Below are 57304 nucleotides of genomic sequence, written 5' to 3' on the forward strand. Positions count from 1 at the left end.
CTAGAGTCGCGACCTTGCCGCAGCCGCCAGGGCGGCGGTGGGCCGTTGCCTCAGGTTCACCGCAACCGCCGGGGTGGCGGTGCGCCGGTGCCGCAGGCGCGACGCAACCGCCAGGGCGGCGGTGGGCCGCTGCCTCAGGCGCGACGCAGTCGCCAGGGCAGCGGTGCGCCGCCCACCGACCTGCACAACACCGATCACCAGGCACCACCCGGCGCCAGGGTCTCGCCGGCGGCGCTGACCAGCATCTCGCCGAGCCGGTGCCGCAGGTTCGCCGCGTCGGCGGGGGCGATGGTGATCCAGTCGCGCCCGTCGTGACCGCGGCTGGCCTGCGTGAAGTATCGGCCGTCGTCGGTGTCGAACCAGCTCAGCACCGGCGGCCTCGTCTTCGCGCCGCTGCGGCTGCGGGCGTTGGCGCCGATCTGCCCGCCGCGCAGCCGCGGCTGGGCCTGCAGCCGGGCCAGCGCCTTGCGGTCGTCGTCCGCGCTGGTCCGCCCGCCGGCCGGGGTGCGGCGCTGCAGGAAGTCGGCCCCGGTGGCCGTCATCAGCTGCTCGAGCGGCACGGTGATCGACTTCTCGCTGCCCCGCCGGGCGGCGGGCAGCAGGGACACGATGGCGCTCGCGAGGCCGTCCGCCGGCATCGGCTGGAAGTGGAAGCCCCGCTCGTCGTGCACCGCGAGCACACCGCGCCCGGACAGCGCCGCCGCCACGGCGAGCAGCGGACGCGCGTCCGGCGCGGTGATGTGCACGCTGTCCAGGCTGGTCTCCGACCCGGCCAGCACCTCGAAGAACTCCTCGACGTGCGGCGCGGGGCGGCCCCGGCCGTCGGCCGCACCACGCGCGGCGAGCCGGTCCAGGGTCTGCCGCCGCAGCTCGGCACGCTCGTCCATCGTCGCGCCGTGCGAGCGCACCTCCAGCGGGTACGGCAGTTCGCCTGCTCCGAAGGACTCCCACAGGAAGTCCAGTTCCAGCGGAGTGAGCAGCTCCGCTCGCGCCATCAAGTCCCTCTTTCCCGGTTCGCGCGGTTGCGCCGGATCAGCGGTCGTCCTCGTCGTTCCAGGCCCCGATGACCGGCGGCGCGGTCGCCACGTTGGCGCCGAACGCCTCGTCGGGGTCGGCCTCGACGAGGAAGGAGGCACGGGTGTGCTCCTCGTCCTCCGAGCCCTGCGCGCCGGCACCCATGCCGCCGCCCATGCCGGACGCCGGCGGCGGGGTGCCTGCCCCACCGATGGTCCCACCGGTGTTCATGAGGCTCTGCTGGGCCTGCTGCTGCTGCTGCGCGGCGCCGTGGGCCTGCTGCGACTGGTCCGAGCTGGCCGCCGTCTCGTCGGCCGCCGGGCGCTCCTTGGCGCCGGACTTGCTGCCGCGGCCGAGAGCGGCCTTGCCACCCACCGCGGCGAGACCCGCCGTGCCGAGACCCGCCACCGCGCCCAGCGCCGCCGCACCGCCACCGCCGGACGACGTCGGCGCCGCGGTCACCTGACCCGCGCCGGAAGCCGCGCCTGCCGCCGGAGCGGGAGCCGCCGGGACACCGTGCGGACCGGGGGCGCCACCGGGCTGGCCACCGGCGGCGAAGCCCGCCGCGCCGCCGCCGGGGATCCCGGTGGTGACGCCGCCGACCGGGCCGAGCCCGACCGACCCGAGGCCGCCGGGCACCGCGCCGGAGCCGGCCCCGACGGACTGCGCCGAGGTGCCGCCGAAGCGGCCGTCCGCGGGCAGGCCGAGCGACTCCGGGCCGAAGCTCGGGGTCGCGCTGTCCACCTCGGACATCGCCTGGGTGTAGGCGTTGAAGTACTGGACCTGCTGGGCGTGCACGGCGCGGGCCTCGTCGGCCTGCACCTTCATGTCGGCGACCATCGCAGCCGGGCCGCCGGCGAGCATCGCCGCGGTCTGCTTGGCCGGGTCGAACTCCTTCGGCGCGGGCATCTTCTTGACCTCGGCCGCCGCCGCGGCCTGCTGCGCCATCCGGTTCGACATGGTGTGCGCCGCGTCGCCGGCCTGCTTGCTGGAGTTCGCGATGCCGACCAGCGCGCCCTGCGCGGAACCGGAGCCCTGCCCGATCCACGCGTTGCCCAGCTCGGCGATCGCGTTGTACAGGTCGTCGGCCGCCTGGTGCAGGCTGTCGCCGTGGGACTGCCACTGCCGCCCGGTGGCCTCGGCCGTGGCCGGGTCGTTGTTCTGGGTGGCGCCGAGGTAGAGCTGGTTGCTCTCCTGCGAGGCCCAGTTCGGCGGGCTCGCGATGGCGCGGTCGCCGCCGTAGGTGAACCCGCCCGCGCTGTTGCGCGCCTGCTGCACCAGCGCGGCGGACTCGCCGTTGTCGCCCAGCTGGACGGCCTCGCCTCTGGGCTCGTTGCTCGGAGAAGTCATCGTGATCGGTCCCCCCGCCTTCAGACCTGGCGACCGGACGCCAGCGCGTCTTCGGCGGCCTGCTCGATCTTGTCGTAGTGGCTCATCGCCGCGACGATGGCGTCCTCGGCCTGCTGGTACTGGTTGTAGAGGTTGCGCAGCGCGGTCGCGTACGACTCACCGCCCCCGTCGGCGCGCTGCACGAACTTCGCGGCGATGGCGTTGCCGACCGGGTTGTTGCCGAGCTTGGGCGGCTCGGCAAGGGCTCCGGCGTTGCGCAGCAGGTTCTCCACCTGGTCCTTGCCGAGGCGGATCTTCTTCAGAACCGCCTGCGCGGCGTCCGGGTCGACCCCCAGCTGCCCGTTCACGGCGGCGTTCCGGAACGCCGCGGCGTCCGCGTAGCTCCCCATCAGTTCTCCCTACCCCACGTCCGTACCGCATCGCGGCGCGTCACCCTCGTTCGCGTAGGTTAACGCACCGCACCGACACTTATGACGCGTTCCGGCACGTTCGGGTTCACGAATTTCCGGTGCTCACGCACCGTGTTCAGGCGCCGTACACCTTCGGATCAAGGGTGCCGATGTAGGGCAGGTCCCGGTAGCGCTCCGCGTAGTCGAGGCCGTACCCGACCACGAACTCGTTGGGGATGTCGAAGCCGACGTACCGCACCGGCACGTCCACCTTGACCGCCTCCGGCTTGCGCAGCAGCGTGACGACCTCCAGCGACGCCGGGTTGCGGCTCGCCAGGTTCTTCAGCAGCCAGGACAGGGTCAGTCCGGAGTCGACGATGTCCTCGACGATCAGCACGTGCCGCCCGGTGATGTCCCGGTCGAGGTCCTTGAGGATCCGCACCACGCCGGAGGACGACGTGGACGAACCGTACGAGGAGACGGCCATGAACTCCAGCTGCGCCGGCATCGGCAGCACGCGGGCGAAGTCGGTCATGAACATGACGGCGCCCTTGAGCACGCCCACCAGCAGCAGGTCGCCGGCAGAGGTCTCGCGCTCGTAGTCCGCGGCGATCTGCTTCGCGAGCTCGGTGATCTTGTCGTTGATCTGCTGCTCGGTGATGAGGACGGAGGCGATCTCGCCTTCGTACACGGGTCAGTCCCCTCTTGTTTCCGGTGGATTCATGGCAAGCCTGCCATGCGTCCGGGTCACCACCAAGCCGCCGGGTAGCCAAACACCGCCCTGGCCACGCCACCGCGCGACCAGCGCGTCGACGGACCGCAGGTGGGCGTCGGTGAGGTCGCGCGCGCCATGCGCGGTGAGCCAGTTCCGCAGGATCCTCCTGCGGAGGGATGCGGGCAGCGGCGCGAGCTCCCCGATGTCCGGTTTCCCGTGCCGCGCCAGGAAGTCCGCTGCGAGCGCGTCGAGCGCCTCGGAATCCTCCCTGAGCTGGGCGGCCGTGCGGGCGAGTGCCGCCGCGACCCCGCCGTTGAGGACGTCTTCCAGCAGCGGCAGCACTTCCGCGCGCAGGCGCACCCTGGTGTAGCGCGGATCGCTGTTGTGCGGGTCCTCCCACGGGGTCAGGCCGAGCGCGCGGCAGGCGTCCCGGGTGGTCGCGCGAGGCACGTCGAGGAGTGGCCTACCCCACGGGAGATCCACAGCACGCATGCCGGCGATCGAACGCGGACCGGAGCCGCGGCCGAGTCCGAGCAGGACGGTCTCGGCCTGGTCGTCGCGGGTGTGGCCGAGGAGGACGATGCCGCGGTGATGCGCGCGGAGCGCGGCATAACGGGCGTTCCGGGCGGCCGCCTCAGGGCCACCCGGGCCGGTCACCTCGACCGTGAGGACTTCGGCGGAGTCCACGCCGAGCTTGCGCGCCGTCCCGGCCGCCTCTTCGGCCACGCGCGCTGAGCCCGCCTGCAGCCCGTGGTCCACGACCAGCGCCCGCACCGGCAGCCCGAGCCGCCGCCCGGTGAACACGGCGGCCTCGGTGAGCGCCAGCGAGTCGGCCCCACCGGACAACGCCACGTCGATCGCCGGCACGCCGGGGCACTCCGCCAGCAGGTTCCGCACCGCGCGGCGCACCGCGGCGACCGCGGGGTGCGGCCCGGTCACGGGTGGACGCGCCGCACCCAAGCCTCGGGATCGGCGATCTCGGCCCGGGTCGGCAGCGTGTTGGGCGAGGTCCAGACGGCGTTGAACCCGGCCATCCCGACCCGGTCGACGACGTGCCGGGTGAAGGCCGCGCCCTGCGCGTACTGGCGGATCTTGGCGTCCACCCCGAGCAGCGCCCGCAGCAGCCGGTCCAGCAGGCCGCCGCCCTTGCGCCGCTCGGTGAACCGCGCGCGGATCGTCTCGACGCTGGGCACCACGCTCGGCCCCACCGCGTCCATCACGTAGTCCGCGTGCCCTTCCAGGAGCGTGGACAGCGCCAGCAGGCGGTCGAACACCTCGCGCTGCTCGGGCGAGCGCAGCAGCTGCCCGATCGCGACCAGCCCGTCCGCCTTGGCGCGCCGGGCCTCGCGCAGCGCGTCCGGCAGTCTGCCGAGCAGGTCGGTCATCCCGTCGTCGTCGCCGGTGAGGCCGCCGACCAGGCGTTCGACCTCGTCGGCGAAGTAGTCGCGCAGCCAGCCGACGGCGGTGAACTGCAGCCGGTGCGTGCTCTCGTGCAGGCACACCCACAACCGGAAGTCGCGGCCGGGCACCTGCAGCGCCTGCTGCGCGGTGACCACGTTCGGCGCCACCAGCAGCAGCCGCCCGCCGCCGTCCGGGCCGCCGAACGGGTCGTACTGGCCCAGCACGCGGGAGGCCAGGAAGGCCAGCACCACGCCGGTCTGCACGCCGGCGCCACCGGCCAGGACCGGCCCCAGCGGCCCCGCCGGGTTCGGCGGCAACGCCTTCGCGGTGAGCGCGTCGAGCCCGGCGGCGGCCGAGCGCACCCAGCCGGGCCGGTCCACCACGTCGCCGGGGAGCAGCGGCAGCCCGGCGCCCAGACCGGTCAGCTCGCGGACGTGTGCCTCGGCGTCGAGCGACAGCTCCCGCAGCTCGGTCACGGCCAGGCCGGCCTCCTCGCGGGAGACCACCGGCCCGCCACGGGCGAGGAAGGCGCCCGTGGAAGCGGCCAGTGACCAGTCCACGACCGGCCGGGACGCAACCTCGCTCATCGTGTTCACCTTCCCGAAGCTATCGGCAACCACAGCCCCTCAGCGAGGCCGCGACGACGTCCAGTGCCGCCCGCGCGGGGTCCTGGTCGGCGCCGTCGGACATCAACGCGAACACCAGGACCCGGCCGTCCTCGTCCAGCACTACCCCTGCCAACGTGTGGACGCCGGACAGAGTGCCCGTCTTGGCGCGGACCCACCCCTTGCCGGATCGGGAGTTCGGGGCGTCATAGCGGTCGGCGAGGGTGCCGCTGCCGCCGGCCACCGGCAGCCCGGCCAGCATCGGGCGCAGTTTCGCGGTGCGCGGGTCCTTGCCGTCCGGTCCCGCGGCGACGGCCAGCACCTGCGCGAGCAGCTTCGCCGGGACGCTGTTCTGCGGGGACAGCCCGCTGTTGTCGCTCAGCTTGACCTGGGAGACGTCGAACCCGTTCTGGGACAGCACGGACAGGGTCGCCTGCGCGGCGCCGGCGAACGACGCGTCGGCGCCGGTCGCGATGGCCGTCATCCGGCCGATCGCGTCCGCGAGGGTGTTGTCCGAGGCCTCCAGCGCGTGCGCGATCAGCTCGCTCAGCGGGGCGGACTTCACCTCGCCGAGCACCTTCGCGTCCTGCGGTGCCGTCGCCTGGCCGGACGCGGTCGCGCCGAGGCGCTGCGCGAACGTCTGCAACACGGTGTTCGCCGGCTGGGCGACGCGCATCGAGTGGTCGTTCGTCGGGTCGGTGAGGCCGCCGTCGAGCATCACCGGCGTCATCGCGGCGGTGTAGATCGGGGCGTCGTCGGGCGCCCAGCCCGGCGCGGTCTGCGCGCCGGACCAGATCGAGGTGTCGATCTGGACCTTCTTGATCGCGCCGCCACTGGCCTGCTTCACCTGCGCGACGAGGTCGTCGAGGTGGGCGGCGCCGGCGTAGACCGACTGCTGCCCGGCGGGCAGCGAGGACAGCGTGATGTCCCCGCCCGCGACGATGACGGCGGTGTCCGGCGACGAGCCCTGCACGACCTTGGTGCTCAACTGCGTGCCCGGGTCCATCGCGAGCAGCGCGGCGGAGGTGGTCAGCAGCTTGGTGGTGGACGCCGGGGTGCGGAACTGGCTGGAGTTGCGGTCCCACAGCAGCTCGCCGGTCGCCGGGTCGATCACGGCGCCGGTGAGCGTGCCCAGCGCGGCGTTCGCAGCCGGGCCTGCCAGCGCCGAGGACACCCCGGACGACGTCGGTTTCGGCGCCGACGCGCTGGGCGCCTTGAGCGAGAGGGCCACCGGCACCGGCTGCGGGCTGTCGCCCTTCGGCAGGTTCGGCGCCCACGGCAGGCCGAGGCGGTTGGAGACGTACGGCGTGGCGAGCGCGGCGCCCACCGCGACGACCAGCACCAGCGCCACGATGCTGCCGATCAGCACGCCCTTGCGGCGGCGCTTCGGCTTCGCCTCGGGTTCGGCGGGCGGCTTCTCCTCGCCGGTGGTCGCCTCCGCGGGGTGGATTTCGCCGCTGGGCTCGATCCGCATCGGCTGCACCGGCGGAACGGCCGCGGGCGGCACCGGCTGCGACGGCTCGGCGGACTGCTGCTGGGCCGACGGCTGCGGCGGCTGCTGGGCGGACTGCTGCGGCGGCTGCGCCGGTTGGGCGGACTGCGGCCGCGGCGGTGCCGATTCGGCGGACTGCTGCGGCGGCTGCTGCTGGGCGGGCTGCTGTGGCCGGTGCTCCGGCGGCGCGGGCTGCGGTCGCGGCTGCGCCGGCTCGGCCGACTGCGGCGACTGCGGCCGCGGGACCCGGTGCGGCTCGGTCTCCTGCTCCGGCACCTGCCGCAGGTCGATGACCTGCGTGCTTTCCGCGTCCGGCTTGGCCGCCGGGATGAACTGGGTCTTCTCCGCGTCCCGCTCGGCAGGCACGAACAACGTCGGCGATTCGGGCAGGGAAACCTTGCCGGGCACCGGCAGCTGGGCCGTGGCGCCGCCGTCAGCGGAACTCTCCCCGCTGCCGGCGTCGGTGTCTTCCGACGGCCACTCGGGCTGTTCGTTGCTCGGCACGCACCCCTCCTCCAGACCGGCGACACACCGCGGGCAAACTCACTGTTGTCAAGACGACATCAGTGCGACTTCCCAACGGCGCGTGGTCCACACTAGTGAGAACAAGTTAGCGAAACCGTAAGCCGCCGGTACCGGCGGGAAAAGACGAGGTCAGCGAGGACGCCGTGGAGTTCGACGCCACGATCGAAATCCCCAAGGGGGAGCGCAACAAGTACGAGGTGGACCACAAGACCGGTCGCATCCGCCTGGACCGGACCCTGTTCACGGCCACCCAGTACCCGGCCGACTACGGCTTCATCGACGACACCCTTGGGCAGGACGGCGACCCGCTCGACGTGCTGGTGCTCGTCCAGGAGCCGACGTTCCCGGGCTGCCTGATCCGCTGCCGCGCGATCGGCATGTTCCGGATGACGGACGAGAAGGGGCCGGACGACAAGGTCCTCGCGGTGCCGTCCGACGACCCGCGGCTGGAGCACCTGCGCGACATCCACCACCTGAACGAGTTCCACAAGCTGGAGATCGAGCACTTCTTCCAGGTGTACAAGGACCTGGAGCCGGCCAAGAGCGTCGAGGGCTCGCAGTGGGTGGGCCGGTCCGAGGCGGAGGCCGAGATCAAGCGCTCCTACCAGCGTGAGATCGACCGGCTCGCGAAGGAGGCCGCCGAGGGCGGCGAGCACCACTGAGTGCGCCCAACGAAGAACGCCCCTTCCCCGCGCGGGGAAGGGGCGTTTCTCGTTTCGATCAGGCCCGGTAGCCGGGGATCGGGTAGGCGGCGAGCAGGTCGCGCACCTCGCCGGCGATCTTGTTGATCGCGTCCTCGTCGTTCGCGGCCGCCGCGGCGATCGAGCGGTCGATCCACTCGGCGATCTGCGGCTGGTGCTCCGGCGTGAGACCGCGGGTGGTGATGGCCGCGGTGCCCAGCCGGATGCCGGACGGGTCGAACGGCTTGCGCGGGTCGAACGGCACCGTGTTGTAGTTCAGCTCGATGCCGGCGCGGTCCAGCGCCTGCGCGGCCGGCTTGCCGCCGATCTGCTTGCTCGTCAGGTCGACCAGCAGCAGGTGGTTGTCGGTGCCGCCGGAGACCAGGTCGAAACCGCGCTCGATCAGGGCCTCGGCCAGCGCCTTGGCGTTCGCGACGATCGCGTGGGCGTAGTCGCGGAACTCCGGCTTGGCTGCCTCGCCCAGCGCGACGGCGATGGCGGCCGTCGTGTGGTTGTGCGGGCCGCCCTGCAGGCCGGGGAACACGGCCTTGTCGATGGCCTTCGCGTGGTCGGCGTCGGTCATGATCATCGCGCCGCGCGGGCCGCGCAGGGTCTTGTGCGTGGTGGTGGTGATCACCTGCGCGTGGCCGACCGGCGACGGGTGCGCCCCACCGGCGACCAGGCCGGCGATGTGCGCGATGTCGGCCACCAGCACGGCGCCGACCTCCTTCGCGATCTCCGCGAAGGCCGGGAAGTCGATGGTGCGCGGGATCGCGGTGCCGCCGGCGAAGATCAGCTTCGGGCGGTGCTCCAGCGCCAGCTCACGCACCTGGTCGAGGTCGACGCGGCCGGTCTCCTTGCGCACGCCGTAGCGGACCGGGTTGAACCACTTGCCGGTGGCCGAGACCGACCAGCCGTGGGTGAGGTGGCCGCCGTCGGGCAGCGCCATGCCCATCACGGTGTCGCCGGGGCTGGCGAAGGCGAGGTAGGCGGCCAGGTTCGCGGGCGAGCCCGAGTACGGCTGCACGTTCGCGTGGTCGACGCCGAACAGCGCCTTGGCGCGCTCGATCGCGATCTGCTCGACCTGGTCGATGAACTGCTGGCCCTCGTAGTACCGCTTGCCGGCGTAGCCCTCGGAGTACTTGTTGGTGAGGACGGAGCCGGTGGCCTCCAGCACCGCCTGGGAGACGTAGTTCTCGGAGGCGATGAGGCGGATCTTCTCCGCCTGGCGGCGCGCCTCGTCCTCGACGAGTCCGGCGATCTGCGGGTCGGCAGCGGTGAGCTCGGGGATGGCTGGCTGGTGCGTCATCTTCCTACTCCTGACACTGGCCACACCCAGGCGCGCGGTGCCGGCCTCGTCGGTCGCTTCCCGGTGGTGCTCCACCTCTACGGCGCCAGTCGCTGAAACGGACGCGTCCCAGCTTAGTCGACCGGTGCCACGCCTTCCGCGTGCCGCTTGGCCAGTTGCTGGTAGATGGCCGCGTTGTGGTCGACCCAGCCTCTCGCGGAGTCGGTCAGCGGCACGAACTTCTTGGCCGGGCTGCCCATCGCGATGACCTCCGGCGGCACCTGGGTGCCCGGCGTGACCGTGGAGCCGGCGGCGATCAGCGCGCGCTCGCCGATCACCGACTGGTCCAGCACGGTCGAGCCGTTGCCGATCAGGGCCTGCTCGCCGACCGTGCAGTCGTGGACGAGGCACATGTGGCCGACCGTGACGTTGCGGCCGATCTCGCACACGCCGGTGTTCACGTGGACCACCGAGTTGTCCTGGATGTTGGCGCCCTCGCGCACGATGATCTTGCCGAAGTCGGCCCGCAGCACCGCGCCGTACCAGATGGAGACGTCCTTTTCGATGACGACGTCGCCGATCAGGGTCGCGGTGGGCGCGATCCAGGCGTCCGGGTGCACGGTGGGGCTCACGCCCTCGAAGGAGAACAGAGGCATACCCCGAACCTTAGGGCAGACAGAGCGACTCGATCTCCTCACGGAGGGTGGCGAACGGGCGCCGCCGGACGCGCTGCTGCACGACCGCGCCGAGCAGGTAGGACATCAGGGCCCGGGCGCGGGCCCGCGGGTCGATGACGCCGACGTCCGCCAGCAGCTCGGTGAGCAGTTCGGTGACCGACCGGAGCATCGCCTCGATCGCCTCCGGGTGGTCGGCCCTGCTGACGGCGATCCAGTACTCGAACCACAGGAACGCGGAGTTGGGGCGCTCGGTGAAGGCGTCGAGGTAGGCCTCCAGCACCGCCCACAGCTTGTCCCTCGGGTCGTCGTGGCGGGCGGCCACCGCGCGGAGGTCGTCGAGGAACGTCGTGACGTGCGCGGCCATCGCGCGGTCGACGAGCACGTCGGTGTCGCTGAAGTAGTAGTGGATCGCGCTCTTGGTGAGCGGGCTCGCGTCGGCGATGGCGCGGGCGGTGCACCCGGCGAGCCCGTCCCTGGCCAGCACCTGCCGGGCGGCTTCGACGATCTGCTCCTGCTTGGCGAGCTGGTTCGGCGAGAGCCGCTCGCGCTGCCCCGGCGGGGTGACGGTCACTGCGGTGTCCTCCTGGAACGACGAGGACGCCCAGCCTAACCTTCGGGACCGGTGTCCTGAACGGCCCCCGGGTGCTCGTCCCGGGGGCCGTCCGGACCGGGCGCCGTCAGAGGTCCAGGATGTCCAGCAGACCGCCGTCGTCGTCATCGTCGTGGTCGGCGTACGTGCCGTCGTCGCTGTGGTCGGCGTACGTGCCTTCCTCGGCGGCCGCGGCGGTGGCGCTGTACGACGCGCCGTCCGGGCCCGCCGTCGCCGACACCTGCTGGTAGGCGACACCCTCGTGCTCCTCGACGGTGTCCGCGGAGGCGATCCCGGCGGCCCCGAGCGTCAGCGGCAGGGCGATGGCACCGGCGGCGACAGTGCGAGTGATCATGCGCATTCTCGATCGTCCTTTCTCTGCCGACGAGCGGCAGATGAGGCGTTTTCTCCTTGCGCGAAGCCGTTTTCGGCCTCGCCGGGGGCTTGCCGGTGATCGGCGGGACTATTCGCGGGCGCCGGTGTGTCGAGCGTCACCCGAAGTACCGGAGCGGTTACCTTCCGAGTATGAGGATCGCTCGCGTCTGGTTCGGTGTGCACGCGCTGGTGGTGCTGATCGGCGTGGTCACGCAGCTGTTCGTCACCTCGGGAGTGATGGGCGGCCGCTACGACTCGGCGGCCGCGCGGATGGCCAACGTGTTCGCCTACTTCACGATCCAGTCCAACCTGATCGTGGGATTCACGAGTCTGCTGCTGGCGATCCGTCCACTGCGGACGTCCACAGTGTTCCGCGCCCTGAGGCTGGACGGCGTGCTCGCGATCGCGGTCACCGGCATCGTGTTCCACCTGGTGCTGGCCGATCTCCAGGACCTCACCGGATGGGCGTGGGTGGCCGACTTCCTGTTGCACACCGCATCCCCGCTGCTGGGCGTGCTCGGGTGGCTGCTGTTCGGGCCGCGCCGGGCGGTGACCCCGCGGATCATCGGCTGGTCGGTCGTCTACCCGCTCGCGTGGGTGGCGTTCACGCTCGTCCGCGGCGCGGTCGACGGCTTCTACCCGTACCCGTTCGTCGACGTGACCGCCATCGGGTACGGGCGGGTGGCGGTGAACTGCCTGGTGATCGCGGTGCTGTTCCTCGCGCTCGCGTTCGGCGCGATGCTGCTCGACCGGCTGCTAGGTCGCGGCCTCGACGACCCGGACGAGCCCCGTCTCCGGCGGGACGTGCAGCACCGCCCGGCCGAATCCGGCCGCGAGTAGCGCCGCCTCCGCCTCGGCCTCGTTGGCGAAGTGCAGGTGCACCTGTCCGCGCACGAACGCCGACAGCGCCCGGACGAACGCCCGCACCGCGAAGTCCGAAGTGGCCAGGTGCAGGTCCGACAGGTACCGGCCGCGCTCGAACCGGCCGAGCGCCCTGGCGAAGCGCGCCCACATCGCCCGCACCGCAGGCTCGTCGAAGTAGTTGACCAGCCCCTCGGTGACGATCACCAGTCCGCGGGCCGGGTCGAGGCCGGCCACCAGCCGGTCCAGACCGGTCTCCTCGAGGACGTCCAGTTCGGCCACGCGGTGCCCAGGCCCGGCGGGAGGCGCGCCGCGCAGGGTGCGGCGTTTGCGCGCGGCCATGTCCGGCAGGTCCGCTTCGAGGTAGGTGAGGCCCGGGTGGCGGCGGGTGAACCGCCAGCCGCGGGCGGACAGCCCGGCCGCGACCTCGACGACCTGGGTGATCCCGTCGCGCTCGACGGCGTCGGTGAGCAGCCGGTCGATCAGGCGGTGCCGGGCCAGCAGGAAGCCGTCGAGCGTCGGTCCGCCCAGCGCGCCGCTGGCTGCAATTACCGGCCGCAGCAGCCCGTGCAGGACACGCCCCTCAGCGGTCGCGAAGGCGGGGTCGGAGAGCCCGCCGCGCACCCACACGAAGCCGGTGTAGTGGGCGGTCGGCCTGATCGTCTCGGAGCGGCGGGCCATGGCCGGAGAGCCTAGGCCGGAAACGACGTCGGGGGCCCTCCGAGTGGAGAGCCCCCGACCGTTGCCGGAGCCGCCTAGGGGAATCGAACCCCTGACCTGCTCATTACGAGTGAGCCGCTCTGGCCGACTGAGCTAAGGCGGCAACACGAACTAGTGTAGCGGCCCCGTTCGCGTCACTTCAGCACCCCCCGCGTCGTTAGGCTGTGCGACGCCGGTCACTCGAAGATCGGCCCGGTCGTACTGGGAGGACCTTCCACATGCGTCGACGCATGCCTCGCGCGCTGGCGCTGCCGGTCGCCGCGGCCGTGCTCGTCCTGTCGGCCACGCCCGCCGTGGCGCAGAGCACGATCCCCACCACCCCGACCCCGCAGCCGGCCAACCCGGGGCAGCCGCCGTTCATCGGCCAGGAGGGTCCGCAGCCGCTCGGCCACGCGGTCGCCGACGCGGCCGCCGCGCTCGGCGTGCTGCGCCTGCTGCCGAACTCGGTCCCGACCAGCACGATCCTGCCCGGCTTCGGCGAGCAGCTGCCCAAGCAGTCCGCGCTCGAAGCCGGGATGGGCCTGTCCAGCGCGCAGGCGAACTCCGAGGCGCTGCTCAGCTACGAGAAGTCGATCGCCCAGTCCTCCCCGCTCGGGCTCGCGATCGGCGGGAACGCGCCGCAGGCGCCGGGCAGCCTCGTGCAGACCGCGCTGCCGGACAACGAGAAGCCGCTCACCGGCGGCCTCAACGCGCCGGAGAACCCGCTGCTCAACGTCGGCCTGCTGAACGGCAAGGTGCACGCCCGCTACAGCCCGACCCTCGGCCCGTGCGTCGGCACCATCGCCGATGCCAGCACCTCCCTGGCGAGCCTGTCGCTGCTCAACGTCATCCCGTCGCTGCCGAACCTGCCGATCGACGGCCTCGACCTGCAGAACGTGCAGCTGGCCGACGGCTTCGACCCGGCGCAGGGCCTGCAGACCCTCGGCGGCCTGCTCAGCGGCGGCAACCAGACCAAGTCCGACGGCACGAACTCCGTGCTCAGCCTGCCGAACACGCTGTCGTCGCGGTCGGTGGTGCAGCTGGTCGACATCCCCGGTTCGCCCAACAAGGCGGTTCAGTCGGTCTCCACGCTGCAGGCCGCGGACATCGAGATCCTCAAGGGCACCCCGCTCGAGCTGACGCTGAAGGTCGTCAGCCAGCCGACGCTCAAGGTCACCTCGACCGGCGACGAGAAGACCTCGAAGGTCGAGTACACCGCACCGGTGATCACGATCGAGCGGCAGGGCAAGGTGCTCTACACGCTCGACGCGACCAACCCGACGAAGGACATCCCGATCGGGCTGCCGCTGTCCGGTCTGTCCCAGCAGTTCGGCCCGCTGGAGGACCTGCCGGTGGTCGGCGGACTGGTCGCCACCGCGCAGAAGGGCCTGCAGCAGGTCCCCGACACCGCGGGCAAGGTGCTCGACCTCGGCGTCCTGCGGCTGAGCATCGCCGAGCTGACCCAGAAGGGCCAGAACCTCACCGACCCGTTCAAGGGCTACCAGCTGGGCGCCTCCGCCCGACTGCTGGACCTGCAGATCCTGCCGACCGCCGGACTGAAGGACCTCCTCCCGGCGGGCAGTGACTCCCTGCCGTCGTCGCTGGCGCAGCTGTCGCTGGGCGAGCAGATCGGGCGGGCGTACGCGCCCGAGGGCGGTGTCGTGTGCGGGACGACGACCACGCCGCCGCCGCCGGGCAACGCGGCTCCCCCGGCCGCGCCGCAGAAGCTCGCCTACACGGCCGGCGCCTACTCGGCGGTGCCGATGTTCTGGACCGGCACGGCGATGCTGCTGCTCGGGGTCGTGCTCGTGGCGGCGTTCCCGGCCCGGAAGCGGTTGAAGGCGGTTCCGGTGAAGCCGTCGCCACGGCCACGGGACTGACGTTCTGAGGAAGGGGCGGTGCCGCAACCGGCGCCGCCCCTTTTTCACGCGTCCGTCAGCCGTGGCGCAGGGCCGTCAGCATCGCTTCCACCGCGATCCGCGGCTTGACGTTCCACAGGATCGCTTCGCGGCAGGCCAGCACCGCTTCCAGGCGTTTCAGCGTCGACTCCGCCGTCCACTGGCGGGCGGCCTGCTCGATGTCCTGGGCGTGGTCCGGGTGGTTGTAGCGGGCGTCGGCGCCGCTGACCGCCACCAGCACGTCCCGGTAGAAACCGGCGAGGTCGACCAGCGCGAGGTCCAGCGTGTCGCGCTGGGTGCGGGTCGCCCGGGACTTCTGGCGCTTCTCCAGCTGCTTGACCGCCGCTTCGGCCGCGCGCTTGGCCCCGGCGACGCCCTTGCCGGTCGCATCGCCGCCCATCGCGTTGCGCAGCTCCGCCTTCTCGGCCTCGTCGCGTTCCTTGCTCTCCTCCGTCGCGTCCGCTTCGGCGGCGGCGATCAGGTCGTCGGCGCAGCGGAACACGTCACCGGGACGCGACAGGCCCAGCGGGATCCGCAGCACCGCGGCACGCCGCTTGCGGGCGTTGTCGTCCGTGGCCAGGCGCCGCGCGCGGCCGACGTGACCGCCGCACACCGACGCGGCCCACTCGGCCAGCTCCGGGTCGACGCCGTCCCGCTCGACCAGCACGCGGGCGATCGCCTCCGCCGCCGGCGTCCGCAGCGTCACCAGGCGGCACCGGGAACGGATCGTGACGGAGATGTCCTCGGGGTGGTCCGACGGCGCGCACAGCAGGAACACCGTCCGCTCCGGCGGCTCCTCGACCGCCTTGAGCAGGGCGTTCGACGCGCCCTCGGTCAACCGGTCGGCGTCCTCGATGATCACGACCTGCCACTGGCCCGTCGTCGGGCGGCGGGCGGCGGCCTGGACCAGCGCACGCATCTCCGCGACCGAGATCGACAGGCCCTCCGGGATGACCAGCCGCACGTCGGCGTGCGTGCCGTGCATCGCCGTCCGGCAGCCTGGGCACTGGCCGCACCCGGTGCCGGTGATGCACTGCAGGGCCGCGGCGAACGCGCGGGCCGCCACGGACCGGCCGGAGCCGGGCGGGCCGGTGAGCAGCCAGGCGTGCGTCATCGCGCCCGGTGGCGCGGGCTCGCCCGCGACGATCTGCGCCGCCGCGCGCGCGGCGGAGGACAACACGTCGACAGCGTGGTCCTGGCCGACCAGCTGGGCCCACACCCCGGCCGGCGCGACGACAGCGGTCACCTGGCCTCCACCTCGGCCAGCGGCACCAGTCCGAGCTTGCGCTGGGCGAGCACGGCCGTGACCGCGGTGCGCACCCGGTCGCCGACCTCGTCCGCGGGCCCGTCGGCGTCCACCACGACGTAGTGGTCCGGGTCGGCGGCGGCCATCTCGCTGAGCAGGTTCTGCACGCGCCACTGGTCCTCGACCGAGATCGGGCCGGGCGCGTTCGCGCCGGGGTCGGCGTCCAGCAGCACCGTCACGTCCGGCCGGAGGCGGCCGGTGGCCCAGTCGGCCAGGCCTTCGAGTTCCTTCGCGTCCAGCCCGGCGACGGCGGACAGGTGCGCGAGCGGCGAGTCGACGAAGCGTTCCATCACCACGATTGCGCCGCCGTCCAGCGCGGGGTTGACGTTGCGCTCCACGATGTCGGCGCGCACCGCGGCGGCCGCGAGCGCCTGCGCCCGCGCCCCGGACAGCGACGCGTTGCCGATGAGCGCGGCGAGCCGCTCGTCGTCCAGCGCCGGGTCCGCGGCCAGCACCACCGGGCGCGGACTGGCCGACCGCAGCCACTCGGCGAGCTTGGACGCCTGCACGGCGGTGTCCGCGGCCGTGGTGCCCTCCAGCGCGATGAGCAGGCCGTTCACGCGGCGCGGACGGCGCCGGATCGCGTTGCGCAGGTCCGCCATGATCGGCTCGGACCGGCGCGAGTCCATCTGCCGGTAGGCGATGATGCCGACGACCGCGGCGAGCGCGCCGCCGCCGAGCATCACCGGGCGGGTGCCGTCGATGATGATCGGGTTGCCCCAGACCGTGATCGTCCGCGGCTTCGTCAGACCGATCAGCAGCGGCACCAGCGAGACTGACCCGAACACGATGATCTTCATCATCGACTGGTAGATCGCGTTGATCCGGCCGCGGATCGCGTCGTCGACCTGCGAGCCGATGATCGTCACGCCGGTCAGGAACGCCGCACCCGCGCACGCGCCGACGATCGCGACCGCGATCAGCGACACGGTCAGGTGCGGCGACAACGCCACCAGGATCAACGCCAGGCCGGCGAGCACGATCGAAATGCCGAAGAGCCGGTCGTGCGGGAGCCGCCGGGCCAGCTTCGGCGCGCCGCCCATGCCGGTCGCCAGCCCGATGAACACGGCCACGACCAGCAGGCCCCACGCCGAGTCGCCGGCCAGCAGGCTCGACGAGTACGGCTTGGCCGACCCGACCACCGCGCCGCCCGCGGCGAACGCGCCGGCCGCGCCGATGAGCAGGCCACGGACCAGCGGCGTGCTCCGCACGTACTTGCCCGCGTCCTTGACCAGGGCGCCCAGCCCGGGCTTGTCCGCCTCCGCGACCGGCTTCGCGGCCTTCTCGGCCTGCTCGTGTGAGACCTCGGCCATCCGCGGCTTGCGGACCGACAGCTCCGGGATGCGGGTCAGCACCAGGATCGCGCTGGCCAGGTACAGCAGCGCGATGAGCACGACGATGACCTTGGCGACGCCCAGCTCGCCGAAGAACCCGGAGGGCAGGCCGACCGAGGCCGCGATCCGCGTGACCACGGCGTAGAGGCCGCCTGCGGTGACCGTGGCGAGCCCGTACGTCATCACCAGCCCGAGCTGGTTGGCCGTCTCCACCTGGTCCGGGCGCTTGAGCAGGTTCGGGACCGCCGCCTCCTTGGACGGGATCCACATCATCGCGCTCGCGCTGGCCAGGAAGTTCGCGATGTAGAGCCACCAGGACGTGCCGACGAAGGCGACCGACAGCAGGAATCCGCAGCGGAACAGGTCGGCGACGAACATGACCTTGCGCCGGTCGAAGCGGTCGGCGAGCAGGCCGCCGAGCGGGGCGAAGATCAGGCCGGGCAGCAGCGCGGAGAGCAGGACGCCGGTGAAGGCGAAGTTCTGCGCGGTGTAGTTGGTGGTCAGCTGGGTCGCGAGGCTGGTCAGGCCGAGGATGGTCAGCCAGTCCGCGACGCTGCACAGGTAGGTGACGCCCCACAGCCGCCGGAACGGCCGGATCGCGAGGACCCGCCGGGCCCGGTGGATCGTCGAGGCGTCACGCCCTGCCGGCGCCTCACTTCCTGCGCCGGGTTCCACGTGCACGACCTCGCTGATCGGACCCACCCCACTCACTCCCGTGGCGCTGGGGAACCCCTCGCGCGACAAACCGGCATCCCCCAACCGTGGGGCCAGGGTAGCTCTGTCGATCTGAGAGTGCCCGTCGTGGTGGGCGGTACGCGTCCGAAACGCGAAGATCGTCCCGTCGCGGCCTACTCGAAGATGCCGGTGAGGGTGTCGATCAGGCTGGACAGGAACTGGATCGCGAGCACGCCGAACACGACCATCAGCAGGATCGCGACGAGGAACGCCGCCGACCCGCTGGACGGCTTCGCCCTGCGGACCGAGCCGCTCTGACCCGGCCGCGGCAGGCGGAACGACGGCTTCGCCCACGAGCCGATCCGCTGGCGCCCGGTCCACGTGCGCTGACGCGGCAGGATGCCGAGCGGCGGCGCGGGCGGCACCGCGGGGGCCGGAGCCGCCGGCGGTGTGTCGTCCGTCGGCACCTCGGCCGGGGTCGCCGGCTTGTCCGACATGGCCTCGATCATCTCGCGGACCTTCTCCGGGTCCGGCTCGACCGGCTTGGCCACCTTCAACGGCTGGTAGCCCTCTTCGTCGCCGACCGACCCCGAGACGGCGTCGCCGAACGTCAGCGGCGGCAGGCCGGACTGCGTGCCGTCGCCGAAACGACCGTCGTCCTTCGCCGGACCCATGGTGACCACTCCCGTGCGATCGGAAACACCTCGTCCCAGCGTAGTGGGCTTTTCCCGACGCGCACGCGCCCATCCGGGCAACCCCGTGATCACTGTGCGCAACCGGAAGTTCAGGCACAGGTCATCGCCGCCTCGACCGCGTCGGTCATCCACTGCGCCAGCCGGTCGCGGTCGGACGGGACCAGGAACAGCTGCGTGCCCTCGCCCGGTTCGGTGACCGTCGCCAGGACGTGCCGCCCCAGGTCGTTGTCCACCACGACGTAGCCGAGCCGCGGGAACTGCGCGCAACGCCGGTCGAACGCCATCAGATCGACCACCGTCGTGCCGGTGCGCGGCCGCCGCAGGAACTCCCGCACCCGCGCCGCCTGCTCGGCGTCCCGCCCTGCCAGCTCGCCGGAAGGGCCCGCCTGCAGCATCACCGAGCCGAACCGGCCGCGGCGCTGCTCGGGCACGAACCCGACCACCCGGTCGAACAGCGTCCGCAGCTCGCGGTAACCCCAGCCACCGACCTCCGTGCTGTCCGGCCGCCAGCTCCACAGCACCCCGGCGGCCGTGTCGGCGTAGACCCGCACGTCCAGCGGGCCGTCGAGCCCGCTGTGCACGCCGGTGAGCACCATCCGGATCGGACCGCGCAGCATCAGCGCGAACGCCCGCATCGCGTCGTCCGTCAGGTCGCCGCCCTCGACGAACGGCGAGTCCCGCAGCTGCGCCATCCAGGCGTTGTGCTCCTCGGCCTCGGCCACCAGGTCGGCCGGGTCGTCCGACCGGCTCAGCGGATACCGGATGCGCTCGACATCGTCGTCCGTCGCGTACGGCGCGTACAGGTCCCAGGTGCTCGCGCGCTCCGGCACGGCGTCCAGCACCGGCCGGGCGGCCTCGGTCAGCAGTTCGTCGATCGTCGTCACGGGGGCAGTGTGCACCCGGGGTACGACAGTTTCGGTCGAACTGCTGTTCGAGACCTACTTCTTCGCGGCGGCCTTCTTCGCCGGGGCCTTGCGCGCCGGCGCCTTCTTCTTCGGCGCCGGGCCCTTCGCGCGCTTCTCGGCGAGCAGCTCGGACGCCCGCTCCGGGGTCAGCCCTTCGATGCTGTCGCCCTTGCGCAGGGTCGCGTTGTACTCCCCGTCGGTCACGTACGGGCCGAACCGGCCGTCCTTGACCACCATCGGCTTCTTGGACACCGGGTCCTCGCCCAGCTCCTTCAGCGGCGGCTTCGCGGCGCCCCGGCGACCACGCTGCTTCGGTTCCGCGTAGATCTTCAGCGCCTCGTCCAGCGTGATCGAGAAGATCTGGTCCTCGCTCGACAGCGACCGCGAGTCCGTGCCCTTCTTCAGGTACGGCCCGTAGCGCCCGTTCTGTGCGGTGATCTCCTCGCCGGTCTCCGGGTCCTTGCCCACCACCCGCGGCAGCGACAGCAGCTTGAGCGCGTCCTCCAGCGTCACCGTCTCGATCGACATCGACTGGAACAGCGAACCGGTGCGCGGCTTCGGCTTCTTCGCCTTGCTGGTCTTCTTGCCGTCCGTCTCCTCGGGCTCCGGGAGCACCTCGGTGACGTACGGGCCGAACCGGCCCTCCTTGGCGACGATCCGGTGCTGGGTGACCGGGTCGACGCCGAGGTCACGGCCCTCCTGCGGGGTCGCGAACAGCTTCTCCGCGATCTCCACGGTCAGCTCGTCCGGCGGCAGGTCCTCGGGCAGGTTCGCGCGCTGCGGCTTGCCGTCCACCTCGCGCTCCAGGTACGGGCCGTAGCGGCCGACCCGCACGTGCACGGTGTGCCCGTCGTTGTCCTCGAACATCGGGATGGAGTTGATCTCGCGCGGGTCGATGTCCTCGACGCCGCCGCTGACCAGCTTCTTCAGCCCGCCGAGGCGCCCGACCGAGCCGTCCACGCCCTGCTCGCCGCCGAAGTAGAACCGCGACAGCCAGCGGGTGCGCTGCTCGTTCCCGGCCGCGATGCGGTCGAGCTCGTCCTCCATCGCCGCGGTGAAGTCGTAGTCGACCAGCCGCTCGAAGTGCCGCTCCAGCAGCCCGACCACGGCGAACGCGACCCACGACGGGACCAGCGCGGCGCCCTTCTTCCAGACGTACCCGCGGTCCTGGATGGTCTTGATGATCGACGCGTACGTCGACGGGCGGCCGATGCCCAGCTCCTCCAGCTTGCTGACCAGGCTGGGCTCGTTGTAGCGCGCCGGCGGCGTGGTCGCGTGCCCGTCCGGGGAAAGGTCGGTCGCGGTCAGCGCCTGGTCCTTGACCAGCTGCGGCAGGCGGCTCTGCTTGTCGTCGGCCTCGGCGCCGGAGTCGGCGTCCACCGCCTCCACGTAGGCCTTGAGGAAGCCGGCGAAGGTGATCGTGCGGCCGGACGCGGCGAACACGCACTCCTCGCCCGTGCTCGCGGTGCCGGTGATGCGCACCGACATCGTGGTGCCCTTGGCGTCGGCCATCTGCGAGGCGATCGTGCGCTGCCAGATCAGCTCGTACAGCCGGAACTCGTCGGCCTGCAGCTCACCCGCGACCTGGCCGGGCGTGCGGAACACCTCGCCGGCGGGGCGGATCGCCTCGTGGGCCTCCTGCGCGTTCTTGACCTTGCGGGTGTACTGCCGCGGCGTCGGCGAGACGTGGTCCTTGCCGTACAGCTCGGTCGCCTGGCTGCGGGCCGCCGCGAGCGCCGACTCCGACAGCGTCGTGGAGTCGGTACGCATGTAGGTGATGTACCCGTTCTGGTACAGCCGCTGCGCGATCTGCATCGTGGTCTCGGCGTTGAAGCGCAGCTTCCGGCCGGCCTCCTGCTGCAGCGTGGAGGTCATGAACGGCGCGTACGGCCGCCGCGTGTACGGCTTCTCCTCGACGCTGGTGACCTTGAAGTCCCGCTGGTGCAGGCCCTGGGCCAGCGCCCGCGCCGCCGCCTCCTCGAGCACCCGGACGTCCCTGGCGTTCGCCTTGAGCTGCCCGGAGGCGTCGAAGTCCTTGCCGGTGGCCAGGCGCGCGCCGTCGACCGACACCAGGCGCGCCGGGAACTGGCGCGGGGTGGCGTCCTCGCCCGCGTCCATCGTCGCTGAGATGTCCCAGTACGAGGCCGAGGTGAACTTGATGCGCTCCCGCTCGCGCTCCACGACCAGCCGGGTCGCCACCGACTGCACCCGGCCCGCCGACAGCCGCGGCATGACCTTCTTCCACAGCACCGGCGAGACCTCGTAGCCGTACAGCCGGTCCAGGATGCGGCGGGTCTCCTGCGCGTCGACGAGGTCCCCGTCCAGCTCGCGGGTGTCCTCGGCGGCCGCGCGGACGGCCTGCTCGGTGACCTCGTGGAAGACCATCCGGCGGACCGGGACCTTCGGCTTGAGGGTCTCCAGCAGGTGCCAGGCGATGGCCTCGCCCTCGCGGTCGGGGTCGGTGGCGAGGAAGAGCTCGTCGACGTCCTTCAGCAGGCTCTTCAGCTCGGTGACCTTGGACTTCTTGTCCGCGGAGACGACGTAGAGCGGCTCGAAGTCGTGGTCGACGTTCACGCCGAGCTTCGCCCACGACTCGCCCTTGTACTTGGCCGGGACGTCGTCCGCCCGCGACGGCAGGTCGCGGATGTGCCCGACCGAGGACTCCACGACGTAACCCGGGCCGAGGTAGGAGGCGATCTTGCGGGCCTTGGCGGGCGACTCGACGATCACCAACCGCCGACGACCGGCGCCGTTCGCCCCGGTGTCGTCCTTCTTCGTCTTCGTCGATCCAGCCACGCTGTCCGCTCTCCTGCTCCATCCCGCCGCTGCAGCAGCGGCGCCTGTTCAACCAGCAAGTGTGCACGTTGCCTGCCGGTGATGTCCCCCGAGGTGACGTAACACGCCGCCGCGCTTTCTGTCCGGAACGGGCCGCGGCGTGCGTCATCTTCCCCTTTCCACACCTAGCACGTGATACCGGACACACGCTTCGCGGGGCTGCTGAGTAGCCGTTCCGCTACGCTCCGCGTCATGTTCCGCCGCCTGTTCACGATCCTCGCCGTTCTGCTGGCCGGTCCCGCATTGGCCGGGGTCAGCGCCGCGTCCGCCGCGCCCGCCGCCGACTACAGCGGCATCGTCAAGCTCAGCAACTGCTCCGGTTCACTCGTCCGGCTGCCCCAGTCGGACGAGTTCGACCGCGCGCTCGTCCTGACCAACGGTCACTGCCTGGAGTCGGGCATGCCGGAGGCAGGCGAGGTGCTGGTCAACCGGCCCGCCAACCGCAAGATGGTGCTGCTCGGCGCCGACGGCCGCGAGCTGGGCCAGATCCGCGCGACGAAGCTCGTCTACGCCACGATGACCGACACCGACGTCGCGCTCTACGCCCTCGACTCCTCCTACCGGGAGATCGCCCGCGACTTCGGCGGGCACCCGCTGACCGTGGCGGCCTCGCCCGCCAACGTCGGCACGCCGGTCAGCGTCGTGTCCGGCTACTTCACCCGCACCTGGAACTGCTCGATCGAGCGGGTCGTGTACTCCGTCCGCGAGGCGGGCTGGACCTGGAAGGACTCGATCCGGTACGCGCCCGGCTGCGACACCGTCCACGGCACGTCCGGCTCGCCGATCATCGACCAGGGCAGCCGGGAGGTCGTCGGCATCAACAACACCGGCAACGACAACGGCGAGGTCTGCACGTTCAACAACCCGTGCGAGGTCGACGAGAACGGCGTGGTGTTCGCCCGGAAGGGCCTGACCTACGGCCAGCAGACCTACCGGATCCCGGCCTGCTTCGCCAAGAACAACCAGCTCAGCCTGGTGCGGGACGGGTGCCTGCTGCCCAAGCCGAACGTGGCGCTGCCGGTTCCCATTCCCGCCTGATCACACCGCCTGCCGGGCCGGTGCGTGCTGCGGCCACACCGGTTCGGCGCCCGGCGGGGGCATGCCGATGAGCTCGGCCAGCGTCGCGAGACGGCGGCGGCCGGTGACGCGGACGGCAGGCCCGCCGCCCTTCGGCCCGACGAGCTGCGCGGGCACGCCGAGCTGCCGGAATGCCTCGGCGAGCGGCTCGTGCGTGCCCGGCGCGCGCTCGTCGACGGCCAGCAGGTACCCCTGGACGCCCGGACGGCCCGCCGCCAGCGCCCACAGCCGCAGCGCCGCGCCGGTCAGGCGGAACCGCCCCGGCAGCGACTTCCCCTCGTCGTCGAGCCACGCCCTGGCCAGCCCGATCAGATCGGACCGGAACGCGGTGCGGACCACCGGTCCGCCGTCCTCGGTCCGGCCCAGTTCCGCCGCCACCCCGCGCCTGGCGAACTCGGCCACCAGCACCCGAGCGCGCCACACCTCGTCCACCTCGACGGTGAGGCGGGCGGCCGTGCGCGCGAAGCCGGTGATCTGCCCCTGCCCGCACAGGACGCCGCTCAGGTCGGCGATGTCCGGGCCGCTCGCCTCCGCCGAGAAGAGCGACATCTGATCCACAGCGGACAGGGTAGAACACCCGTTCGATTTCCCGCGAGTCGTCGCGCGGAAAAAGTTCTTGAAGTTGACGCAACGTCAAGCTCTACCGTGGTTTTCACGGGCGAGGATGGAGACGAGATGGACGAACCGCTGTCGATCGTCCAGGTGTCGAAGGCCTCCGGGGTGACCTCCCGGACCCTGCGGCACTACGACGACATCGGCCTGCTGCCACCGGCCTTCGCCGACACCAGCGGGAGGCGCTACTACCAGCGGGAACAGCTCATCCGGCTGCAGCAGATCCTGCTGCTGCGGGAGCTGGGCCTCGGCCTGGACACGATCGCGGAGGTCCTCGACGGATCCGTGTCCAAGGCCGAAGCCCTGCGGCTGCACCGGAAATGGCTGCTGGCGGAGCGCGATCGGCTGGACCGGCTCGCCGACACCGTCGCCCGGACCATCGAAGAACTGGAAGGAGGGGAACACATGTCCGCCAAGGAACTGTTCGAGGGGTTTTCGCCGCACTCGGAGAAGGCGAAGTGGCTCGCGCAGGAAGCGGTCGAACGGTGGGGTGAGAGTGCCGTGCAGTCGCACGAGCGGAGCAAGCGCTGGCCGGCCGAGAAGTGGGACGCCGTCAAGCGGCAGGGCGCCGAGGCGGCCGAGCGGCTGGCCGAGCTGGCCCGCGAGGGCGTCCCGGCCGACGACGAGCGCGCGCTCGACGCGGTCGCGGCGCACCGCGCCTGGCTGGAGAACTTCTGGACGCCGGACGCCGAGTCCTACACCGGCCTCGGCCGGCTGTACAGCGACGACGAGCGCTTCCGGGGCGTCTACGAGGCGATCCACCCGGGTCTCGCCGAGTACCTGCGCGACGCGATGGCCGCGTACGCCCGCGCCCGGATGAGCTAGCGGGGCGCGGCGGTCACCTGCACCGTGAGCTGCTGGCACACCGGGGCGTGCGCGATCGCGGTGGCCAGCTCGGGCACGGCGTCGAAGCGGTTCAGCAGGTCGAGGCGGGACACCTCGTCCAGCGGGCCGTGCGCCTGCCCGAGCGTGGCCTCGTCGATCTCGCTCGCGTCGGTGGAATCGAGCCGCTGCTGGGCGGCGGAGGCGCGGTCCCGCACGCCCTGGAAGTCGGTCACGGCCTGGGCCCGCACCTGGTCGCCGCCCGGCACCGGGGACGGCGGCAGCTTGCCGAGCCCGTCCAGCGCGCGGTCCAGTCCGCCGATCACCGACCCGAGCAGTTCGCTCGACGTGCGCACAGCGCGTTGCGGGCTGCTCGGGTCCACGCTCGGCATCGTCGCCAGCCCCTGGACCAGCGAGCCGACCGCGACGCAGTAGTCGTCGGCCCACCGGGTGGCGGCGTCCTGCAGCTGGACCTGCTCCCGGGACAGGCCGGGGCCGCCCGGCTCGACGTTTCTCGCGGGTTGCTGGCCGCATCCGGAGAGGCCCACGCAGAGCCCGGTCAGCACCACCAGGAACACCGACTTCCCGGGCCGCACCCACACACCTCCAGCTGCCGACGTGAAGCTCTTTCCCGACGGTACCGAGACGATTGCGGATCGCAACCGCCGGGCATGGAAAAGGCCGGGTTCGTCACGCTCCGTGCGCGACGAACCCGGCCTTTTCGACTTGTCAGGCCGTCTTCGCGGGGGTGGCGTCCTCGCTCGGCGTCTCCGTCATGACGCTCGCGCGCCGCTTCGACACCACGATCGCGGCGATGATGATCGCCACCGCGACCAGCGAGATCGCGATCCGCACGCCGGCGGAGGCGTCCGGCCCGATCGAGAACTGCACCACGGCGGGCGCGATCAGCACCGAGACCAGGTTCATCACCTTGATCAGCGGGTTGATCGCCGGGCCCGCGGTGTCCTTGAACGGGTCGCCGACGGTGTCGCCGATGACCGTCGCGGCGTGCGCCTCGGAGCCCTTGCCGCCGTGGTGGCCGTCCTCGACCAGCTTCTTCGCGTTGTCCCAGGCGCCACCGGAGTTGGCCAGGAAGATCGCCATCAGCGTGCCGGTCGCGATCGCGCCCGCCAGGTACCCGGCGAGCGCACCGGTGCCGAGGCCGAAGCCGACGGCGATCGGGGCGAACACCGCGAGCAGACCCGGGGTGGCCAGCTCACGCAGCGAGTCGCGGGTGACGATGTCGACGACCTTGCCGTACTCGGGCCGCGTGGTGCCCTCCATGATCCCCGGGATGTCCCGGAACTGGCGGCGCACCTCGTACACCACCGCGCCGGCGGCACGGGACACGGCGTTGACCGCGAGACCGGAGAACAGGAAGACCACCGCGGCGCCGATGATCACGCCGACCAGCGTGTTCGGGCTGACGATCGTGTCCACGAACGACTTCACGCCCGCGGCGGACTCACCGATGTCGGCCAGCGCCTTGGAGATCGAGTCCTGGTACGAACCGAACAGCGCGGTCGCCGCCAGCACGGCGGTCGCGATCGCGATGCCCTTGGTGATCGCCTTGGTGGTGTTGCCGACCGCGTCCAGCTCGGTCAGGATCTGCGCCGCGTCCTCGTCGACCTCGCCGGACATCTCCGCGATGCCCTGCGCGTTGTCCGAGACCGGGCCGAAGGTGTCCATCGCGACGATGACGCCGACCGTGGTCAGCAGGCCGGTGCCGGCGAGCGCGACCGCGAACAGCGCGATCGTGCCGCCCAGCAGGTAGGCGCCGAACACCGCCGCGCCGATCACCAGCGCGGTGTAGACGGCCGACTCGAAACCGACCGAGATGCCGGACAGGATGACGGTCGCGGCGCCGGTCCGCGAGGTCTCCCCGACGTTCTTCACCGGGCCGTGCTCGGTGCCGGTGTAGAAGCCGGTCAGCTTCAGGATCACGCCGGCCAGCACGATGCCGATGATCACGGCGACGAACGCGATGAGCGCCGGGTTGCCCTCGATGCCCGCCTGGTCCGGGCCGAACTCGGCGAACGAGCCGGGCAGGTAGACGAACGCGGCGACCGCGCACAGCACCGCCGAGATGGCGGCCGAGATGTAGAACGAGCGGTTGATCGTGACCAGGCCGTTCTCACCGGAGCGGGCACGCGTGATGTAGACGCCGATGACCGCGGTGATGACACCGATGGCGGGCACGATCAGCGGGAACAGCAGGCCGTCCACGCCGAACGCGGTGCTGCCGAGGATCAGCGCGGCGACCAGGGTCACCGCGTAGGACTCGAAGAGGTCGGCCGCCATGCCGGCGCAGTCACCCACGTTGTCGCCGACGTTGTCGGCGATGGTGGCCGCGTTGCGCGGGTCGTCCTCCGGGATGTTCTGCTCGACCTTGCCGACCAGGTCCGCGCCCACGTCGGCCGCCTTGGTGAAGATGCCGCCGCCGACACGCATGAACATCGCGATCAGCGCGGCGCCGAAGCCGAAGCCCTCGAGCACCTTCGGCGCCTGGCCGGTGTAGACGAGCACGACGACCGCGGCGCCGAACAGGCCGAGGCCGACGGTGAACATGCCGACCGCGCCGCCGGTGCGGAACGCGGCGCGCATCGCCTTCTCCCGGCCGCCCGGCTCGCGGGAGGCGGCGGCGACCCGCAGGTTGGCCCGCGTCGCCAGCCACATGCCGGTGTAGCCGATGAGGAACGAGAACACCGCGCCGACGAGGAAGAACAGCGAGCGGCCGATGCGCTCGTTCCAGTCCTCCGCCGGGAGCGCGAGGAGCAGCAGGAACACCACGACCCCGAAGATCGAGAGGGTGTTGCGCTGCCGCTTCAGATACGCGGCCGCCCCTTCCTGCACGGCCTTGGCGATGTCCTGCATCTTCGTGGTGCCCTGGCCGGCGGCCAGCACCTCCTTGAGCAGGAACCAGCCGATGACCAGAGCGGCCAGGGCGATGACGGCGACGACGGCCGCGATGCCGTAGTCACCTCCGGAAAACTCGAGGCCCTCCGCGAGGGTCTGCCGGGACATCCGTCCTCCTGGAAACGTTCCTGTCGCCAGTGACAGCCCGCCTAGGGGAAGCCGTGCCGACGCTGGCATGGGATCTACACCACAAGTGGTGCCGGTTGCGGGGAGTGTATTGGTAATGGATCCGGCGCGGTCAGGGCGTCCCGTAACGATCACGCTCGGTGCATGTGAGCCTGCTCACGGTTCATGATCTTTTCACACGAGAACGGTTCTGTCGTACACGTGTGCGAAGCTGGAACGCGTGGATGTGGTTGCGGGAACCGAGCGCGCGCGGCGGTTGCTGCACCGGGTCACCGCCGGGATCCGGGAGAACCCGGTGACCCACGTGGCCGACCTGCCCGCCCGCGAGGCGCGGCACACCGAGTGGCCCTCGTGGGCGGACCCGCGGGTGGTGGCGGCCCTGCGCTCGGGCGGGGTGGAGCGGCCGTGGGCGCACCAGTCGGAGGCGGCGTCGCTGGCCTTCGAGGGGCGGCACGTCGTGGTGTCGACGGGCACGGCGTCCGGCAAATCGCTGTGCTACCAGCTGCCGGTGCTGTCGGCGCTGGCCGCTGACGACAAGGCGACCGCGCTGTACCTGTCGCCGACGAAGGCGCTGGGCGCCGACCAGCTGCAGTCGGTGTCCGCTTTGGACGTTCCGGGCGTGCGGGCGGCGTCGTATGACGGTGACACCCCGATGGCGGAGCGCGACTGGGTGCGGGCGCACGCGCGGTGGGTGTTCACGAACCCGGACATGCTGCACCGCGGCATCCTGGCCGCGCACTCGCGGTGGGCGCGGTTGTTCCGCAAGCTCGCCTACGTCGTGATCGACGAGTGCCACAGCTACCGGGGCGTGTTCGGGTCGCACGTCGCGCTGCTGCTGCGGCGGCTGCAGCGGGTGGCGCGGCACTACGGTTCGTCGCCGGTGTTCATCCTCGCGTCGGCGACGACGGCGGAGCCGGGCGAGTTCGCGTGCCGTCTGGTGGGCGAGGACTGCGTGCCGGTGGTCGAGGACGCGTCGCCGCGCGGGGCGCGGACGGTGGCGTTGTGGGAGCCGCCGCTGGTGGAGGACCACCGGGGTGAGAACGGTGCGCCGGTGCGCCGGTCGGCGGGCGCGGAGGCGAGCCGGATCCTGGCGGAGCTGGTCGTGGAGGGGGCGCGGACGCTGGCGTTCGTGCGGTCGCGGCGGGGCGCGGAGCTGACGGCGCTCGGCGCCCGGCGGTTGTTGTCCGAAGTGGACAGCGAGTTGCCGTCGCAGGTGGCGGCGTACCGGGCGGGGTTCCTGCCGGAGGAGCGGCGGGCGCTGGAGCGCGCCCTGCTGTCGGGCGAGCTCAAGGGCGTGGCGACGACGAACGCGCTCGAGCTGGGTCTGGACATCGCGGGGCTGGACGCGGTGGTGCTGGCGGGGTATCCGGGCACGCTGGCGTCGTTCTGGCAGCAGGCGGGCCGGGCGGGCCGGTCGGGTGATGACGCGCTGGTGGTGTTCGTGGCGCGGGACGATCCGCTGGACACGTACCTGGTGCACCACCCGGCGGCAGTGCTGGAGCGGCCGGTGGAGACGGCGGTACTGGACCCGTCGAACCCGTACGTGCTGGCGCCGCAGCTGGCGTGCGCCGCGGCGGAGCTGCCGCTGACCACGGGAGAGCTGGACACGTTCGGCGGCGCGGCGGCGCGTGAGGTGCTGGACAGGCTGGTGGCGGACAGGCTGCTGAGGAGGCGGCCGAGCGGCTGGTACTGGACGTCCCGGGACCGCCCCCACTACGAGGTGGACATCCGCGGTTCGGGCGGCGAGCAGATCGCGGTGGTGGAGGCGGACACGTCGAGGCTGCTGGGAACGGTCGACCCGGGCTCGGCGTGCACGACGGTGCACCCGGGCGCGGTGTACCTGCACCAGGGTTCGTCGTACGTGGTGGACGAGCTGGACCTGGAGTCCGGGATCGCGCTGGTGCACGCGGAAGATCCGGAGTGGACGACATCGGCCCGGGAGGTCGCCGATATTACGGTGCTGAGCACCCAGGAGCGGCTCGACTACGGCGGGGTGAGCGTGTGCCTGGGCGAGGTCGCGGTGACCTCGCAGGTGGTCGGCTACCTGAGACGCCGCCCGTCCGGCGAGGTCCTGGACCAGGTGGCTCTGGACCTGCCCGCGCAGACACTCGAGACGCGAGCCGTGTGGTACACGATCAGCCCGGAACTGCTGGAGGCCCCTCGCGCTTCGGGAGCCGCTCCTGCAGGCGACAGGCGCACGGCCCCCGCACCTCTGGAATCCACAGGTTCACTGACAGCCACCGCGCCGCTGGAATCCACCGGAACGTCCGGAGCCAGCGGACCACGAGAAGCGGGTAGCCCTACCGGAGCCACCAGCCCGGGTGAAGCCGGCCAGCCTTCCCAAATCCGCGGCCCACTCGAGGCCAGCCGGCCGCCCAGAGCCGACGGCCCCCTTCGAGCTGACCAGGCGCCTGGAACCGACGCCCCGTCCGGGGCGAGCCAGCCACCCGAAGCCAGTCACCCATCTGAAGTCAGCCAGCCACCCGGCGCCAGTCAGCCACCCGGAGCCAGCCAGCCACCCGGAGCCAGCCAGCCACCCGGAGCCAGCCAGCCACCCGGAGCCAGGCAGGCGCCCGGAGCTGACGGTGCGCTTGGCACCGACCGAGCGTCTGGAAGCGGTGGCCCGCTTGGAGTCGGCGGGGCGCCGGGGGGCGCCGGTCTGGATCCGGCGCGCATCCCCGGCGCCCTGCACGCCGCCGAGCACGCGGCGATCGGCCTGCTACCGCTGTTCGCTACGTGCGACCGGTGGGACATCGGCGGCGTCTCAACCGCTTTGCACGCTGACACCGGGGAGGCGACGGTGTTCGTGCACGACGGCCATCCCGGAGGCGCGGGATTCGCCGATCGCGGTTTCGCTGCTGTTGTCCCGTGGCTGGCCGCTACGCGGGAGGCCATTCTCTCCTGCGAGTGCCCGGCGGGATGCCCGTCCTGTGTGCAGTCACCGAAGTGCGGGAACGGTAACGACCCACTGGACAAGGCGGGGGCGGTGGCCGTGCTGGAAACCGTGCTCGGGGCGGTGAGTTTTCACAGTGCCCGGCACGACCACGGGGTGGCTCAGGCTGCGGCGAACTGACCGGCGCCGACGAGTGCGGTCCGGTCGGAACCTCGCTGGTCGAGAGCGCGGGCGAGCACCGAGTGCACGGCGTCGGCGGACGGCAGCCGCCAGCTCCACACATCCGGCTTGACCCGCCAGTGCACGACGCCGTGCTGGAACGGCGTGGGCGGGAGCGGGATCCAGCTGCCCTGACCGTGCCAGCGGACCTCGCCGTCGGTGGCGAGCTCCTCCGGAATGCGGTCGGCGACCGTGGTCAGGAACAGCCAGCGGCCGTCGGGCGTCGCGACGATCGGCGCGGGGTGGCCGGTCGCGCGGAGCAGGCGGGCGGCACGCTTGCCCAGTTCATCGGGGACCTCGACGGCGTCCAGCACGGTGCCGGTCGCGACGAGCAGGCTGTAGGGCTGTCCGGTCCACCAGCCGGCCACCTCGTTGGGGTGGGCGTCGAGCCGGTCGGCCCAGTCCTCGTGGACGGGCACCGGGCCGGTCCAGGAGCCCTCGGCGTCCGCCTGCGCCGGAAAGGTGCCGGGCAGCACCGGCCACCCGTGCCAGGCGAGACCGATGGCCTCCGCGCGTAGCTCGATGCGGAAGGCGCCCCGCCAGCTGTCCGACCAATCCGTGTCCAACATTTCCGTCCACAACTCCTTGCTTGTTCCACCGCTCGCGGTGGCTGTCTGGTTCCCAATAAACGGCAAGTTGCAAAGTGCCGGAACCCGCCGCGCGACAACCGGCTGCTCCCGGGCGACGAGCGACGATCCCCTGCTCGGCGCGGCCGAACGCCGCTCGGCCACTGCCTACCGACGACGAGCGGTTGACGGCGCCGCTCGTAAATCGTGATCTCCAGCACACGTTTCTCCTGCATACCAACGGTTTCCGACCTCGGGCGCCAGTTGCCGCCGCCACCGCCCGTGACCGCTCGGCGCGCGAGGGCGACCGCCCAACCTCCGCCGGCGCACCTACCGTTCGCCGCGGAACCGACCGTTCGTCGCAGCCCCAGCACGGGGCAGTCCTCCCGGGCCGACCTCCAGCGGGCGGCCGTCCGTCGACCAGCCTGCCGGGGCGATGCGACTCAAGGGACCGGCAAGGTCCCGGCGGACGGCCGGCACCTGCCCCACCGCCAGGACCCCGCCCCCTCAGGGACCGGCACGGGCTCGACCGGCCGCCGGCCCGAGCCCGGTGTCGACGACCACCTCGACGAGCGCGTCCCACCCCTCGAAGCGGCAACTGACCACCCGGGCGCCCATCCGCTCGGCGACCCACAGTGCCTGCCCGCAGGCGACCTCGGTCCCGTCGGCGGCCTGACCAGCAGCCGCGAGAGCAGCGAGGTCGGCCGCCCCGGCAGCACGGTGCCGCGCGATCGCTGCCGTGCCGAGCCCCCACAACAACCCCGCGACGACCACCAGGCCGGCGATGGCGCACGCGGCCCAGACGGTCGCCGCGCCCCGGTCCCGCCCGTGCGGATCCCTGACCTGGGCCGGGCCAGCCCGGAGCCGGGTCGGCCGTTGGACAGCCACCGCCCCTGGACCGAAGCTGACCGGCCCGCGCGGACGCATCAGGTCAGGGCGGGGCATCGTCGGCTCCTGGCTCGAGGACGGCGAAGGCGCTCGCCGCCAGGTGGAGCCCGGGCAGGAGCCCGCCTGCCGGGGCGGCACGCACCTCGACCGTGATGCTGTTCCCCTCGGACTTCACCGCGAGCTGCGCGCCCGGCGGGGCGATCTGCTCGACCGCCTGCGCGGCCAGTTGCGGTTCGCCCCGGGCGAGGAGACGCGCCGCCTCGCGGGCGGCGTCGGTGCAACGGAGCTGACCGGCCACCGCCGTGAAGCCCGCGAGTACCAGTCCCACCACCACGGTCAGCGCGCACAGCGCGATTGCCGCTTCGACCGTCACCGCGCCGCGGTCCGGAGGGCCGGCGCGGGCTCGTGTCTTCATCAGAACTGCACCGCGAGGGCCTGCTCGACCAGCCCGGTGAGGGCGCCGACCACCGAGTCTCCGGTGACGACGGTGTACAGCAACGCCCCGAAGGCCGCGGCGGCGATCGTGCCGATCGCGTACTCGGCGGTGCTCATTCCGTCGTCGGCGGCCAGCACCGGGCGCAGCCAACGACGCCACCAGCGCGGACGGGCGGGTGCTGCGTGGCGGCCGGCGGGCTTGGTGCGGAACAACATGGGAGATCTCCTTTGTCTGTTGTGGAGGGTCAGAACACGTTGAGGCGTCCGGCGAGGCCGAGGACCACCGGCACGACCCCGAGGCACACGAAGGCCGGGAGGAAGCAGAGCCCCAGCGGGCCGGCGATCAGCACGCCCGCACGCTGGGCCCGCGCCTCGGCGCGATCACCGAGCGAGGCGCGGATTCCGCGGGCGAGGTCGGTGGCGGCGTCGGCGAGGGTGGTTCCGCTGCGCGCGGTCCGCTTGGCTGCGCGGGCGAACTCGGCGGTGCCGGCACAACCGAGCGCGGGCACCCACGCTTCGGTCGCATCGGCGCCGAGTTCGAGGAGACCGGCGGTGGCGCGAAGGGCGTCCGCTTCCGGCCCCGCCACGCCATCGGTGACGGCGCGGAGAGCGGCGGGCACCGGTTGCCCGGCGCGCAGGCAGGCCGCGAGCAGGTCCCAGGTAGCGGCGAGGTCGAGGGGATCGCTCCTGGGCCGCCGACGGCGAATGCGCGTGGGCGACCGTGGCGAGGGGAAGAGGTGTGCCAACCGCAGGCCTGCGACCGGCCTGCCCGGGAAGGTCAAAAGTGCCGCGCCCAGTAACGCGACCACCACGGCGGCTGTACTCATCGCGCGGCTTCTGGGTCTGTGTGGGAAGCAACCAGATCTGGCAGGACCAAACCGGGGTGGATCAGCACTGGATTAAGCCGGGGCGGAATTGCTGTGATCGGGCGGGTTGAGCCGAAGTGGGCAACTGACTGGGCTCGGGGTGGAAGTGTTGGCGGCAGCGAAGCGAGGGCGGGCGTGCTCATCACGGGGCTTCTCCTTTGTGGCAGCCGAGGTGGCCGCTCGCGGGGAGGGCAAGCAGGGGTGCTGGACGGCGGGCGCGAAGAGGGGGAACTGGCTCGGCTCGGCCTGGTGTGGACCGCGGGGCGGGGGCGGGCGTGCTCATCGCGGGGCTTCTCCTTTGTGACTGCAGAAGTGGCCGCTCGCGGGGAGGGCGAGCAGGGGTGTTGGACGGCGGGCGCGAAGAGGGGGAACTGGCTCGGCTCGGGCTGGTGTGGACCGCGGGGCGGGGGCGGGCGTGCTCATCGCGGGGCTTCTCCTTTGTGACTGCGGAGGTGGCCGCTCGCGGGGAGGGCGAGCAGGGGTGTTGGACGGCGGGCGCGACGAGGGAGGAACTGGCTCGGCTCCGGCTGGTGTGCGCCGCGAGGCGCGGGCGGGCGTGCTCATCACGGGGCTTCTCCTTTGTGACTGCAAAGGTGGGCGCTCGCGGGGGCGAGCAGGGTGTCGGAGGCGTTGGAGGGCGGGCTGCGAACTGGAGTGAGCTGGCGCGGTTGAGGTGAGGGTGTTACCGGCAGCGGTTGAGGTGAGGGTGTTGTCGGCAGCAATGGGGCCGTGGGCTTGCTCATCGCGGGGCTCCTCGTCTTGTGAGGTGGGCGCTCCAGGCGGCGCCGGTGGTGATCAGTGCTGTGCCGAGCAGGAGGAGGGCGTTGCCGCTCGGGGTGGCGAACAGGATGTGCGTCGGGTGGGCTCCCATGCCCTCGCCGAGCAGCAGGCCGAACACGGGCAGGGCGGCGAGGACCGTCGCGCTCGCGCGGGGGCCGGACATTGCTGCCTCCGACTGGTTGGTGAACCGCAGCTCGGCCGTGATGTCCTGGCGGACCGCGTCGAGCAGATCGGCCAGTGGGAGGCCGTGGCGTTGACTCAGCGACCACGCCCGCACCAAGCGTCGCCGCGCTGCCGACAGTGGTTCGGCCGTGGTGACCGTCGCCAACGTTTCGGCGAGGTTCCCGCCAAGGCGGGCAGCGCCGGCCACCGCGTCGAGGATCTCGGCGACCGGGCCAGGTGCATCAGCTGCGGCGGACTCGGCGGCCAGGGCGGGCGTGGCGCCGGCCCGGAGGTCCACCACCATCGCGTGCAGCGCCTCGGCCATCGCCCGGCGCATCGCGAAACCGGACTTCGACCGGCGGCGCGCGTGCCACTGGCGCCAGCCGGCCAAGCAGAGCAATGCCCCTGCCGCCCACACCATCGGCGGCACGACGAACAGCAACGGCACCAACCCGAACGCGAACGCCTTCCGCGGCTTCGGCAATCCGCGGCGTCCCGGAGACGGCGCAAGTACTCCCAGGCGCGCCGCCGAGCCCCGCACCGGAGGCCAGCACAAGGCGGCCGCGGCCGCGCAGGCCAGCGAGTGGGTCAGCACGGCCGGCCTCCCCTGGGCAGCAACGCGGTGAACAACACCCGCCGCTTGGTCCATCCACCGTCCTGCCACACCGGAAGCACCCGGACGTCCCCGTTGTCGCTCCGGCTCAGCACGCCGACCTCCGCCAGTTCCCGCTGCCCCGACGACGACCGGCGCATGTGGAGGACGACCTGCACGGCGGCCGCGAGCTGGCTGTGCAATGCCGAGCGGGACAGACCACCCAGCGCGGCAAGCGCTTCCAGCCGGGCAGGCACCTCCGCCGTCGAATTCGCGTGCAACGTTCCAGCGCTGCCGTCATGACCGGTGTTCAACGCATTGAGCAGCTCGCACACCTCCTGGCCACGCACCTCGCCGACGACGAGCCGGTCGGGTCGCATCCGCAGCGCTTGGCGCACCAGGTCCCGGAGGCCGACCTCGCCCGCGCCCTCGACGTTGGGCGGCCGGGCGGTCAGCCGCACGAACTGCGGGTGCGCGGGCTGGAGTTCGGCGGCGTCCTCGACGCACACGATCCGCTCGGCCGGGGACACCGCACCGAGCATCGCGGCGAGCAGGGTGCTCTTGCCCGCGCCGGTGCCACCGGTGACGAGGAAGGCCAGCCGGGCGGCGACCACCGACTCGACCAGCTCCGCGCCTTCGGCCCCGAACGTGCCCAGCTCGCGCAACGCGGCGAGGTCGTGCACGGCGGGACGGAGGATCCGCAACGAGATGCAGGTGCCGTCGGCGGCGATCGGCGGCAGCACGGCGTGCAGCCGGACGCGGCCGTGCGGCCCGAGCCCCGGCAGCCAGCCGTCGACATAGGGCTGGGCGTCGTCGAGCCGCCGTCCGGCCGCCAACGCGAGCCGCTGGGCGAGACGGCGCACTCCCTCCTCGCCCGAGAAGTGGGCCTCGGCGCGGCGCAACCCGTCGGCCCCGTCCACCCACACGTCGTCGGGCCCGGTGACCAGCACGTCGGTGACGCCGGGCAGGGCGAGCAACGGTTCCAGCGGACCGGCGCCGGCCAGCTCCTGCCGGATCAGCCGCAGCGCGTCGAGCGCCTCCGTGTGCCCGACCGGACGCCCGGCTTCGGCGCGGACCGCGTCCGCCACCGTCGCCGGGTCCGTCCCGGCCCCGGCGCCGGCCAGCCGGTGGCGGACCCGCTCGACCAGTTCGTTGTTCATGCCGCCAGCACCTGCTTCGACTGCGACTGCTCCAGGATGAGGCGCGCGGTCTCCATCAGCGCGCCGCGCGGCCGCGGGAGGAAGTTGCCGCGCTCGATCTCCCGGTCCAGTTGGCGTTCGACGGCCATCGACGTCAGCAGTGGCAGCCCGATCGCGCCGGCCGCGACGCTCGGCTCGAGGTCGCCCGGCGCGGGCCCGCGGACGACGAGCCGGACCCGGCCTGCCGGGTCACCCAGCTGCTTGACCACCCGGCGGGCGGCCAGGCAGGCGCGCATCTCGGCCGGGATCACCACGATCACCAGGTCGGCGCGGGCGACGACGGCGAGGCCGGGCCCGTCGAGGTGGCGCGGCAGATCGCACACCACCGTGCGGCCCGCCCGGCGCCCGGCCTCGATCACCGCCGCGACGCCCTGCCCCGTCGGCCCGTCGCCGTTGCGGTGGCAGGACAGGAACGGCAACCGCAAGCCGCGGTACCGGAACTCGGGCAGCGATTCCAGCAGCGCCGGCATCGACAACCGGCCGGCGCCGGGCCGCAGCTCGGGCCAGCGGAGACCCTCCGTGTTCTCGGCTCCCAGCAACGCGTCGATCCCGCCGGACAACGAATCGCAGTCCACGAGCAGCCCGCCCGGATCGGTGCGGCACGCGACCAGCGCGGTGGCCGCCGCCAGGACGGACGCCCCGGCTCCGCCGCGGCCGCCCAGCACGCCGATGATCCGCCCGCCCGGCAGTCCCGGCCCGTCGACGACGTCGGCGAGCGCCGACGCCAGCGCCGACTCGTCCTCCGGCAGCGACACGACTCCTTCGACGCCGGCGCGGAAAGCCCTCCGCCACGTACGGGAATCCGGCGCGCCCTTGGTGATCAGCAGGATGCCGGGGCGCCGCGGCAGCTCCACTTCACCGTCGACGGCCTGCTCGTCGACCAGCACCAGCGGCGCGTCCGGCCACCGCGGCCGGGCGGCGAGCAGATCGGGCGCGCGTTGCGTCTCGCAGCCCACAGCCGCGGCGACCCGCAGGATTTCGTCGAGCATGACCTCGTCGTGGGCGATGACGAGCGGACGAGCGTGTTCCATGACGGCCCCCAGCGGTGATCGGTGTTTGACCTGACTCCACCGTCGTGCTCGCGCCGTGCCGCGACAAGGAGCTCCGGCGGGACCTGTGGACAACTGGGGTCTTGTGGACAACTCGCGACCGGGGCGGGTCCGCAGAGCGGGATCGTCGGTGCGCTGTGGCAGGATCCGCGCCCGCGCGCGAAGAAAAGGGGCGACCCCCGCCAGGGGGGAGGGGCGGGGGTCGCCGAGGGTTCAGCCCCGGGGGGTTGGACTGAACCGCCGGTGGGAACACCGGATGCGGTCCACTGTAACTCCGCCGAGCGGCCCGCAACGCCGCTCGCGACACCCACAATTCGGTAACGGCACCGGCAATCGATTTCCCCCGCGGGCAACCAATTTCCGACCGGGCGACACCGTTCGTGGTCACCTCACCGCCCCGCCGACGATCTACTCCTATCCTGAAGCGGTGGCAGAACCTCCCAGCTCGCCGCCGGGCGACCGGCGCGCCGCGACCGGAACCGGCGTCGCGGCCTTCTTCGACCTGGACAAGACGATCATCGCCTCCTCCAGCGCGCTGGCGTTCAGCAAGCCGCTGCTGCGCGAGGGGCTGATCAGCAAGCGGGCGGCGCTGAAGAGCGCGTACGCGCAGTTCGTCTTCTCCCTCTCCGGCGCGGACGCCGACCGGACCGAGCGGATGCGCGCCGAGATCTCCGCGTTGTGCACGGGCTGGGACGTCGCCCAGGTGCGGGCGATCGTCAACGAGACGTTGCACGACATCGTCGACCCGCTGGTGTACTCCGAGGCCGCCGAGCTGATCGCGTGGCACAAGGCGGAGGGCCACGACGTGATCGTGCTGTCGGCGGCGGGCGACGAGGTGGTGACGCCGATCGCGGCGATGCTCGGCGCGACGGGCAGCGTCGCGACGAAAATGGCCGTCGTGGACGGTCGCTATTCCGGGGAAATCGCTTTCTACTGCTACGGCGAGCAGAAAGCGGTGGCGGCGAAACAATTGGCCGCGGAGAACGGTTACGACCTGGCCGAGTGTTACGCCTATTCCGATTCCAGCACCGACGTCCCGCTGCTGGAGACGGTCGGGAAGCCGCACGCCGTGAACCCGGACCGCCTGCTCCGCCGGACCGCGCTCGACCGCGGCTGGCCGGTGCTCGAGTTCACCAAACCGGTCTCGCTGCGGAGCCGGTTCCCGGCGCCGTCGACGGCGACGCTGGCCGTCGGACTCGGTCTCGGCGCGGTCGCCGCGGCGGGGGTGACCTGGTACGGGCTGACGCGCAAACGCCGTGGGGGAGCGTAGAAGTCTAGTCGCTGAGGGTGCCCGCCTCACCGGATCGAGCGTCTGTACCGGTGCACCCGTCCGACCCCTTGAAGTGACGGCGGTCACTGGGTACAAAGTGAAGTGCGGACGTTGTTCGGCCCAGGGCGAGACGAAGATGAGTCTCGTTCCTCCCCGAGAACCTCCGTGCGCGGACTCCAGGCACCCACGCGCAGCGCGCCGCGGGAGGCTTGTCGTCGAGGGACTGCGTACCGGGACGCCGGACGCCGAGTCCCCGTAGGTACGACACGAGTTGCAGCTTGGTCACCTGAGCAGTCCGCGCGGGCGGGCGCCGCCCGGCACATCGCCGGCGGCGCCCGCGCATTTTTATGTCCAAGGGATTAGCCCGCGAGAGTGACAGAACCTGAAAGACACTTTCGGACTCCTCCGAAAGTAAGGCGGTCGTTGACCTCGTCCCGAGCGACTGAGTAGCTTCCCCCAATGCCGGCTCGTCCGCCGGCGATCATCACAGGGGAGGGTTCGCGATGCGCCGGAGGAGTCATGTGCTTGCCGCGATCGTCGTGGGGGTTCTCGGCGTGAGCGCGGTCGGCGCGTCCTCCGCCGCAACGGGCCGCCAGGACGGCTGGGCCGAGCAGACGCTGCGGAAGATGTCGCTCGAGGAGAAGGTCGGCCAGCTCTTCGTCGCCGACGTCTGGGGCAAGTCCGCCGGCCAGGCCGACGAGGGCAACCGGAAGAAGTACGGGGTGGACACGGCCGCGGAGGTCGTCCAGCGCTACCACCCGGGCGGTGTCATCTACTTCAACAACTCCGGCACCGACAACGTGGACGACCCGGCGCAGGTCGCGCGCTTCTCGAACGGGCTGCAGCAGGCCGCGCTGTCGTCGGGCGCGAAGGTGCCGCTGATCGTCTCGACCGACCAGGAGGGCGGCCGGGTCACGCGCATCGCCGCGCCCGCGACGGAGTTCCCGTCCAGCATGGCCATCGGGGCGGGCCGCAGCGCCGCGGACGCGCGGACGCTCGCCACGGTGAACGGCCACGAGCTGCGGGCCATGGGCATCAACCAGGACTTCGCGCCCGACGCGGACGTCAACTCCAACCCGCTCAACCCGGTCATCGGCTCGCGGTCGTTCTCCGCCGATCCGGCGCTGGCCGGCGAGCTGGTCGCCGCGGAGGTCGACGGCTACCAGAACTCGGGGCCGGCGACGGAGACGGTGTCCGCGGCGGCCAAACACTTCCCCGGTCACGGCGACGCGGCCACCGACAGCCACACCGGGCTGCCGGTCATCAACCGCACGGAGGAACAGTGGCGGCAGATCGACTTGCCGCCGTTCCGGGCGGCGATCGACGCGGGCGCCGACGTGATCATGTCCGCGCACATCACCGTGCCCAGCCTGGACCCGTCGGGTGAGCCCGCGACGCTGTCGAAGCCGATCATGACCGGCATCCTCCGGGACGAGCTGCGCTACGACGGGGTGGTCGCGACCGACTCGCTGCAGATGGCCGGCGTGCGCGAGCTGCACACCGACGCGGAGATCCCGGTGCTGGCACTGGAAGCCGGGGTCGACCAGATGCTGATGCCGCCGGACCTGGGGCTGGCCATCAACAGCGTGCTGGACGCGGTCAAGAGCGGCAGGCTGACCGAGGAGCGGATCGACCAGAGCGTGCTGCGGATCCTGAAGCTCAAGGACAAGCGCGGCATCGTGGCGAGCCCGCTGGTCAACCCGCGGGCGGTGAAGCAGGTCGTCGGCAGCCCGGCCAACCGGGAGAAGATCCAGGCCATCACCGACCGCACCACCACCGTGCTCCGCAACGACGCCGGCCTGCTCCCCCGCCGCGAGCCGGGCAAGGTCCTGGTGACCGGCTGGAACAACCCGAACTACCCCGGCTACCCGGCGGAGCCGGTCCGGGCACTGGCCGAACGGCTCGGCGGCACGGCCGTCTCGACCGGCGCCAAGCCGACCGCCGCGAAGATCGCCGAAGCGGTGGCGGCCGCCGGCGAAGCGGACACCGTCGTCGTGCTGACCAACGGGCTGCGCACTGACACCGCTCAGGGTGATCTTGTGCGTGAACTGCTCGCGACCGGGAAACCGGTCGTCGCAGTGAGCGTCCAGGAACCGTACGACCCGGGCTACGCCGACGTACCGACCTGGGTGGCGACGTACGACTGGCGGGATGTGACGATGGCTTCGCTGGCCAAGGTGCTGACGGGCGAGATTTCGCCACAGGGCAAGCTGCCCGTCGACATCCCGGCCGGCGACGACGCCGGGCAGATCCGGTATCCCTTCGGCACAGGACTGACATGGTGAGCTTCAACCGGCGCGGGTTCCTGGTCACCGGCGCCCTCGCGACACCCCTCTTGACCGGCGGCTCCGCGCTGGCGGAACCGGCACGCGTGTTGCCGGCCGCGTCGCGGGGGCCGGTCGTGACCGGAGCCGACATCCTCGCCCGGCAGGGCTGGCGCTCGCTCGCCGGCCGCAAGGTGGGCGTGCTGTCGAACCCGACGGGCGTGCTGGAGAACGGCGACCACATCGTCGACTCGATGATCGCCGCCGGTGTCCGGCCGGTCGCCGCCTTCGGGCCGGAGCACGGTTTCCGGGGCAGCGCGCAGGCTGGTGGTTCGGAGGGCGACTACACGGACCCGCGCACCGGCATCGCGGTGTACGACGCGTACGGCGCGGACGCCGCGAAGCTGGCCGGGATGTTCACCAAGGCAGGCGTGGACACGGTGGTGTTCGACATCGCCGATGTCGGCGCCCGCTTCTACACCTACATCTGGTCGATGTACACGGCGATGGTCGCGGCGGGCCGCACGGGCGCGGCCTTCGTCGTGCTGGACCGGCCCAACCCCATCGGCGGCAAGGCGTACGGCCCGATGCTGCGCCCGGAGTTCGCCTCCGGGGTCGGGCTCAAGCCGATCGTGCAGCAGCACGGCATGACCGTCGGCGAGCTGGCGAAGTACTTCGCCGCGGAGCTGCTGCCTGCCGAGGGGGTGCGGCTGGCGGACCTGCAGGTGGTGCAGACCGAGGGGTGGCGCCGGGACATCTTCTTCGCCGGCACCGGGCTGACCTGGACGCCACCGAGCCCGAACATGCCGACCGCGGACACCGCGCTGGTCTACCCCGGCACGGGCATGTTCGAGGGCACGGTGTTCTCCGAGGGACGCGGCACGACGCGGCCCTTCGAGATCATCGGCGCCCCCGGCATCGACTGGCGCTGGCGGGACGAGCTGACCGCGCTGGGGCTCGCGGGCGTGCGGTTCCGGGAGACCTACTTCGTCCCGACGTTCGGCAAGTTCGTCAACCAGACCTGCGGCGGGGTGCAGCTCACGGTCACCGACCCGGCCTCGTTCGACGCCATCCGCACGGCGGTGGCCATGCTGGTCACGGCCAAGAAGCTGCACCCGGACCTCTTCGCCTGGCGCGCGGACAACGGCATCGACAAGCTCACCGGCTCGGACCGGTTGCGCACGATGGTCGACCGCGGGGCGGGGGTGGACGAGATCGTCGGGTCCTGGCAGGCGGAGCTCGACGAGTTCACCGCCCGCCGTCGGCCGCATCTGCTCTACTGGTGAGGCCGGCGTGCGAACGGGCAAACTACTGGTCGCGGCGGTGCTGACCGTTTCCGCCCTCACCGTCCCCGGAGCGAGTACCACCATCACCGAACAGGCGCACACCGGGCGGATCGACCGTCCGCAGTACGAGTTCGCACCGGCCGACACGGTGCTGCGCCCGGGCGCGCCCGGCGAGGTGGGCCTCGATCCCGCGCCGCTGCTGGCCGCCGAGCAGTTCCTGAGCGACTGGGCCAAACCGGATCCGGTTTCCGGGCACCCGCACTTCTCCGGCGCGGCCGGAATCCTCGCGCACGACGGGGTGATCGTCGAGGAGACCGCGACCGGCGGGGCGCTCCGGTACGCCGACGCCGCGGGCGCCGAGCTGCCGCCCGACCAGCAGGTGCCGGTGCGCGCCGACACGATCTTCGACCTGGCCTCGATCACCAAGGTGTTCACGTCCCTCGCGGTGATGCAGCTCGTGGAGGACGGCAAGGTGGCCCTGGACCGGCCGGTCGCCGACTACCTGCCCGAGTTCGCGGCGAACGGGAAGCAGCAGGTGACCGTGCGGCAGCTGCTCACCCACACCTCTGGCCTGGCCGCCGACCCGCGCCCGTCCCTGTGGGAGGGCTACCCGGACATCCCGTCCCGGCGGAAGGCCGTGCTCGACAGTCCGCTGACGAACGAGCCGGGCACGACGTACCTCTACTCGGACATCAACCTGATGACGCTCGGCTTCCTCGTCGAGCGGATCGCCGGGCAGCCGCTCGACGTCGTGGTGCGGGACCGGATCACCCTGCCCCTCGGGATGACCGACACGACGTTCAACCCGCCCGCGGAGAAGCTCGGCCGGATCGCGGCCACCGAGTTCCAGGCGGATCCACCACGCGGCATGGTGCGCAGCCAGGTCCACGACGAGAACGCGTGGGCGCTGGGCGGGGTGTCCGGTCACGCCGGCATCTTCTCCACCGCGCCGGACCTGGCGGTGCTCGCGCAGACGATCCTCAACGGCGGCGCCTACCGGGACGCCCGCATCCTGCGCCCGGAGACCGTGCGGGACATGCTGACCGACTACAACCAGGCCTTCCCCGGTCACGCGCACGGGCTCGGGTTCGAGCTGGACCAGCGGTTCTACATGGGAGCGCTGTCCGCCCCCACCACCGCGGGCCACACCGGGTTCACCGGCACGTCGCTGGTCATCGATCCGGTGTCCCGGTCGTTTGCGATCCTGCTGACCAATCGCGTTCACCCGACCCGCGACTGGGGTTCGATCAACCCGGCCCGCGAGAAGTGGGCGAGCTCGCTGGCCGAAGCGCGGTGAAACCGGTCCGGCTGTAGGCCGAATTACCCGCGGCCGGACAGGTGATCTTTCGGCGAGCGGACACTCACCGTGCATCCGGGTGGTGTGCCACCAACCAGCGCCAACGAATTTCGGACACTCGTGTCCGTCACGAACAGTTACCGGACGGCTGCTCCATTCGTACTTAAAGTGCGCAGAGTCGCGTCATACCATCGTGGCGGGGAAGTCCCTATCACTGAGACGCGAGCGGGAGCCACCGACGATCGTCGGCTGTTTCGGGAACCATCGGAAGTTGCCAAGTCGTTAACTTGATGACGTTAACAACCACGACGTAGTTGGCGACTTTCCGGGCAACTGAGTCACCGCAGCTCGGCCGTGCAGGGGCGGGCGAGTTGCGATCATCCCTAAGGATGTGGGTAACCTTGTCTCAAATGCCTACGGTTAGTAAGTTTCCCACGGAAACGGATACCGATTCCGTGACGGGGCAGGCACCGAGCGAGATCGGTTCGGTCGCACGCGAGTCCGAAACCAGTCCCCTGGTCCGGATCCGGTCGCTGCTGCCCGGTCTGGCCAGGGCGGAACAGCGTGTAGCCAAGGTCGTCCTCGATGACCCGTCTGCAGTAGCGCGCCGGTCGATCACCGAGGTGGCTCTCGCAGCGAACACCAGCGAAACCACGGTGACCCGGTTCTGCAAGGCCGTGGGGGTCGGCGGGTACCCGCAGCTGCGGATCGCGCTGGCCGCCGACACCGCCCGCTCGGAGGCGCGATCGGCTCGCAACCTGGGCGGCGAGATCGCCGTGGACGACGACCTGGCCGCAGTGGTCGGCAAGGTCAGCTTCGCCGACGCCCGCGCGGTGGAGGAGACCGCCGACCAGCTCGACATCGCGACCCTGCAGCGCGTGATCGAACTGCTCGCGAACGCCGGGCGCACCGACGTCTACGGCGTCGGCGCGAGCGCGTTCGTCGCCGCCGACCTGCAGCAGAAGCTGCACCGCATCGGCCGCGTGTGTTTCGCCTGGTCGGACACGCACATCATGCTGACCTCGGCCGCCGTGCTGGGCGCCGGCGACGTCGCGATCGGCGTCTCCCACACCGGCGCGACCACCGACACCGTCGAGGCGCTGCGGGTGGCCCGCGAGCACGGCGCGACCACGGTGGCGCTGACCAACTTCCCGCGCTCGCCGATCACCGAGGTCGCCGACTACGTGCTGACCACGGCCGCACGCGAGACGACCTTCCGCTCGGGCGCGACCGCGAGCCGGATCGCCCAGCTCACGGTCATCGACTGCCTGTTCATCGGCGTCGCGCAGCACCACATGGAGAGCGCGTCCGCCGCGCTGGAAGCCACTCGCGACGCCGTCGGCGGTCACCGCCTCGGCGTGCGACCGGACGGCCGGAGGCGGCCGCGAGAAACCGGAAAGTGAGCACGAAGGAAACGGTGAGACGCATGATGACGGTGCCGAGTCAGGTGGTCCACGTCGATTCCCCGACCGAGCAGCGCAACCCCCGCACCACCGAGATCGACCGGATGTCGACCCTCGGCATCCTGACCATGATCAACGACGAGGACCGCCGGGTCCCCGATGCGGTCGCCAAGGTCCTGCCCGAGCTGGCGGACGCGGTCGATCATGCGGTGGAGGCGCTGCGCACCGGCCATCGTGTGCACTACGTCGGCGCGGGCACGTCCGGCCGTCTGGCGACGCTGGACGCCGCCGAGCTCGTGCCGACGTTCAACGTGCCTGCCGACTGGTTCGTCGCGCACCACGCGGGCGGCGACCGGGCGTTGCGCGAAGCGGTCGAGAACGCCGAGGACGACGCCGCCGCGGGTGCCGCGGAGATCTCGGCTTCGGTGCGGGCGGGCGACTTCGTGCTGGGCCTGACCGCGTCCGGCCGCACCCCGTTCGTCATCGGCGCGCTGCAGGCGGCCGCGCGGCTGGGCGCGACGACCGGCCTGGTTTCGGGCAACGCGCGTGCGGCCAGGCCGTCCGGGGTCGACGTGTTCATCTCGGTGGACACCGGTCCGGAGGTCATCGCGGGGTCGACGCGGATGAAGGCGGGCTCGGCGCAGAAGATCCTGCTGACCGCGTTCTCCACTGCCACGATGATCAAGCTCGGCCGGACCTACTCGAACCTGATGGTCAGCCTGCGCGCGACCAACGCGAAGCTGCGCGGCCGGACGCTGCGCATCCTCAGCGAGGCGACGGGCGCGGACGAGCGGGAAGCCGCCGAGGCCCTGGCGGAGGCGAACGGTGACTTGAAGGTCGCGCTGGTGCACCTGCTGTGCGGGGTGGACGCGGCGACGGCGGCGGACATGCTGGCCGCGAACGGCGGGCACGTGCGGGAGGCGCTGCTCGCCTGCGCGACGACCTGAGGTCGCGCAGTCCCGGGGAGGTGCGCGGGGAGCGTCGCACTTCCCCGAATTGCGCGACTGCGAGCGGTTGACGACGGCCAGCGCACGGCACCGCGGTCAACCCCGGCACCACCGCCGCGTGCGGAACGCGGCCCGCCGACGAGGCAGCTCAGCCGGCGGCGTCGGCGATGCTCTTGGCCTCCCGCGCGCCCGCTTCCAGCGCTTCACACACGAAGAGGAGCCACGAGCGCACGCCGTCGGGGCTTCCGGTCGCGAAGGCCGCCGCCGTCTCCTGGTACCGCGCTGACCGGCGGAAGAAGGCGACCTCGGGGACGCTCAGGCCCTTCGGGTCGACGCCACTCGCCGTCATGGTCAGGCGAGCCGCGGCGCGGGCCAGCACGCCGTCCGCCGTGCCGAAGGGCCGCAGGCTGAGCAGCTCGCCGTGCACGACGGCGGTCAGCACGGGGCCTGGCACCGACGTCGCGCCCGTGACCAGCTGCGTCAGCAGGTCCAGGCGGGCACCGGCGGCCGGGTCGGGGCGGCCCAGCGCGTCCTGGTGGTCGACGAGATCGGCCGCGGCCAGGACGTGCATCCGGGCCAGCGCCTGTCGCGGGGCGCGGCGCCAGGTGGGCAGCAGCGACTCGCTCGCTTCCGCCACCCGCAGCGCGCCGGCCAGGATCGGGTCCTTCACCTCGGCGTCGGCCGGAATTTCCGGGTCCGCGCCGTCGAGCGCGGCCGACGCCCGGGCGCCCCGGACGGACGCCTCGGCCGCGGTGGCCGAGCCGCCGCGCAGGTTCACGGGGAGGCGGTGCACGGCGAAGACCGCGTCCTGCGCCTTCTTCGCCGCCTCGGCCACGCCCTCCAGTTCGAGCAGCGGCGCCAGTGGGTCGCTCATGCGTCCAGCACCTGCCCCTCGCGCCGGATCACCGGCGGCTGCTTCGACCAGGCGAAGTTGATCCACCGGTCCGTGCGCCGCCAGACGTACTCGCACTTCACCTCTGACCAGGGCTTTTCGTACACCACCGCGCACCGCACGTCCGCCACGTGGTCCGCGCAGAAGTCACGCACCAGCTTGAGCGTGGCGCCGGTGTCGGCGACGTCGTCGGCCACCAGGACCTTCGCGCCGGTCAGGTCGACGGCGTTCGGCACCGGCGGCAGCATCACCGGCAGTTCGAGCCGCTCGCCGACGCCGGTGTAGAACTCGACGTTCATGACGTGCAGGTTCTTCACGTCGAGCGCGTAGCCGAGCGCGCCGGCGACGAACAACCCGCCGCGGGCGATGGACAGGATCACGTCCGGCTCGTACCCGCTGTCCGCCACCTGCTGGGCGAGCTCCCGGCTGGCCGAACCGAACAACTCCCAGGTGAGCTCTTCCCGCTCAGCCACTCGGACCTCCTTCGACGCGTCCCCGCGAGCATATGAGGCGACGAAGTGGACCTTGAAAGCAAGCCGGAACTGGCACTGCCGAAAGACCAGTTCGGACGGGTACCGTCCCCGCGTGAACTGGCACGACCGGCCCGCGCTGCGCGGCAAGCACGTCCACCTCGAACCGCTCGGCCAGGAACACGCCGAGGGCCTGCACGAAGCCGGCCGCGACGCCGAGGTCTGGCGCTGGCTCAGCCTCCGCCAACCGGCAACCCTCGACGACACCAGGGCCATGATCGACGACATCCTCGCCGAGCCCGGCCGGATCGCGTGGGCACAGGTCGACGCCACCACCGGCCGCGTCGCGGGCACGACCTCCTACTACGAGATCGTCCCGCGCCACCGCGGCCTCGCCATCGGCTACACCTGGATCGGCAGTCCGTGGCAGCGCACGGCGCTGAACACCGAAGCCAAACTCCTGCTGCTGGAACGCGCCTTCGACGTGCTCGGCGCACGGCGGGTCACCTGGCACACCGACCACCGCAACGAGAAGTCGCAGCGCGCCATCGAGCGGCTCGGCGCCAGCCGGGAGGGCCTGCTGCGCGCGCACCGCATCCGCCCGGACGGCAGCCGCCGCGACACCGTCGTCTACTCGCTGCTCGCCGAGGAGTGGCCTACGACACAGGAGAACCTGCTCGATCGCGTGCGGTGATCGACGCGGGACGTGCCGTGAGGTGCTGCGCTCTTTCGTCGCGGGGGCTAACGTCGCTACCGTGCATCCGGCGTCAGCCAGTGATGAGTGACTTCAGGAGGCCGTGCACCATGACAGAGCAGTCCCCCGCGCTGGACAACCTGCTCACCGAGAACCGGACGTTCCCGCCGACCGACGAGTTCGCGGCGCAGGCCAACGCGAAGGCCGATTGGTACGAGAAGGCCGACGCCGACCGCGAAGCGTTCTGGGCCGAGCAGGCGGAGCGGCTGCACTGGGACACCAAGTGGTCCCAGGTCCTCGACTGGTCGGGCGCGCCCTTCGCCAAGTGGTTCGTCGGCGGCAAGCTGAACGTCGCGTACAACTGCGTCGACCGGCACGTCGAGTCCGGGCACGGCGAGCAGGTCGCCATCCACTGGGTCGGCGAGCCGGGCGACACCCGTGACATCACCTACGCCCAGCTCAAGGACGAGGTGTCCAAGGCCGCGAACGCGCTGGCCTCCCTCGGCGTCACCTCCGGCGACCGGGTCGCCATCCAGCTGCCGATGATCCCCGAGGCGATCGTCGCGATGCTGGCCTGCGCGCGGCTGGGCGCGATGCACAGCGTCGTCTTCGGCGGGTTCTCCCCGGCGGCGCTGCGCTCCCGCGTCGACGACGCCGAGGCCAAGGTCGTGATCACCTCCGACGGCCAGTACCGCCGCGGCAAGGCCGCGCCGATGAAGACGAACGTCGACGAGGCCCTCGACGGCGCCGCGAGCGTCGAGAAGGTCATCGTCGTGCGCCGCACCGGCGAAGAGGTCCCGATGAGCGAGCGGGACGTGTGGTGGCACGAGCTCGTCGACGGCCAGTCCACCGAGCACACCCCGGAGGCGTTCGACTCCGAGCACCCGCTGTTCATCCTCTACACCAGCGGCACGACCGGGAAGCCGAAGGGCATCCTGCACACCTCCGGCGGCTACCTGACCCAGGTCGCCTACACCCACCACGTCGTCTTCGACCACAAGCCGGGCGAGGACGTCTACTGGTGCACCGCCGACATCGGCTGGGTGACCGGCCACTCCTACATCGTCTACGGCCCGCTGGCGAACCGCGCGACCCAGGTGGTCTACGAGGGCACCCCCAACACGCCGCACGAGGGCAGGCACTGGGAGATCATCCAGAACCACAAGGTCTCCATCTACTACACCGCACCGACCCTGATCCGCACGTTCATGAAGTGGGGCGAGGACATCCCGGCGAAGTACGACCTGTCCAGCCTCCGCGTGCTGGGCAGCGTCGGCGAGCCGATCAACCCCGAGGCGTGGATGTGGTACCGCGAGCACATCGGCGCGGGCAAGGCGCCGATCGTGGACACCTGGTGGCAGACCGAAACCGGCGCGATCATGATCTCGCCGCTGCCGGGCGTCACCTCGACCAAGCCCGGTTCGGCGCAGCGCCCGCTGCCCGGCATCTCGGCGAAGGTCGTCGACGACACCGCGACCGAGGTCGGCAAGGGCGGCGGCGGTTACCTGGTGCTGGACAAGCCGTGGCCGTCGATGCTGCGCGGCATCTGGGGCGACGACGAGCGCTTCCGCGACACGTACTGGTCACGGTTCGCCGACCAGGGCTTCTACTTCGCCGGTGACGGCGCGAAGTACGACAACGACGGCGACATCTGGCTGCTCGGCCGGGTCGACGACGTCATGAACGTGTCCGGCCACCGCATCTCCACCACGGAGGTCGAAAGCGCTCTCGTGTCGCACCCGACGGTCGCCGAAGCCGCGGTGGTGGGCGCATCCGACCCGACCACCGGGCAGGGCATCGTCGCGTTCGTGATCCTGCGCGGCTCCGCGGCCGAGGGCGGCGACGAGGCGGTGCAGGAGCTGCGCAACCACGTCGCCAAGGAGATCGGTCCGATCGCCAAGCCGCGGCAGATCATGGTCGTGCCCGAGCTGCCGAAGACCCGCTCCGGCAAGATCATGCGCCGCCTGCTGCGCGACGTCGCCGAGAACCGCCAGATCGGCGACGTCACCACGCTGGCCGACTCCAGTGTCATGGAGCTGATCTCCAGCGGCCTGAAGTCCGGCAAGGAGGACTGACGCACGAACAAGGGCCCTGCACATCGCGGTGCAGGGCCCTTGTCATGGGAACCCGAGGAAAGAGTGGATCAGCCGGTGACGTCCAGGTGGGCCTTCACCGGGGTCGGCCGCGGGGCCTTGCCGTTGGCGTCGGGCTTGTCGCCCGCACCCGAGCCGGCGCCGCCACCGGAGCTGGTCTTCGTCGAGGTCGGGGTGCTGGTGCCCGGCTTCGAGGTGCTCGTCGTCGGCTTGGTGGTCGGGGTCTCGCCACCGCCGTTGTCGTCGTCGCCCGGCGCGCAGGTGACCGACGCGATGTCCAGCGTCTGCAGGTTGTCGATCTTGATGGAGATCGCGGTGACGGTGATCGAGCCGTCGTCCTTCTTGGTCTGCTTGTTCAGCACGACCGAGAGCAGACCCGGCACGGCGACCGTGGTGTTGGTCGGCGCGGTCACGTCGAGGGTGATGTCACCGAGCTTCGCCTTGGCCAGCGACGAGGTGCCCTTGCCGCCCTCGCACTCCGCCTCGATGGCGGTCGCGGTCAGCAGCGGCTTGCCGACGCCGAGGCCGACGTTGACGTCGGCGACGCTGGCGCGCGCCTGGCCGGCGCCCGCCGAGGCGTTGAGCAGCTTGACCTGGGCCAGGCCCGGCACGTTCAGCGTGGCGAGGGACTTCTGCTCGAAGCCCTTCTCGTCGGTCACGTACGGGCTGGGGTCGATCCCGAGGAGGCCCTTGGCGGCGATCGCGTAGGCGGAGTTGACGCCGTCCGTGGTGGTCGTGGTCGCACCCGCGGCGGGCGCGAGCAGCACCGAGGTGGCGAGCGCGGTCGCGAGCACGCCGACGCCGCCGGCCACAGCCTTCTTTCTGGACAAGGAATTCCCTTTCGTGAAATGGAAATGCGGAATGAAGCCGGCGGCCCCCCGTGGTGCATTCCGACCGCCGGCGAAGTGCGAAGAAGCTCAGGACGTCACGTGATGTTCACGATCGTGCCGAGCGGCAGTTTGACGAGCTCGTCGAGCGCCTCGGAGGGCACCCGGATGCAGCCGTCGCTGTTCGCCTGACCGGCGAAGCTGTTGTTCGGCCAGGTGTGCAGTCCCACCGTGCCCGGGCCGCCGCCGAAGGTCTCCAGCGAATCGGAGTGGTAGCTCAGCGGCAGCACGATCGGGCTGTAGGTGTTCTTCGTTTCCTCGATCGAGGCGATGATGTAAGCACGCCCCGCCGGGGTCGGGTGTTCGGGCTTGCCGGTGCCGATCGTCCATTTGCCGATCGACTTGCCGCTCTCCAGGATCTCCAGGCTGAACGCGGCACGGTCCACATTGACCACGTAGTCGTTCTGCGCGGATTCGGCGGCGCCCTCGCTCAGGTGCACCCAGCCGGACGCGGCGTTGGGCCGGGTCGGCAGGAGGACGTGCGCCCAGTCGCCCTGCTCCGCAATCACCGGCACCCACGTCGGCGATCCCATTTGGATGGACGGCAGCTTCGCGATCGCTTTGCCGCCAACGGAGTCGTACACGACCATGTCGGCCTTGGGGTGGATCACGCGGCCGGCCGTCGCGCCACCGGATGGCTGCGGGTCGAGCGGGGCGTTCGCGACCGTGGCGAACGTGGTCGCCTCCGGCAGCTGGGTCAGGTCTTCCTGGCTCACCGCGGCCGGCTTCACGCCGTCCTCGTCGCCACCGGAGCACGCCCCGGTGAGCAGTGCCAGGGTCGAGACCCCGGCCACGGCGAGGAGCCGGACCGGGAGCCGTCCGCGGCGCGCAGAACCCGTCTGCGTGCGCGAGCTGCACGTCATGCGCATTACCACAATCCTTGAGGACCTACATCGGACAAGAATTCACCAAGGCGGTCTCCCCCGAAGACATGCGGCACCGCAGGTGCGCCTTGGGCCTTATTGCTATCAGGACCCCCCTAGGTGATCAAACTCCCGGGTGACGGGGGTCGATTAGGGAGAGCAGGGCAAATGCTGCATTTGCCGAGGTCGCAGGAAAAACGAGATACACCCGATCGGGTACAGATAAGTAACGCCCACTTCGACCTGCCCCCATCGAGCGACATCGCTTCCTCACCCTGGCGGGTGATGGCGGCAGCGTAGCGGTACCTCCGGACGCGCCGCCCCGGGGGTACGCGGAAGTAGGTAGCGCGGGACAATCCCCGGGCACACCCCAGCGAGCGGCTATCGAACGCCTGTTCTAGAATTCGGGCCGACGTAGCCGGACCCCACGAGAGGGAGACCGCAGCACCGATGAGCTTGGACACCACGACCACCCCGCAGGAGCAGGACACCCCCGTCACGCCGGCGCCGGTCACGGACGACTCCGCAGCCGCTCCCGCTCCCGCCGCCACCTCCGCCGAAAGCGAGGAAGCCAAGCCCAAGCGCGGCCGCCCGAAGGCCTCCGCGGCGAAGAAGACCCGCACCGTCGAGCTCACGCTCACCGTCACCGGCACCGCCGACGGCGAGTGGCAGGCCGAGCTCAAGCACGGCTCGAAGTGGGTCGCGCAGGGCCTGAAGATCCCGGCCTCGGCCGTGTCCCGCGCGGCCAAGGAGCTGCACGAGGACCTCTCGACGCCGATCGACGAGGTGATCAACGCCGCTGTCGAGCAGCAGAAGGCCAAGGTCGCCGCCCTGGAGGCGGAGCTGGAGCAGGCCAGGCAGGCCCTCGCCGAGCTCGACGGCTGACCTCACCGGCGTCTACCTGGTCGGCGGGCCGAGCCGCATGCTGCTCGTCGAGCCGCTCGCCGAGCAGCTCGGCGTCCTGCCGACCACCCAGGACCAGCCGGAGACCGCCGTCGCGTTCGCCCGCCGAAACCGACCGCCGACCGGCGATCCCGAGACCCGCCGGGGCGGATGTCCATCGATCAGGCATCCGCCCCGGCGTTCTTTTCCCACCGGACACTTTCCGCGTACCATCTGTATACAACGTGTATGGAGGGAGCCCGGATGCCGGCGACGAGCAAGCCCGCCCAGTCCGGGCGGGCGAAGGCCTACGACTACCTGAAGAACACCGTGCTGGCCGACCCCGACGCCGAGGGCGGCTTCATCAGCGAACAGGAGGTCGCCGAGCGCGTCGGCGTCTCCCGCACCCCCGTGCGCGAGGCGTTGCTGCAGCTCGCGGCCGAGGAACTGGTGCAGCTCGTGCCCAACCGGGGCGCGTACATCGCGCCGCTGACCGGGCGCGACCTGCGGGACCTCGTCGAACTGCGCGGGCTGCTCGAACGGTTCGCGGCCGAGCGGGTGATGGCGGCCGGGACCGTGCCGTGGCGGGCGATGCAGGAGGTCCTCGAACAGCAGGAGCGCTGCGACGACCCGGCGTCGGCCAAGGAGTTCATCGAACTCGACGCGCACTTCCACACGCTGCTCGTCGAGGCCGCGGGCAACTCGATGCTGAGCCGGACCTACACCGCGCTGCGAGCCCGGCAGGTGCGTGCCGGGCTCGTCGCGCTGCGGCGGTCAGGCACCCGGCACGCGGAGGTCATCCACGAGCACCAGGCCATCGTGACCGCACTGGCCAACGGTGAGGTCGAGGCGGCGCTGGCCGCCATCGACGACCACCACGCCCAGACCCTGAAGCATCAGCTGACGACCACCTGAGTCTCGTCGCGGGCCTCTCGCGCGAGCGCGATGCCGATGATGCTGACCACCGCGGTCACCACCACGTACAGCGCGAGCGCGACCCAGCTGTCGAATCCGGCCAGCAGCGAGGTGAACAGCAGCGGCGCGATGGCGCCGCCGATCACGCCGGCGAGCGTGTAGGCCAGCGAGCTGCCGGTGTAGCGCAGGCGCTCGGTGAACTGCTCGGTGATCAGCGCGGCCTGCGGCCCGTACAGCGCGGCGTGGATGACGAGCGCGATCACGATGCCGACCAGCAGCAGGCCGAACGAGCGGCCGGACACCAGCGGGAAGAACACGAACGGCCAGATCGCCGCGGCGATGGTCGCGAACAGGTAGAGCTTGCGGCGGTTCATCCGGTCCGACAGCGCGCCGAACGCCGGCATCAGGATGAGCTGTCCGGCAGACCCGATCATTACCGCGGTGAGGCCCTGGCTGCGGGACATGCCCAGCTCCTGGGTCATGTAGGTCAGCACGAAAACGGTGAACAGCGCGTACAGCACGTCGGGGCAGACGCGGACGAAGATCGCGGCCAGCAGAGCCCGGCGCTCGTACTTGAAGACCTCGGAAATCGGCGCGCTGGGCCGCTCGCCGCTCTCCGCGATGCGCTTGAAGACCGGGGTCTCCTCCAGCTTGAGCCGGATCCACAGACCGAACGCGACGAGCACGGCGGACAGCAGGAACGCCACGCGCCAGCCCCACGAGTCGAACTGTGCCTCGGTCAGCAGCAGGGCCAGCAGCGCGAGCACACCGTTGGCGAGCAGGTTGCCCGCGGGCGGGCCGACCTGGGCGGCGGAGGCCCAGAACCCGCGCTTCTTCGGATCGCCGAACTCGCTGGACAGCAGCACCGCGCCGCCCCACTCACCGCCGATGCCGACGCCCTGGGCGAAGCGCAGCAGGACCAGCAGCACCGCCGCCGAGCCGCCGATCGCGGAGTGGGTCGGCAGGACGCCGATGAGGAAGGTGGCGATGCCGGTGAGCAGCAGCGTGATCACCAGGACGCGCTTGCGGCCGAGCACGTCGCCGAGACGGCCGAAGACGAACCCGCCGAGCGGGCGGGAGAGGTAGCCGACGGCGTAGGTGGAGAACGCGGCCATCGTGCTGACCAGCGGGTCGCCAGCCGGGAAGAACTGGTGTCCGAACACGGTGGCCGCGGCCACCGAGTAGGCCGCGAAGTCGTACCACTCCAGCGACGTGCCGGACAGGCTCGCCAGGAAGGCACGCCGTAGCGACGCCCTGTCCACGGTCGGCGTTACCGAGGTCATTGCTCACATCCTGATCTATTCGGTGCCACGATGCTGTAATACTCGTTGTATACAACCTGCATGCGCAACCCCTCGCAGGTAAGAACTGGGTTACCCGAAATTACGGAGGACGACATGCCGACGCTGAGCTTCGACCTGCCCGACGGCACGACGGTGACCACTCCGGTGACGACCTTGCTGAACGCCGGGTACGCGGGCCGCGACCAGGCCGACGTCGCCGCGCACGTCGCCGAGCTGGCCGAGCTGGGCGTGCCGGCGCCGAAGGTCACGCCGGCGCTGTACCCGGTCGCCCCGTACCTGGCCGCCCAGACCGACGAGGTGCCCGCCCAGCACGACCGCACGTCCGGCGAGGCGGAGTGGGCGCTGGTGATCACCGCGGACGGGGTGCTGCTCACCGTCGCGTGCGACCACACCGACCGGGAGCTCGAGGTGCACGGGGTGGCCTGGAGCAAGAACGCGGCGCCGGACGTGCTGGGGCGCCAGGCGTGGCGGCTGGACGACGTGGCGGACCGGCTGGACTCGCTGACGCTGCGCGGCTGGGCCGACGGGCAGCTGATCCAGGACGGCACGCTCGCGGAGCTGCTGACGCCGCAGCACTGGCTCGACGTGCTGCGCGAGCGCGGGCTGTACGAGCCGGGGGTGGTGCTGATCTCCGGGACGATCCCGATGGTGCCGGGGGTGAACCAGTTCGCCGGCGAATGGCGGGTCGAACTGGGCGACCCGGCGACGGGCAACACGATCGAGGCGGCCTACCGCGTCCGGCGCTTGCCGGAGGCGATCGGCTGACCGGGCGCCCGGCTGGGAGCGAGTCCTGGCACCCGGGTAGGTAGCGGCGCGGGGTCGTCGGAGGCCATCGCCCGGTGGCAGCTGCCGTGCCTGCGGAGCGGGCATGCCCGGGCACGTGGGCGGAGTCCTGGCACCCGGCGTGGGCAGAGGCGCGGGATTGCCAGCGGCCACCACCCGACAAGGGGCTACTGCGCCCGCTGAGCGGGCACGCCCAGCAATGCGGCCAGAGTCCTGGCACCCGGCGGGGTAAAGGCGCGGGATTGCCGGAGGCCACCACCAGTAAGGGGCTCCGCGCCTGCGGAGCGGGCCCCTCAGCGAGCGTGACCGTGCCAGCGCCCCCACTCAGCGTCCCGGCGCGGGCAGGGGTGCGCCGGGGCGTTGGGGAGTCGGCGCGTCGGGGCGACGGTGTATCGGGGCGCCGGGCGGTGGGGTCACCCTCGCAGCCTCGTGTTCAGTCGTGCGGCTTGGCGGGTCAGGTGGTCGCGTTCGGCGAGGTTCGTCGCCTTCGTGGCGGCCTCCGCGTACAGCCGGGCGGCGCTCGCCAGGTCACCATCGCGTTCGTGCAGGTACGCCGACACCGCGGCGTACCTCGGCAGCCCCTCGTCCAGGGACGCGAGTTCCGCCAGGCCCGCGCGGGGGCCGTCCGCCTCGCCGACCGCCACCGCCCGGTTCAGGCGCACCACGGGGCTGTCCGTCAGCCGCACCAGCTCGTCGTACCACTCGACGATCTGCACCCAGTCGGTCTCCTCGGCGGTGGGCGCGTCGGCGTGCAGGGCGGCGATCGCGGCCTGCGCCTGGAACTCACCGAGCCGGTCACGGGCCAGCGCCGCCTGCAGGATCTCCACGCCCTCCGCGATCAGGCGGGTGTCCCACCGGCCGCGGTCCTGCTCGGCGAGCGGCACCAGGCTGCCGTCGGGCGCGGTCCGGCTCGCGCGCCGGGCGTGGTGCAGCAGCATCAGGGCGAGCAGCCCGGCCACCTCGGGGTGGTCGATCACCGCCGCGAGCTGGCGGGTCAGCCGGATCGCCTCGGCGGCCAGGTCGACGTCACCGGAGTAGCCCTCGTTGAACACCAGGTAGAGCACGCGTAGCACGGTGGCGACGTCGCCGGGCTGGTCGAACCGCACCCCAGCGACCGTCCGCTTGGCGCGGCTGATCCGCTGCGCCATCGTCGCCTCCGGCACCAGGTACGCGGCGGCGATCTGCCGCGTCGTCAAGCCGCCGACGGCACGCAACGTGAGCGCGACCGCGGACGACGGGGTCAGCAACGGGTGCGCGCACAGGAAGTACAGCTGGAGCGTGTCGTCCACCCCGACGGCCTGCCCGGGCTCCGGCTCCACCTCGACGAGGTCCTCACGACGGCGCCGCGCCGCTTCCGCGCGGGTCGCGTCCAGGAACTTGCGCCACGCCACCGTGACGAGCCAGCCCTTCGGATCGCGCGGCGGGTCGTCGGGCCACACGCGCAACGCCTCGACCAGCGCCTCCTGCACCGCGTCCTCGGCCGCCGCGAAGTCGGCTCCGCGGCGGACGAGGATCGCGAGCACAGTCGGGGTGAGGCCCCGGAG

50 protein-coding genes, 1 tRNA gene, 1 pseudogene and 1 riboswitch (1 of these 53 running past the window's edge) are annotated in these 57304 nt (G+C 71.8%); of the genes and pseudogenes, 17 read left to right on the plus strand and 35 right to left on the minus strand.

Translation table 11 applies throughout. The features are described 5' to 3' along the window. Nucleotides 1-194: 194 nt before the first annotated feature. From L2C96_RS34100 to dacB, 7 genes are all read right to left on the minus strand, one after another. Nucleotides 195-995 (minus strand): ESX secretion-associated protein EspG, encoded by an 801-nt coding sequence (locus L2C96_RS34100; protein WP_237339136.1) that lies wholly within the window; start codon nucleotides 993-995, stop codon nucleotides 195-197. A gap of 37 nt (nucleotides 996-1032) precedes the next feature. After that, nucleotides 1033-2364 (minus strand): hypothetical protein, encoded by a 1332-nt coding sequence (locus L2C96_RS34105; RefSeq protein ID WP_237339137.1) that lies wholly within the window; start codon nucleotides 2362-2364, stop codon nucleotides 1033-1035. Between the two features lie 20 nt (nucleotides 2365-2384). Beyond that, nucleotides 2385-2753 (minus strand): hypothetical protein, encoded by a 369-nt coding sequence (locus L2C96_RS34110; RefSeq protein WP_020422650.1) that lies wholly within the window; start codon nucleotides 2751-2753, stop codon nucleotides 2385-2387. Nucleotides 2754-2889: 136 nt separating this feature from the next. Next, nucleotides 2890-3444: a hypoxanthine phosphoribosyltransferase gene (gene hpt, locus L2C96_RS34115; RefSeq protein ID WP_020422651.1), complete on the minus strand. Its 555-nt coding sequence runs from the start codon at nucleotides 3442-3444 to the stop codon at nucleotides 2890-2892. Between the two features lie 3 nt (nucleotides 3445-3447). Continuing rightward, entirely contained in the window at nucleotides 3448-4407 is a 960-nt protein-coding gene (gene tilS, locus L2C96_RS34120; RefSeq protein WP_020422652.1) for a tRNA lysidine(34) synthetase TilS, read from the minus strand. After that, the gene (locus L2C96_RS34125; protein WP_237339138.1) at nucleotides 4404-5456 is read right to left on the minus strand and encodes an Rv3626c family coenzyme F420 biosynthesis-associated protein; all 1053 of its coding nucleotides are present in this window, start codon (nucleotides 5454-5456) and stop codon (nucleotides 4404-4406) included. The genes tilS and L2C96_RS34125 overlap by 4 nt, the downstream gene beginning before the upstream one ends. Nucleotides 5457-5475: 19 nt before the next feature. Continuing rightward, a complete protein-coding gene (gene dacB / locus L2C96_RS34130) occupies nucleotides 5476-7470 on the minus strand; it encodes a D-alanyl-D-alanine carboxypeptidase/D-alanyl-D-alanine endopeptidase (RefSeq protein WP_237339139.1) in 1995 nt (664 codons plus the stop codon). A gap of 164 nt (nucleotides 7471-7634) precedes the next feature. Between dacB and L2C96_RS34135 the strand changes: the two genes are divergently transcribed. Then, on the plus strand, nucleotides 7635-8153 hold the full coding sequence (locus L2C96_RS34135; protein WP_020422655.1) for an inorganic diphosphatase: 519 nt from the start codon (nucleotides 7635-7637) through the stop codon (nucleotides 8151-8153). A gap of 58 nt (nucleotides 8154-8211) precedes the next feature. Here L2C96_RS34135 and glyA read toward each other — a convergent pair whose 3' ends face one another. From glyA to L2C96_RS34155, 4 genes are all read right to left on the minus strand, one after another. Next, nucleotides 8212-9480, minus strand: a complete 1269-nt coding sequence (gene glyA, locus L2C96_RS34140; protein WP_020422656.1) for a serine hydroxymethyltransferase — start codon at nucleotides 9478-9480, stop codon at nucleotides 8212-8214. Between the two features lie 17 nt (nucleotides 9481-9497). Beyond that, nucleotides 9498-9583: riboswitch (ZMP/ZTP riboswitch) on the minus strand. Nucleotides 9584-9593: 10 nt separating this feature from the next. Beyond that, nucleotides 9594-10115 (minus strand): gamma carbonic anhydrase family protein, encoded by a 522-nt coding sequence (locus tag L2C96_RS34145; protein WP_020422657.1) that lies wholly within the window; start codon nucleotides 10113-10115, stop codon nucleotides 9594-9596. 10 nt (nucleotides 10116-10125) lie between these two features. Continuing rightward, nucleotides 10126-10707, minus strand: a complete 582-nt coding sequence (locus tag L2C96_RS34150; RefSeq protein ID WP_020422658.1) for a TetR/AcrR family transcriptional regulator — start codon at nucleotides 10705-10707, stop codon at nucleotides 10126-10128. A gap of 106 nt (nucleotides 10708-10813) precedes the next feature. Next, nucleotides 10814-11080 (minus strand): hypothetical protein, encoded by a 267-nt coding sequence (locus L2C96_RS34155; protein WP_237339140.1) that lies wholly within the window; start codon nucleotides 11078-11080, stop codon nucleotides 10814-10816. Between the two features lie 170 nt (nucleotides 11081-11250). Between L2C96_RS34155 and L2C96_RS34160 the strand changes: the two genes are divergently transcribed. Continuing rightward, complete coding sequence (locus tag L2C96_RS34160) at nucleotides 11251-11940, plus strand: Pr6Pr family membrane protein (protein WP_237339141.1); 690 nt, start codon at nucleotides 11251-11253, stop codon at nucleotides 11938-11940. Here L2C96_RS34160 and L2C96_RS34165 read toward each other — a convergent pair. Together L2C96_RS34165 and L2C96_RS34170 are read right to left on the minus strand one after the other, a co-directional pair. Next, entirely contained in the window at nucleotides 11857-12642 is a 786-nt protein-coding gene (locus L2C96_RS34165) for a class I SAM-dependent methyltransferase (RefSeq protein WP_237339142.1), read from the minus strand. The genes L2C96_RS34160 and L2C96_RS34165 overlap by 84 nt on opposite strands. Nucleotides 12643-12710: 68 nt before the next feature. Further along, nucleotides 12711-12784, minus strand: a tRNA-Thr gene (locus L2C96_RS34170). Between the two features lie 115 nt (nucleotides 12785-12899). Here L2C96_RS34170 and L2C96_RS34175 point away from each other — a divergent pair. Next, entirely contained in the window at nucleotides 12900-14540 is a 1641-nt protein-coding gene (locus L2C96_RS34175; RefSeq protein WP_237339143.1) for a hypothetical protein, read from the plus strand. A gap of 55 nt (nucleotides 14541-14595) precedes the next feature. On the opposite strand, the gene L2C96_RS34180 is transcribed toward L2C96_RS34175, so the two are convergent. The 5 genes from L2C96_RS34180 to topA form a co-directional block, all read right to left on the minus strand. Further along, complete coding sequence (locus L2C96_RS34180; RefSeq protein WP_020422663.1) at nucleotides 14596-15804, minus strand: DNA polymerase III subunit delta'; 1209 nt, start codon at nucleotides 15802-15804, stop codon at nucleotides 14596-14598. Beyond that, nucleotides 15801-17900 carry a bifunctional MFS transporter/dTMP kinase gene (locus tag L2C96_RS34185; RefSeq protein WP_020422664.1) on the minus strand — a complete coding sequence of 700 codons (2100 nt, stop codon included), beginning with the start codon at nucleotides 17898-17900 and terminating at the stop codon, nucleotides 15801-15803. Before L2C96_RS34185 ends, L2C96_RS34180 begins: the two co-directional genes overlap by 4 nt. A gap of 146 nt (nucleotides 17901-18046) precedes the next feature. After that, nucleotides 18047-18547, minus strand: coding sequence for a hypothetical protein (locus L2C96_RS34190; RefSeq protein ID WP_237339144.1), 501 nt, complete (start codon nucleotides 18545-18547; stop codon nucleotides 18047-18049). Between the two features lie 110 nt (nucleotides 18548-18657). Beyond that, nucleotides 18658-19452 carry a hypothetical protein gene (locus L2C96_RS34195; protein WP_237339145.1) on the minus strand — a complete coding sequence of 265 codons (795 nt, stop codon included), beginning with the start codon at nucleotides 19450-19452 and terminating at the stop codon, nucleotides 18658-18660. Nucleotides 19453-19506: 54 nt separating this feature from the next. Next, nucleotides 19507-22269 carry a type I DNA topoisomerase gene (gene topA, locus L2C96_RS34200; RefSeq protein ID WP_237339146.1) on the minus strand — a complete coding sequence of 921 codons (2763 nt, stop codon included), beginning with the start codon at nucleotides 22267-22269 and terminating at the stop codon, nucleotides 19507-19509. Between the two features lie 231 nt (nucleotides 22270-22500). Between topA and L2C96_RS34205 the strand changes: the two genes are divergently transcribed. Continuing rightward, nucleotides 22501-23346, plus strand: a complete 846-nt coding sequence (locus L2C96_RS34205) for a trypsin-like serine peptidase (RefSeq protein WP_237339147.1) — start codon at nucleotides 22501-22503, stop codon at nucleotides 23344-23346. On the opposite strand, the gene L2C96_RS34210 is transcribed toward L2C96_RS34205, so the two are convergent. Next, nucleotides 23347-23934 carry a hypothetical protein gene (locus L2C96_RS34210; protein ID WP_020422669.1) on the minus strand — a complete coding sequence of 196 codons (588 nt, stop codon included), beginning with the start codon at nucleotides 23932-23934 and terminating at the stop codon, nucleotides 23347-23349. A gap of 126 nt (nucleotides 23935-24060) precedes the next feature. Between L2C96_RS34210 and L2C96_RS34215 the strand changes: the two genes are divergently transcribed. Beyond that, the gene (locus L2C96_RS34215; protein WP_237339148.1) at nucleotides 24061-24822 is read left to right on the plus strand and encodes a MerR family transcriptional regulator; all 762 of its coding nucleotides are present in this window, start codon (nucleotides 24061-24063) and stop codon (nucleotides 24820-24822) included. On the opposite strand, the gene L2C96_RS34220 is transcribed toward L2C96_RS34215, so the two are convergent. Together L2C96_RS34220 and L2C96_RS34225 are read right to left on the minus strand one after the other, a co-directional pair. Then, on the minus strand, nucleotides 24819-25415 hold the full coding sequence (locus L2C96_RS34220; protein WP_237339149.1) for a hypothetical protein: 597 nt from the start codon (nucleotides 25413-25415) through the stop codon (nucleotides 24819-24821). The two genes, L2C96_RS34215 and L2C96_RS34220, sit on opposite strands and share 4 nt — an antisense overlap. Nucleotides 25416-25548: 133 nt before the next feature. Beyond that, complete coding sequence (locus tag L2C96_RS34225) at nucleotides 25549-27843, minus strand: sodium-translocating pyrophosphatase (protein WP_020422672.1); 2295 nt, start codon at nucleotides 27841-27843, stop codon at nucleotides 25549-25551. A 238-nt stretch (nucleotides 27844-28081) separates the two neighbouring features. Between L2C96_RS34225 and sftH the strand changes: the two genes are divergently transcribed. Then, nucleotides 28082-30934: a DEAD/DEAH box helicase gene (gene sftH, locus L2C96_RS34230; protein ID WP_372491297.1), complete on the plus strand. Its 2853-nt coding sequence runs from the start codon at nucleotides 28082-28084 to the stop codon at nucleotides 30932-30934. Here sftH and L2C96_RS34235 read toward each other — a convergent pair. From L2C96_RS34235 to ssd, 8 genes are all read right to left on the minus strand, one after another. Then, a complete protein-coding gene (locus L2C96_RS34235) occupies nucleotides 30916-31542 on the minus strand; it encodes a bifunctional DNA primase/polymerase (RefSeq protein ID WP_020422674.1) in 627 nt (208 codons plus the stop codon). The genes sftH and L2C96_RS34235 overlap by 19 nt on opposite strands. A 504-nt stretch (nucleotides 31543-32046) precedes the next feature. Next, entirely contained in the window at nucleotides 32047-32484 is a 438-nt protein-coding gene (locus tag L2C96_RS34240) for an Rv3654c family TadE-like protein (protein ID WP_020422675.1), read from the minus strand. Next, a complete protein-coding gene (locus L2C96_RS34245) occupies nucleotides 32471-32842 on the minus strand; it encodes a TadE family type IV pilus minor pilin (protein ID WP_020422676.1) in 372 nt (123 codons plus the stop codon). The genes L2C96_RS34240 and L2C96_RS34245 overlap by 14 nt, the downstream gene beginning before the upstream one ends. Beyond that, nucleotides 32842-33078 carry a DUF4244 domain-containing protein gene (locus L2C96_RS34250; RefSeq protein WP_020422677.1) on the minus strand — a complete coding sequence of 79 codons (237 nt, stop codon included), beginning with the start codon at nucleotides 33076-33078 and terminating at the stop codon, nucleotides 32842-32844. The genes L2C96_RS34245 and L2C96_RS34250 overlap by 1 nt, the downstream gene beginning before the upstream one ends. Before the next feature lie 29 nt (nucleotides 33079-33107). After that, complete coding sequence (locus tag L2C96_RS34255) at nucleotides 33108-33689, minus strand: type II secretion system F family protein (protein WP_027936569.1); 582 nt, start codon at nucleotides 33687-33689, stop codon at nucleotides 33108-33110. 778 nt (nucleotides 33690-34467) lie between these two features. Next, the gene (locus L2C96_RS34260) at nucleotides 34468-35154 is read right to left on the minus strand and encodes a type II secretion system F family protein (protein WP_237339150.1); all 687 of its coding nucleotides are present in this window, start codon (nucleotides 35152-35154) and stop codon (nucleotides 34468-34470) included. Nucleotides 35155-35258: 104 nt separating this feature from the next. Beyond that, nucleotides 35259-36422 carry a TadA family conjugal transfer-associated ATPase gene (locus tag L2C96_RS34265; protein WP_237339151.1) on the minus strand — a complete coding sequence of 388 codons (1164 nt, stop codon included), beginning with the start codon at nucleotides 36420-36422 and terminating at the stop codon, nucleotides 35259-35261. Beyond that, nucleotides 36419-37492, minus strand: a complete 1074-nt coding sequence (gene ssd, locus L2C96_RS34270; protein ID WP_020420348.1) for a septum site-determining protein Ssd — start codon at nucleotides 37490-37492, stop codon at nucleotides 36419-36421. The genes L2C96_RS34265 and ssd overlap by 4 nt, the downstream gene beginning before the upstream one ends. A 445-nt stretch (nucleotides 37493-37937) precedes the next feature. On the opposite strand from ssd, the gene L2C96_RS34275 reads away from it, so the two are divergent. The 6 genes and pseudogenes from L2C96_RS34275 (at nucleotide 37938) to L2C96_RS34300 (ending at nucleotide 45977) form a co-directional block, all read left to right on the plus strand. Continuing rightward, complete coding sequence (locus L2C96_RS34275) at nucleotides 37938-38780, plus strand: HAD family hydrolase (RefSeq protein ID WP_237339152.1); 843 nt, start codon at nucleotides 37938-37940, stop codon at nucleotides 38778-38780. A 521-nt stretch (nucleotides 38781-39301) separates the two neighbouring features. Continuing rightward, nucleotides 39302-41065 carry a glycoside hydrolase family 3 protein gene (locus L2C96_RS34280; protein ID WP_237339153.1) on the plus strand — a complete coding sequence of 588 codons (1764 nt, stop codon included), beginning with the start codon at nucleotides 39302-39304 and terminating at the stop codon, nucleotides 41063-41065. After that, nucleotides 41059-42330 (plus strand): exo-beta-N-acetylmuramidase NamZ family protein, encoded by a 1272-nt coding sequence (locus L2C96_RS34285; protein WP_272883642.1) that lies wholly within the window; start codon nucleotides 41059-41061, stop codon nucleotides 42328-42330. The genes L2C96_RS34280 and L2C96_RS34285 overlap by 7 nt, the downstream gene beginning before the upstream one ends. Nucleotides 42331-42337: 7 nt before the next feature. Beyond that, a pseudogene (locus tag L2C96_RS34290) lies at nucleotides 42338-43621 on the plus strand (serine hydrolase domain-containing protein); the annotation flags it as partial. A gap of 416 nt (nucleotides 43622-44037) precedes the next feature. Next, nucleotides 44038-45030 carry a MurR/RpiR family transcriptional regulator gene (locus L2C96_RS34295; RefSeq protein WP_027936206.1) on the plus strand — a complete coding sequence of 331 codons (993 nt, stop codon included), beginning with the start codon at nucleotides 44038-44040 and terminating at the stop codon, nucleotides 45028-45030. 23 nt (nucleotides 45031-45053) lie between these two features. Continuing rightward, complete coding sequence (locus L2C96_RS34300; protein WP_020420342.1) at nucleotides 45054-45977, plus strand: N-acetylmuramic acid 6-phosphate etherase; 924 nt, start codon at nucleotides 45054-45056, stop codon at nucleotides 45975-45977. Between the two features lie 148 nt (nucleotides 45978-46125). On the opposite strand, the gene L2C96_RS34305 is transcribed toward L2C96_RS34300, so the two are convergent. Then, a complete protein-coding gene (locus L2C96_RS34305) occupies nucleotides 46126-46851 on the minus strand; it encodes a Fic family protein (RefSeq protein WP_237339154.1) in 726 nt (241 codons plus the stop codon). Next, nucleotides 46848-47342 carry a phosphoribosyltransferase gene (locus L2C96_RS34310; RefSeq protein ID WP_017985479.1) on the minus strand — a complete coding sequence of 165 codons (495 nt, stop codon included), beginning with the start codon at nucleotides 47340-47342 and terminating at the stop codon, nucleotides 46848-46850. Before L2C96_RS34310 ends, L2C96_RS34305 begins: the two co-directional genes overlap by 4 nt. Before the next feature lie 112 nt (nucleotides 47343-47454). On the opposite strand from L2C96_RS34310, the gene L2C96_RS34315 reads away from it, so the two are divergent. Together L2C96_RS34315 and acs are read left to right on the plus strand one after the other, a co-directional pair. Next, a complete protein-coding gene (locus L2C96_RS34315; protein ID WP_237339155.1) occupies nucleotides 47455-48033 on the plus strand; it encodes a GNAT family N-acetyltransferase in 579 nt (192 codons plus the stop codon). Between the two features lie 110 nt (nucleotides 48034-48143). Continuing rightward, on the plus strand, nucleotides 48144-50108 hold the full coding sequence (acs, locus tag L2C96_RS34320) for an acetate--CoA ligase (RefSeq protein WP_020420339.1): 1965 nt from the start codon (nucleotides 48144-48146) through the stop codon (nucleotides 50106-50108). 68 nt (nucleotides 50109-50176) lie between these two features. Here the strand turns inward: acs and L2C96_RS34325 are convergent, their stop codons facing one another. Next, nucleotides 50177-50956, minus strand: a complete 780-nt coding sequence (locus tag L2C96_RS34325) for a choice-of-anchor P family protein (protein WP_235716217.1) — start codon at nucleotides 50954-50956, stop codon at nucleotides 50177-50179. 95 nt (nucleotides 50957-51051) lie between these two features. Next, on the minus strand, nucleotides 51052-51882 hold the full coding sequence (gene ldt-CoaP, locus L2C96_RS34330) for a L,D-transpeptidase (RefSeq protein WP_020420337.1): 831 nt from the start codon (nucleotides 51880-51882) through the stop codon (nucleotides 51052-51054). Between the two features lie 444 nt (nucleotides 51883-52326). On the opposite strand from ldt-CoaP, the gene L2C96_RS34335 reads away from it, so the two are divergent. Together L2C96_RS34335 and L2C96_RS34340 are read left to right on the plus strand one after the other, a co-directional pair. Continuing rightward, entirely contained in the window at nucleotides 52327-52761 is a 435-nt protein-coding gene (locus tag L2C96_RS34335; RefSeq protein ID WP_020420336.1) for a DUF6319 family protein, read from the plus strand. Nucleotides 52762-53022: 261 nt separating this feature from the next. Next, nucleotides 53023-53673 (plus strand): GntR family transcriptional regulator, encoded by a 651-nt coding sequence (locus L2C96_RS34340; RefSeq protein WP_237339156.1) that lies wholly within the window; start codon nucleotides 53023-53025, stop codon nucleotides 53671-53673. On the opposite strand, the gene L2C96_RS34345 is transcribed toward L2C96_RS34340, so the two are convergent. Continuing rightward, a complete protein-coding gene (locus L2C96_RS34345) occupies nucleotides 53655-54956 on the minus strand; it encodes an MFS transporter (protein ID WP_237339157.1) in 1302 nt (433 codons plus the stop codon). The genes L2C96_RS34340 and L2C96_RS34345 overlap by 19 nt on opposite strands. 114 nt (nucleotides 54957-55070) lie before the next feature. Here L2C96_RS34345 and L2C96_RS34350 point away from each other — a divergent pair, with 114 nt between their 5' ends. Continuing rightward, on the plus strand, nucleotides 55071-55742 hold the full coding sequence (locus L2C96_RS34350; RefSeq protein ID WP_020420333.1) for a DUF2848 domain-containing protein: 672 nt from the start codon (nucleotides 55071-55073) through the stop codon (nucleotides 55740-55742). Nucleotides 55743-56173: 431 nt separating this feature from the next. Here L2C96_RS34350 and L2C96_RS34355 read toward each other — a convergent pair whose 3' ends face one another. Then, nucleotides 56174-57304: the 3' portion of an RNA polymerase sigma factor gene (locus L2C96_RS34355; RefSeq protein WP_237339158.1), read on the minus strand. The gene runs 27 nt beyond the window's last position; the window shows 1131 of its 1158 coding nt (coding positions 28-1158); its start codon lies off the right edge, out of view; it ends in the stop codon at nucleotides 56174-56176.

This window comes from Amycolatopsis tucumanensis (assembly GCF_021654135.1).
Taxonomy (GTDB): Bacteria; Actinomycetota; Actinomycetes; order Mycobacteriales; family Pseudonocardiaceae; genus Amycolatopsis_E; species Amycolatopsis_E tucumanensis.

Coding starts and splice junctions, on each gene's coding strand:
- L2C96_RS34335 (WP_020420336.1), top strand. CDS start 52,327: ATGAGCTTGGACACCACGACCACCCCGCAGGAGCAGGACACCCCCGTC.
- L2C96_RS34105 (WP_237339137.1), bottom strand. CDS start 2,364: ATGACTTCTCCGAGCAACGAGCCCAGAGGCGAGGCCGTCCAGCTGGGC.
- L2C96_RS34100 (WP_237339136.1), bottom strand. CDS start 995: ATGGCGCGAGCGGAGCTGCTCACTCCGCTGGAACTGGACTTCCTGTGG.
- L2C96_RS34265 (WP_237339151.1), bottom strand. CDS start 36,422: ATGAACAACGAACTGGTCGAGCGGGTCCGCCACCGGCTGGCCGGCGCC.
- L2C96_RS34300 (WP_020420342.1), top strand. CDS start 45,054: ATGATGACGGTGCCGAGTCAGGTGGTCCACGTCGATTCCCCGACCGAG.
- L2C96_RS34175 (WP_237339143.1), top strand. CDS start 12,900: ATGCGTCGACGCATGCCTCGCGCGCTGGCGCTGCCGGTCGCCGCGGCC.
- L2C96_RS34155 (WP_237339140.1), bottom strand. CDS start 11,080: ATGATCACTCGCACTGTCGCCGCCGGTGCCATCGCCCTGCCGCTGACG.
- L2C96_RS34345 (WP_237339157.1), bottom strand. CDS start 54,956: ATGACCTCGGTAACGCCGACCGTGGACAGGGCGTCGCTACGGCGTGCC.
- L2C96_RS34215 (WP_237339148.1), top strand. CDS start 24,061: ATGGACGAACCGCTGTCGATCGTCCAGGTGTCGAAGGCCTCCGGGGTG.
- L2C96_RS34160 (WP_237339141.1), top strand. CDS start 11,251: ATGAGGATCGCTCGCGTCTGGTTCGGTGTGCACGCGCTGGTGGTGCTG.
- L2C96_RS34255 (WP_027936569.1), bottom strand. CDS start 33,689: ATGAGTACAGCCGCCGTGGTGGTCGCGTTACTGGGCGCGGCACTTTTG.
- L2C96_RS34285 (WP_272883642.1), top strand. CDS start 41,059: ATGGTGAGCTTCAACCGGCGCGGGTTCCTGGTCACCGGCGCCCTCGCG.
- acs (WP_020420339.1), top strand. CDS start 48,144: ATGACAGAGCAGTCCCCCGCGCTGGACAACCTGCTCACCGAGAACCGG.
- L2C96_RS34190 (WP_237339144.1), bottom strand. CDS start 18,547: ATGGGTCCGGCGAAGGACGACGGTCGTTTCGGCGACGGCACGCAGTCC.
- L2C96_RS34295 (WP_027936206.1), top strand. CDS start 44,038: ATGCCTACGGTTAGTAAGTTTCCCACGGAAACGGATACCGATTCCGTG.
- ldt-CoaP (WP_020420337.1), bottom strand. CDS start 51,882: ATGCGCATGACGTGCAGCTCGCGCACGCAGACGGGTTCTGCGCGCCGC.
- L2C96_RS34205 (WP_237339147.1), top strand. CDS start 22,501: ATGTTCCGCCGCCTGTTCACGATCCTCGCCGTTCTGCTGGCCGGTCCC.
- L2C96_RS34305 (WP_237339154.1), bottom strand. CDS start 46,851: ATGAGCGACCCACTGGCGCCGCTGCTCGAACTGGAGGGCGTGGCCGAG.
- L2C96_RS34210 (WP_020422669.1), bottom strand. CDS start 23,934: ATGTCGCTCTTCTCGGCGGAGGCGAGCGGCCCGGACATCGCCGACCTG.
- L2C96_RS34350 (WP_020420333.1), top strand. CDS start 55,071: ATGCCGACGCTGAGCTTCGACCTGCCCGACGGCACGACGGTGACCACT.
- L2C96_RS34250 (WP_020422677.1), bottom strand. CDS start 33,078: ATGTTGTTCCGCACCAAGCCCGCCGGCCGCCACGCAGCACCCGCCCGT.
- L2C96_RS34245 (WP_020422676.1), bottom strand. CDS start 32,842: ATGAAGACACGAGCCCGCGCCGGCCCTCCGGACCGCGGCGCGGTGACG.
- L2C96_RS34340 (WP_237339156.1), top strand. CDS start 53,023: ATGCCGGCGACGAGCAAGCCCGCCCAGTCCGGGCGGGCGAAGGCCTAC.
- L2C96_RS34145 (WP_020422657.1), bottom strand. CDS start 10,115: ATGCCTCTGTTCTCCTTCGAGGGCGTGAGCCCCACCGTGCACCCGGAC.
- L2C96_RS34165 (WP_237339142.1), bottom strand. CDS start 12,642: ATGGCCCGCCGCTCCGAGACGATCAGGCCGACCGCCCACTACACCGGC.
- glyA (WP_020422656.1), bottom strand. CDS start 9,480: ATGACGCACCAGCCAGCCATCCCCGAGCTCACCGCTGCCGACCCGCAG.
- L2C96_RS34235 (WP_020422674.1), bottom strand. CDS start 31,542: ATGTTGGACACGGATTGGTCGGACAGCTGGCGGGGCGCCTTCCGCATC.
- ssd (WP_020420348.1), bottom strand. CDS start 37,492: ATGGAACACGCTCGTCCGCTCGTCATCGCCCACGACGAGGTCATGCTC.
- L2C96_RS34240 (WP_020422675.1), bottom strand. CDS start 32,484: ATGCCCCGCCCTGACCTGATGCGTCCGCGCGGGCCGGTCAGCTTCGGT.
- L2C96_RS34225 (WP_020422672.1), bottom strand. CDS start 27,843: ATGTCCCGGCAGACCCTCGCGGAGGGCCTCGAGTTTTCCGGAGGTGAC.
- L2C96_RS34110 (WP_020422650.1), bottom strand. CDS start 2,753: ATGGGGAGCTACGCGGACGCCGCGGCGTTCCGGAACGCCGCCGTGAAC.
- L2C96_RS34125 (WP_237339138.1), bottom strand. CDS start 5,456: ATGAGCGAGGTTGCGTCCCGGCCGGTCGTGGACTGGTCACTGGCCGCT.